Consider the following 57671-nt stretch of genomic DNA (forward strand, 5'->3'; position numbering starts at 1 on the left):
TGTTTCAAGAATTCTAAATAATCAGGCATCATAAAATACAAGCCCTCAGTAGGAGAGGTGTATTGTAGTTTCAAATCTTGCATGATTCTTCCAGCAAAACAATTAGATGTAATAACACTTGTCGTGGGTTTTATCAACCTTTTCAACTTTCTAAAATAAACAGCACGTTGAGCATAGCGAACATAGCCTAAAAGCTTACACTTCGCACGATAAAGTAAATTATCTTTTTTCATTTCTTCTTTGCTTTACATAACTTATAAACTCCTCAAACCCATCAAAAACCTTTTTGTGGGTTTTAAGCCAACTATCAAAACTGGGGGGGGCAAATACTCGATCGTAAGGATAATTATATTCTTTGTAGTTAGTTCTATCTACGAAACAAGGATAATCGTCATAAAAATCCTCTACTAACGGTTCACGACCTGAATCTAATATCGCATTAGCATATTCTATAGCTTCGTCAACATATAGTTTGGAGCGCTTCTTCATGTAATCCTGATAAGTACCAACCACTTTAGCAGGCACACCCACAGCCACAGAGCCAGAAGGAATAGACTTAGTAACAATGGATCCTATACCTATAATACAATTGTCGCCGATAGAGACACCTTTGCAGATGGTTACATTCTCTCCCAACCAAATGTTGTTACCCAAAACAACCTTAGCATGTGAAGGATAGAACTTAGCGTCACTCTCCACGAAGCACCAACTGGCCCAATCGTGAGTTAATATCTTTGTACCAGAATGTAAAAACACGTGCTTACCAATTTCGACAAGTTCTGGTCTTGAATAATCTATTAGTATGTCACGATAATCATTTACGATAGTACCCTCACCAATTTTAACTCCCTTTCGCCTCAAAGTTTCTATATACTCAGAACATTTCTGAGCCATACTCTTTTGACGAAAGACATGTTTTTTAATAAACCACTTAATGTTCATAGTGTAAAGAAGTTATTTGTCCCAAACAAATGCGCACCCAAAATATGGCATACTTCCTATATTCTTTATGAAAGAATAGAAAAAGAATTGCAAAAACAACAAAATGCCATAAGCTATTTTAATATTCCTCGACTTAATATTTTCATAAACAATAGCGTACAAAACGGGGGTTATATACAAAAACCATTGTTCAATTCTATCATAGATTTCAAAATCTCCACGTATGTTATCAATAATAATTGCAAGATAAGAAAACCAAAAGCAAATTCCCACTTTTGCATTATTTTTCATTGCGTAAAAGCCAAAATAAATTGCAGGCAAGTAGGTTCCAAGCATTAATGTGCGTGCAATAAGCGAAATTTGACGTTGTCCTGAAAAGTCAGCAATACCCTCTGTGGTTAACCATCTATCGCTTAGGTAACCTGCCCCATGAGCTTCTGTTGAAATATCAAACATAAATATGTAACCTGCTAACTCATTCATATAGGAGCTCTTCCAAAAAAAGAACGTAAACAAGAATAAAGCTATCAAGATGTATGGCTTCTTTGTAAGTGTAAGTTTTCTGAAGAAAACTTGCACTTTACCCAATTTGCTGATTTCATAAAGCGCAATAACAGCTAAAGGAATTATAGCAGAATAATGGATATTGGCTGCAACTAACGCAAACGCACCAGCGACAATCCACTTCTTACGCCATACTTGATCGATGCATAATATAACAAATGGGACCGCCAAATACTGTCGAATTAAGTTCTCTGCGGCCAAATTGGTAATAATAAAGAATAAGGGTAATGACAGATAAGCACTATTTCTAAAGTTCTTTACTAATTTCAGATAGGAAATTATCAACAAGGCAGAATATAGTACAAATGCAACCCAATAGGACAGGCCAGAAGCTTTAAACAACGAAATCCAACCTAAATATAAAGGCTCGCTATAATCGGCATACGAATAGCTTATTAAATCTTGACAATAATGCGGATAATCAACGCCTCTATTCCATCTTAATCCTTCAACTAAAGAATAAACGATAACTAAAGGAAACGCGGTTTTCCAATAATTATATTTGGATTTCGAAATAATGGCACCACATATGATACAGGTCAACAAACAAAAAGACTGTAATGTCCAATATATGAATATATTTCCCATGTTTTAATTGGCTCTTTGGGCTTTTAAAGCATTAAACCACTTATGCACATTTTCTATATGCAATTTTTGACTTAGAACCAGCGAGTGTTGTTTCATACCGCCAACTTTATCTTTATGTGTACAAAGATAGTTGATCGCATCTACAATACTCTGCGTTTCATTCTTACAAAAAGCAGCATTCTGTTCATCACAATAATCTCTAATGCTACCAACATCTGTAACAATAAGTCCTAATCCCATAGCTAAAGACGTTGTTATAACATTGCTTCCAACAGTATCATCCATAATGTTAAGAGACAAATCTGCTTCGCCCATAAGGTCGCGCAACTCATTCTCAGGCAAGAAACCTTTTAGTTCCACATTAGGAATATCTTTGAACAAATCATCAACCTTTTTAAGCCCTCTGCAGATAACCCAATTTACATCTGTACATTTTCTTACCACATCAACCAACAGCGAATAATCTCTCTGCATCATACCCATAGAAATAATCGTTAGGCGATCACCAATAACCTTAGGCATTGAGGGGGCATGATAATAATCGGAATCAACGTAATGGAAGCCGGTGCTGAGCTTTGACGCCGGAACGTTCTTCTCAATAAAATATTGGGTGAGGGAGGTACCAAGAGTCAACATTACGTCAATGGGTTTCGACCATTCATATACAATATTCGGGGTCTTTTTGACTATTGACTGCTCAAAATAACTCTTCGTTAGATGAGACAAAGCATATATGCGGACAAACGGGAATTTTTTCCTAATGTACATCGCCAAACTATACTGAGGCTCATCAGGCAAAAGATACTCTAACAAGAATACCTCATCCCCTTCCTTCAACTTCTCGAACATGGGCTGGCATAATGACAAATAATTCTGCAAGCATGTGTGCTTTTTATAATACATGCCCTTGTAGTATCTATATTTCCCTATCAACTTTCGCTTAAGCCAGTTTCCTGAAATCGGCTTAGAAGACTTCGGACTATCCTTCACAAAAATCTCGTACTCCTCCGGCCACTTCTCCTTAAGCATCTCACACATGTGAACCATACCTGCATGATTGCCATGTGTACTCTGCCAATCTTGTACTATTAAATATTTCATTGTAATTGCTGTTTTAAGAAATTCATAGACTTTGTTTTCAAATGGATAATCTTACTATCAACATTTGGCCAATCTATGCTTGTTTTCATTTTTACATCAATATTCGCTCCTTCAACAACCATTCTATCCAAAAGTCCCAACATAGAAAGTAAGTTTGTAAATCTGTCCGCACCTCTATTTTTATTAACCACTACCAAAAATGGTTTATGAAAGATGATAGAGAATACCATCCCATGAAAAGAATCTGTAATAACAAATTCTGCATCTCTAATATCAGTTAACCATTCTTCTATGGAAATCAATGGTTCATTGCCTTTTTGAATATCAGAAATACCATATAGCTCTTTATCCAAATTTTGAGAAACCTCACTCAATATAGCATTTATCCGGTCATTCCTATCCAAGACATAATAGAAGATTTTTCCTTTTGACTCAGAAGCTTTTAAAGGAAGGACTTTTTGATAATCTTCAGCAGCTAAAAGCATTGTCGGATCTAAAACGACACCTTCCACATTAGCTTTCCAACCAAAAGTTGATACTACAGATAGTCCAGATTCTTCTCTTAAAGAAACAGCATCAAAAAGACCAATAAGCTTTTTGCAATGCTTTATCTGTTCATCAGAATACTCGGGCTTATCTGTTCCAAAAGAAGCTGCATAAGCAATTCTCTTCACATTCCATCCTTCTGTAAAATCAAGAAAATAGTTCTTTATATCTGGCACATAGATAGCTCGCCATACTTGATCGCTACCAACAATATATGCGTCGAATTTCCCTTCACAATACTTGCACAACTCCTCTTTACTATATAAATATGGAGTTTCAGGCGCAATGTATTGATTAACAAACTTCAACATATTTTTCCCTTTATGTCGAAATTCTGCTTCTACATCATAAAGAATTGGATGTTTCTTACAGCACAGAACTGTTTTTACTATACCCTTTAAGGCATACTTAATCTTAAAAGAACAAGAAACCTTAGGCTTATCATGCCTTCTCATAATCATTGTTGGCTCATGCCCCAACTGTCTTATAACAGTCATTAAAGCATAGGCTTGCAAGTAGCCGCCATAATTATTATTGAAAGGCAATGTTAATATTCCTATACGCATTTTAATTGATTATCTTCTTTGAAATAGGCTGCAACCATTTTACATACATAAATGTAAATATGAAAACACAACCAACCATCAGTAACATATATACAAGAGGATTAGAAGTAAGCATATATAAATTCTGTAATAATGCAAGTTGGAATAGATAAAAGCAAAGACTATTTACTCCAATATAGTTCAGCACAGATGACTTATAACGAACAAACCTGATTAAGAACAAAACAAAAAAGCAAAGCAATAACGCTGTAACAAATCTCCAATGCAAATCTTGCATCTTCCAAAAACATGGAACAAACAACATTGACAATAGAAGCTGTAACTTTGTATTAAGTCTTGATTTACAAAGTGCAACAATCATTCCCATCGGAAAACATTATACACTTGTATACCAAAAATCAGGCAAAAACTTGCTACTTATAACATAATATATCACTGACACGAAAGTTACCATTCCCACTTTACACCCTCTATTTACATTAAGTTTGAAGATTAAAAATGTAACAATATAAGTCAATACAATGACTTTGAAAAACCAAGTCGTTGTATGAGGTATTGTCAACGTTAGAAAGTCGATTAAATTGCCCCCCGAATTCATTATTTCGCATCATTGGAATTGAGGTCAACATATAAGCAACTATAAAGGCGCACCACATTTTCAGCAATCGCTTCCATAAATATGAGGCAGGAAGGATTTCCTTGAATGCCATAGAATGATAAAGGCCATATCCTGACATAAAAAAGAACAATCCCGTTCCTAAATATCCCCCAGGAGAAAGTAAAATACTAACATAAGGGATACAACAACCCATTTGTATTAGCTGGAACATATATGTGATGAAACAATATCAGCAACATACATAGTCCTCTTACCTCATAGGTATTGTTTTTACTACAAAATTTCGTATAACTCAGTACTCTCATTTCAAAATTTGCTTAAGTATTCTTTTTATTTTTAATTTACACCATTCTATAAAGGATAATGAATAACACTTTTGAATTGATTTTTCTACAGTCATACCTCTATTGAACATCCTAAAGAATCGTTTTCTAAAAGGATTATCAGGAATCATATCACCAAAACCAGGGTTGAACTGTTTGGCTATCTTTAAATCTGATTTCCAAGTTTCAAAGACTCAAATGTAGCATTTCCTCTCCCTGAATTAATCAGTACAAGACTACAACCTTTATCATCATCAAATGATGGATTAATGGTATTGATACTCCAAAAGTCTGCCAATGTCAAGTCGCTGTGGCTTTTATAGTTGACACCATACTCGGAGCAGAACTCCTTCAGATCCTTAGTCTCACTGCATAGCTGATACAGATCCTAGACTTCCTGATAATTGACTTTTTCTTTCGGCATAACTTTTCTGTTTTAAAGTTGATGCCGCAAAGGTAATATTTTTATGTGCCGGTGTCAAGGCGGAAAATAAGACGTTTACGGGAAATGCGCTTGATACATACTTACTATCTTGCTTTATAAATTGTTAGCGGCATCACTGGAGAGGAAAGAAGTTAATTCTTCAATTTCCTTGGGAAAGGTTAGACGATACTTGCGTATATTGGCTTTCAGTTACTTATCCAATCAAGGTAATCTTCATTAGATATTTTTTCCAACCTTTGTCTTTATCTCTGAAAGATATGGCTTTCACATTCATCTTTCTATCTATTATTGGAACTACCCCCGGCTTTTCCGGGTGATATGATGTTTCCTCTTTTTTAGAATTACCCCCCCCCTAAAAGATGGAGTAGGATAATCTTTGCCTTATGTCTGCACCAATAATAAAAATTTTTTATCCTCTGTTTTGTGCTTGGCCTCAATTCCTTATCAATAAGCTTGAGCAAATCTTTCGTGGAATCTAACTTATTGAAGAAGTCGGCTCTCTTAGGATGGGGTATTGCGCTCTTTTCAATGGCTGGATTAAACCTAAAAGCGTCTTCGTAAGTAGACTCTGTATAAGTTGTCTGAGAGAAATCCAACGCTTGCCGGCCTTTCTCAGTATGGACAATCAAGAGACTCGTCCCCTTGTCATCGTCCATATTGGGATGAACCTGATCTATTCCCCAATAATCTGCTAAGGTGATATCGCTCTTGCTCCGTTCACACTTTGCCTGACAATTATAGCATGACGGACGAAGAATCATATTGGAAAGGAAAGCTCGCATATAGTGGTTGTCACCGTTATACGAGCTAATTGTATAGGATTTGTCTGACTCGTTGTAGCTCAAATTGAAGTTGAAGCGCTTCCAGCCCTGGGGCTTGTCCCGGAACTTTATGTCAGAGATGGCACGCTGGCCAGCTTCTGAGACTTCATCAAGATACATTTTCCATACCTTAGGACTGGGCACGCCGTGGCATACAAAGTCAACGGCAAGCAGATTGTCGTAATCCTTACGTAAATAGTGTCTCAGTCCTGCTATCTGACAGGGAGTACCACTGAACAACACTTTACGTCCTTCTTGCAGATATTTCTTGGCAAGTGCGAGAGAACTGCCCATTTGCGCCTGCAGATATTTGCTGCCGCGGAAAGCAGCGAGGTCTTCAATGGTTTCGGTCGGAACTATTTCAACCTGCCAATCATCAGTGAACCTGGCACCGAAGACAATGCCGCCGTCTTTTATCACTTTCTCTGCCAGAATGGTGAACATACCGCCGGAGGAGCTATCTCTCCTTATCTCCTCGTTTTTATTGAGGGCTGCATAGACGCTCTGAGGCTTTTCTTCCTTTGATGGATTATGGAAGGGACAGACTCTTACACAGGCCTGACAATCTATGCAAATACTGGCATCTACCTTAGGATAGAGAAAGCCTTCGGCATCTTCTGCCATAGTGATGCATTGCTTGGGGCATACGGTCTTACAGGCTGTACATCCGCAGCACGCTTGGTTGCCATTATTTTCTATAAGATTATGAACGGTCATAACTGTTATTATTTGTGGAATTTATTATAAATGGCAACGATTCTTTCTTGAATCAATGACTTCTCGTCTTTACTTGTACCGATATAGTATGCTGCAGCTATGGTGCATATAACGCACAAAGCGCAAACAACGAAGAAGCTGAGTACGCTTATAGGCATCTCATTGTATACGATAGTAGGAATAATGGCTGCTACAACGGCAACGCCTATAATAGGAATAATTACTTTCCGTACGTATGTCGTCATGGGCAGACTGATAAGGTTCCGCATCATATATACTCGTGTCGCCTGGGTTATAACGGCAATACATCCGTGCACTATGTAGACACTCTCCGGATTGCCTCCGAGTTTCAATACGATGTATGCTATAGGAACGATGCACAATAGAAGTCCTCCGCAAACAGCCTGGTAAGTTTTTACCTTACCTGTTGCCTGATTGGCCACTATATAAGGATTTGCAAGTGTTTCTGTCAGCATGATAAATGCAATAAGGCGGAAGAACCATACCGTGTGGTCAGGGACGATGCCCAGCCATACATGAAGTATCTGATTGGCTTCCAATGATACAGGGAGAACTATCAGGAAAAGAAGGTAAAAACAGAACTTTGAACTGGTAAACATCAATTTGTGCATACGGTGGAGATTCTGTTGGGCGTATGACTTGGTAATCTGTGGATTAACTGCGGTCTGCACATTCGCCACAAAGCCCTGTATTACTCCTTGCACTTGAACGGCTATACCACGAGCAGCATTGACAGCTGGTCCAAAGAACATATTTAATAACATGTTTAATCCTTGTGTGAATAACACATATGCAATGTTGCCCCAAAGGCTCCAGCCAGCAAAACTGGACATTTCCTTAAATAATGGTTTGTCTACTTTTAAAGAGAAGTTAACCTCTGAGAAGTGTTTCTTGCAGTAAAGGTTATATATAAACCTATCTAACAGATTCACACAAAGAAACAAAGCAGAGTAAGTAATCAACTTATCAAAAGGGGAAATGACAAGCATATATACAATAACCAACTTTAGTACAGCATCCATTATTGAAATATATGCAAATGCCCCCATGCGCTCATGAGCTATTATGTCAGCATTATAGGGTAGGCTAATAATTCCCACCATACATGCTATGATAGAGAATTGATAAACCCACATTGCGGCTGTCATTCGATCTTCTGGAATAACCAGCTTTTCGAGAACAAACCACAAGCCCACAGTTTCTGCAAGTATGAAGATAGCCAAGGCTATCATTATATGTATCTGCATGGCTGTGCGGAAGGTCGTCTTCAGATGTTCTTCATTACCTTTTGCTATGTCAACATTCAAATACCGTTGTGTAGCGCTGGCCATTGCTCCGTTCAAGAAGCTAAACATGGAAACAACGCCACCAACAACATTATTGATACCATAGTCAGTAACGCCCAGTGTCTGTAATATGACACGAGATGTGAACAGAGATACTGCCATGGTAAAGAACATGCGGATGTATAACATCACGGTGTTCTTGGCTATGCGCTTGTTATTAGAATTCATATTGTTGGTTGGAATGACGAAACTGAAAACTACAGACTGTTATAGTACTTTATCAGCTCAAAGTCAACAATTTCTAGAATCTTATTCATTTGTTTCAACTCTTCATCTTCCTTGGTGTGGCATAAGTTTAAAGAAGGACTCAAAATTTCTCCATGAAACATTTTATTCCTTTTATAGCTTGCCATGGTACCACAGAGAATTGCCAGCAAGTCAGAGTCTTTGACTATATTCCATGGTTGATATAAATTGAGATGATTCAAGATGTCATTATATACATTGTAATACTTAAGTATCTTCTGTCTATATACCAATGTCTCTCTTAGCATATTCAAGACTCTTGCATCCTTATAAGGAAGGACAAGTTCATCCCTATAATTCTCATAAGGAGTTTTTTTCCTTCCATATTGACTATAATTGTTGAGTATCATCAACCGCCATGAAAAATTATTCCTAAACTCCGAATTCGTCATTCGTTTAACAACATTGCAACTTTGTTGAAATAGTGCTTCATTTGTCCGTATGAATTCTCGCATGGATTTAAGTACATCCTTTTCATTGGGTCGCGAATTACTACCTTTGTAACTTTTGAAACAGAGCTGTTCAAAGCATCGCCAAAGACTTTCAAACTTTGAATATGTATTTTTTTCTGAAATTCCAGTAAGCCAATACGAAAGAATGACTCCATAAAGATCAAATTCCAACTTTATATGATTTATCAGATCATTAGCATTAAAAGCCTGGTCACTTTGCCAATGTAAGTTTCTCAATGGCTCGTTTAAAGGGGAGTAAGATTCTATGTATTTACCGTTTTCCACGCCATCTTTTATCACCGTTATCTCCTTAATACCAGGGTTTGACAGGTTGGATGCATAATATAATAATACCTGCTTAAGGATTTGCTTGTGCAAAGTGCCAGAATTATCCTTGACAATACTTTCAGGAGAAGTGTCATTACTTCTTATTGCAGTTAACCTTATAAATGTAGAGTGAATTTCAACACGGTCTACCTTTGGAGCTGTATGCCCAACTCTAGTCTGTGTATAAGGCATTTCCAAGATTTGACCATTCAAGTTGTTTCCTCTCTTGGTAGTTATTGTCACTACATATTTATATTGTCTCTTTGCCATTGGAAATTTCATCTTTTAAGTCTGAGATAATTCTTTGGACATCGTCCTCCGTCAAATTCTCTTTTTGAATCTCCATACCTTTCATGTATATAGTCTCAGATATTGGTTGTAGTTTCAACGCTTCCCAATTCTGGGGGTGAGCCGTTATATAAGACTTGTCATCATCGGACAGCCCATCAAAAGTAACATTGTGAAAGCAGAACTGCAAACCATATATATTGATGTAAATACATTTTTCCGCCTTGTCCCAGTATATAGCATCAAAGAACTCTCTATGTCCAGCCTCGAATACAGCTTTTACCAATTCATATACTTTCGGTTTTATCTGCCAATATTTGATAACTCCCTTGTATACATCTTTCTTTACTAGTGCATTCAGCCTGTTCAATGCTGCAAACTTTAAGAAGCACTCACGCTTAGATTGGGGTCTCGTCTTTGTTATGTCTAATATTACTTTGATTTCGTCTACCATGCTTTTTGTTTTTTTCTATATTACAGAGAACTTATATCTTCTCTATGTGATACAGAATTTAGAGCTTTTTCCAATTTATCCAACAGTGAATAAGCAAATTCTATTTCTTTAGATGAAACAGGAGGTAAGCCGGCATGACCATGAGAGGTTTGGTGTAAAGCTACTTTTTGCATTAGCCTTAGTTCAACAAGAATTGGTCGAATTCGCTTAAGGAAATCGTTTTTCCGAAAATCCTCTATCTTGTTCTTTAGTCTCAATGCCAAATGATCATATACTCCATTGGTCACATTTGCATATATCTCATCTATTAAATTGTAAATGTCTTTACACTTGTGATTAGCTAACACATCCATCGAAAGATAGACTTGCTTATTCGGACTACACAATCTATCCAGCAAACTTCTTGATTCTTGGAGTTCACCAACATTATTAATATTTGCAAGTTGGTATACTATCACTTCAAATCTTCTTCTCAGTTCGTTACCCACTTCAGTGTCCGTCAAATGTTTATCTTCCGCTTCTTTTTTTATATCTGCGGTAGTTTTTTCATCTGACTTAATCAGTTCGAGAGAACCAGATATTTTGCATAATTGATAGTATAACCATGGCTTATCCGTATTCACAATATTATTTGCAATATATCTGAATAGATTAAAGAAGCCTATATTGTGTGTAAAGACTATCTTCTGCATTCCTTTTGTCCTTTTTAGTAAGAATTTCATCATGAAAGTCCTATTAGTCTGGTCAAGGCTATTGAAACAATCATCAAGGACAAGTAGGGCTTTCTGATTGTCATTTCTGAAAAGTGTGATGCATTCAATTAATATAATGAATTTTACTATGTGCAAAATCGATTCATTGAAATAATTGTTCAAATTGCTGTACTTTGGGACGTTTTGGCTATCACTGGACAAAGAGCATCTACCTTCATTATCCATTTTGTTTAGGTGGACATCACCACACATAAAGTCCTCATTCAGGTCTTTGTTAGTTTGTTCTACTATCCAATCTACCAAATCTTTGAATAACCAGGGATGATTCTTATCAGCTGTCGTATAGTATGCATTATTTACTAAATCAAGAATTTTCAAGTCATCGGAGTTGTCAAGATTGTCGTATGAAATCATAAAAACTTTTTCAGAGCCTACGTTATGAAGGCAGTAATTAACCTCATCTATTGACAAACTAATAGCTTCAGTCATATTATGCTTGTAATCGTCTATTACTCTCTTTGTTTCCTCGTCTCTTTGCTCTTCCACCACATTAGCCCTTATCCTCTCTGATAGTATCCTGCCGCGAAAGTAGAACAATTTTATAGCTTCAAATATAGAAGTCTTACCGATACCGTTCTCTCCATACACAAGCATATTATTATTGTCAAGACTCATTTCAAAGGCCTTTCCAGCTTCAAATGCCTTGAAGTTTTCAATCTTTAATGTATTCATGATTCGATATCTTTAAAGAAAGCCATCAATGCGTTCTTCAATCTCTTTTCACGTTTACAGAATCGTGCATACTGATATATAACCCCTTCAGCGAAAATGCTTCTCACATCCTTTAATTCTGATTTTGAATAGTATGTTGCCTTTGCGGGTATATTCAACGTTTTCTTGGGCATATCCAGGACGACTATATTCGCGATATTATTTTTTATATCCTCCACATCTACATTTTTCCAATCATCATCAAGATATTTGGAATCGCGGCTGAACACTATTTTGTCGAAGAAGATATTTTCTTCGTATGAATCCTTGTACAATAGATAATGAGCAAGAAGGGCATAACCATTCCTTAAAAAACCAAGATGATTAAAGTACTCAGGCTCTATATCACTACAGTCATATTTAGGTATATTTTGGTGATTGGCTACTAATTTATTAATCCTGTATGTCTCATATTTGACTTGTAATGTAGCACCACGATAATAGTAATAACGTACAATGGCACGAAGGAATCTTTCCAACTTGAATTTGTCTTCAAAACCTTCAACAAATAAATAGTTTACTAGGGCATATCTAGGATATTGATTTGTATACTGACCTAAGAGTTGGACATACCTTGCTATTTTCTTATCCATTTTGCTTGGCGCACTCATCCACTGAAGAATATTGGTTATATTGGATAGGTCATCTACAATGTTTTTGTATGGTTTAACACTTAATGCTGAATTACTATCCTTTGTAAGGTATTCTCTTAAACTTCCTTCATTAGTTGTTTGCCCTTCCTCAGCACGGAGGATATGGTAGTAGTAACGAAAAAGTTCATCAACTGTCATGTGCAGTTCTGAACATACCGAGTTGAAGTCAAGCCATTGTTCTATAAACTCGTTCTCTTTGCCGTCTTGTTTGGCGGATTTGTATAGACGTGCCTTGAAAATATCAGAATCCTCAAGCAATTGGCCACGATTATTTAGTGTTTCGAATATGGCCAGGGCTCTGTCACTTGCCTCATTTATATCATTACCACCCAGTTCGATAGGGAGCAAATATACTTTTTCAAGGAAATATTGGAGGAAATCCTCGCATTTTTTCTTATCATTACCAAGGTTCTCGTAGAATTCTTTCATCCATTTATAAAGATACAGAGCATTTGCTTCTATTCTGCTGGTTTTCTGTTCGCTAATATCACCTTTTGAATTTACTTTATCATTCCACTCTTTTTCAAAATCATCTTTTGTAAAAGATTTAACATCTTCTATGTTTTGTTGGTCATCATGTTCAAATACCTTGGAGTCTATGCGTGGCAATATGTTGTCAGAAAGTAAGGATTCAACCGTTAACAAACGGTTAATTCTAGACTTATTGGGATGAAGTACGGTTAGAACTTTGATCCATATCCAGAGAGTAATTAGCCGTTGCTGCCCATCAACTATATTTGGTCTTTTCCTTTCCTCCTGTCCACGAGCCATTATTATATTGCCAACAAAATAGTCTTCATTGTCTAGGAAATGTGAAGTTATATCGGAATATAGCTGATATGTAGTATCCTTATTCCAAGAGTATGGTCTCTGGTACTCTGGAATAACATATATATCCTCTCCACTATTAAAGAGGTCAGTTATATTTTTTTGTTCAGCGCGTAATGATAAAGCCATAATTTAATTTAACTTTTGATTGCTATGGTAAAAGGCCTGTTATACAATATGTAAACGTCCAATTGTTGCTTATCAGCTTTAAACAGAGTACTTTCGAGTACCCCGTTTTATGCTGGGCTGAGTAAGATTTAAGACTTGTTAATCAATAGCGAGTCTTCATAGCCGTTGGCTGTAGTGCACAGTTAGCAATTAGCAGGTAGCAGTCTTCATAGAACTTTGAAATAAAGGCTCTCCTCCGTCCTTCATAAAAGGGAGGAAGAAAAGCCCTACGCCATCATTCCTATTTAGAAACTTGTACAGCTCTGACTCTCTCATGCTGGTTGCGGTACCATCTGTCAAAGGTTCGATAGTTGATTTCATTGTTGATACAATACTGTTCCAAGCTAAAGCCTTTGCCCTCCGCCTTATAGAGGAAGAGCAGCTGTTCATAATCTGATGTTCTCTCCATAAATTGTATGAATTTAAGTCGAGGACAGCGTAAACAGATTTTAAGGCTTTAAGCAATACGTCATTTTTGGACGCTTACGTTCCATTTGGTACTGCCTCTGTTGATACTTTCCATAAAGTTTCTTGTAATTTGTACTTGTTGCCAAAAATCTTTATTTAGAGTATTTGGCACAAAGCAATCACATTCTTCTAAATCACTGTAATTGAATGGTTACTACAAAACTTGTCTTATGAGTGTTTGTATTTATATCACTAGTGTCCACTTAAATCCTTTAACATTCGCTTAAACTGCCCTTAGGTCAGACATTTACAAGCATATACTTTACGTGTACTTTTCAATTTTGTACCTTTGCATGGCTATAGTCAAAAGTTACAAATTGTAAGTACATCGTAAAATATGCACAAAGGTCAGTTCATCTTCACTCAGGTCTGCAAGTTCTTGCCCAAACGAGCTTTTGATTGTCTTGTAAATAAATATGATGGCAATAAGTGGGTAAAGTCATTCACTTGTTGGAATCATCTCCTTGTTTTGATATACGGTCAACTCTCCAATAGAGAAAGTCTAAGAGACTTGGTGACATCACTCGCTCCCTTTCGTAATATGTTTCATCACCTCGGGTTTGGAGCCAACGTAACGAGGAGCAACTTGTCCAAAGCTAACGAGCAACGCGACCCAAGAATATTTGAGGAGTATGCACTCAAACTTATATCAATAGCAAGAGAGAAACGCACAGGCTTAAAGGACTTCTTCATTAGCAACAATGTGTATGCGTTTGATTCTACCACTATATCTTTATGTTTGTCTGTGTTTTGGTGGACGAAGCTTCATCACGGAAAAAGTGGCGTAAAGGTACATACACTATTTGATGTCAAGAACAGCATTCCTTCGTTTGCCATAATCACTGGCGCGGAAATACACGACTCGCAAGTCATGGATCAGATTCCATATGAGGTGGACAGTTTTTATATCTTTGACCGTGCATACATGGACACAAAGCAATTATATGCCATTGACAAGGTTGGGGCATTCTTCGTTGTGAGAGAAAAACAAAGGATGGTTTACGAAGTAGTAGAAGATAAGCGATACAACAATCCTAAGACGGGGGTCATGTCAGACACTTTGATTAAGCTTACCGGTCAAAAGACCAAGAAGCAATATTCTAAGCCATTGCGGAGAATCGTATTCTATGACAAAGAAAAGAACCGTACCTTCGTTTTTTACACGAACAACATTGAGGTGTCAGCGGAAGACGTAGCCCTGCTGTACAAATACAGATGGAGCGTTGAGCTCTTCTTCAAATGGATGAAGCAGCATCTACGCATAAAGGAATTCTATGGCACGACAGAGAATGCAGTAAAAATTCAAGTATACGCAGCTATCACAACCTATTGCCTTGTGTCTATCATAGAGACAGAAATGGCTGAGGAAATGACAACATACGAGGTACTAAGAGTCTTGTCGACTTCACTACTGATAAAGATGCCACTGAGACAGCTGTTAAGCAGTTGTCAAGAAGAATTACTTCTTGAAAATAAACGTGAGATAATTAACACCAACAAATATATTCAGTTAGAAATACCCTTCGACGAATGGTAAGTTACAATCAGTAAGCAAAGCCGAATGTTAAAGGATTTAAGTGGACACTAGTGTATTTATATATTGTTCAATTTCTAAAACTTTCATTGGACAATCCAAACGAAAAAATACTTTGAACAACATTCATCAACCTTGTAACAAGATTTATCGCACTCGTAATATCAGTATCATTTACTGTAATTGAAGGATCTCCATGAGCCAAACCGTTTCTATTTCTCAAGAGGAAATTGTTAAGGTCATTTTTTAGAGAATATTCATTATTGTCTATATGGTCAGGAATTTTCTGCAAATTTAAATTTTCCAAGATAGCATTTACAACCTCAAATCCTAAATTACTTTCAGTATTTACATCTGATTTAAGATTTACAGTTCCTAAATTTCTAAAATAGGTCTGTAGCTTTTTTAAAAAAGAATGTTTTTGGCTCTGTTTTGAAGGGTATTCTTTTAATTGTCTAAAATTTTTCTCAATATCTCTTACATAATAGTTTTGGTGCAAATCATCTAATTTCAAGCCTAATTTATTTACTTCTCTAAAATATATAGAAACAGTATTAACAAAGAATCCTTCCCACTCAGCATAGATCATAGGATAAGCACATCTTCTCCAAGTACTTTTGTCTTTATCTCTAAAAGGATAACGAGTAGGCATTGTGTGGATTCTTGAGAGATGCTCTATTCGTTCATTAATATCTGCTTGAACTTCAGAATTAAATAAAGAAACATCCATTAGAAAATTTCTTTTGCAACCTTTAACCTATTTAAAATCCTTACTCGTTGATTATTTCCACCACGCCGAGAGAAACGCATAAAGTTTTGATCAGTTAATAACTTTGTATCTATTATTTTCATAATGTCCTTAGAGTTCATTTGACGATACTTTTCTATATTTGTAGCAATGCCATAAGTAATTGCATCATATAACGATGTGGCGAAGTCTCCGTTAGAGCGTTTAAAAATATTGGTACGTAATTTGGAAATTATATCGAAGAGATCCTTGAATAATTTCCTATTAGTATCATAATCATAATTTCCATTTTTCAATGCACGTTCCATAAATTTTGTCATATGCTGAGAAATGCTCGTCTTTATAGAAGGGTCTCCATAAAGAGAAAGAAATCTCAAAACCAATTCTTCATTGAAGAGGTTTTCTACCATAGCAGTTGGCAGATTTACAGACTTTACAAAACTTGGATAAGCAGCAAGTTCTTTTAGGAAGTCGTTAAACTTTGGAGATATATCCCTAAATACACAATTTCGGATTTCTTGTTCTGTTAAAGGCGTACCACCCGTGTTTAATCTATTAAAGAGTTCATACCGCATGTCATAGTTGCTATTCCATTTTAGTATCTCAACTCTGCATACAGCTCTCTTAAGGACAAGCCTAAATTTCAAAGGCAAAGTTGCATACGTAAAACCCTTAATAGCCTGTACCCGACTACCTTCTTGAAGAGCCCAATTATTTGTCTTCTTTATACCTTGATCTTCTGATTTTAAGACACCCGCAAACGACAGAAAAGTTGAAAGTCTCTGCAACCCATCTACCAACTCCCATACACCTTCATTATTTGTTGCTACAAATATAGGAGGTATAGGTATACCTAATAGTAGCGATTCTATAAACTTAGTTTTCTGCTCTTCAGACCATCTGAAGAATCTTTGGAAAGCCGGTTTTATTATGATTTCACCGTTTTCATACATACTTAGCAATTCTCCGAAAGAGACATCAAGCCTTTCTGTATGAAGTAAATTGCTTTGCTTTTCTATTTCAGATTCAAGCTGTTTTACACTGTTTGACATATATTCTTAACCTTTAAAATCTAACATTAGTTGATTTCCTCTATCAAAAGTGCCTTTAGGAGCATAAAAGACACCAATAACCAAGAATGGATTGGGTGATTTCATATTTTGCCATTTGTAATTGGTTCCAACAAAAAACAACAAATCTTTCTTTGCAAATCCAAGATATTTTTCTCTAACTTTTTCGCAAGCTATTTCTTCACTTCTGTATTTGTCCCTGCAATTTCGGTATAACATACCTATCTCCCAATCCTCTATAAGTATTTCCCGTACTTTAGCATCATCAGTTGTAAACTTGTATCTAAATGTATATGGTATTTTTTCGGCAAATTTAAACTGATAAGAATAGTCATTAACGGGATTACTATTGAATAATTCTAATTGTTGCCTTTGACTTTTATATACTTTTTCCAAAGCATTTCGTTTCTCTATAAAATTATGAATATCTATTCTTTGATATGTAACATCCAAGATTTCTTTAGGTTTTAAAACTGCCAATGACAATTTGTTTTCTTTGGCTAAATCTATTAACTCTGACATATTAGTATAGATTTTTTTATTTTTCTTCACCAGTTCATATCTTAGATCCCAATTAACCTTATTGCTAAGATTTCCAACAATACGTAAAGTATCAATGTTTTTTATATGGAAACTTTCTGGTCTACTATCCTTCTTATTTTTTTCAAGGTCAACTTCAATCCACTGCCATTTCTTATATTTATTTACATCTTGGTCTGTAAGTAATCTATGGGGTACAGGGAAGATTCTAATCCATGAGCCATCTTCGCGAAAACCAGCTGTACAAACAGTCTCAAAATATTTATGAGACAAAGACGGATAGGTCATTACTGTTATTAGGACTTTTGTTTTCATAAAATTATAGGTTCATATTTATAATTTACATCAGGTAAACCCATTAACGCATTAGCGACTCTTGTTCTATGGCATTGCCTTGGATCTCTTTCAAAACATGCTAGACAGATTCGCTTCTCTTTATCTAATAATTTTCTGACATAAAGTAAAGAGTCCCAATTTTCTATAAGGGTTGTATTTTCATATATCTCAAAGAGTCTATCATAGTCTTCTTGAGAATTAAGTGTTTTACGATCTTCTGATTCTATTCCCAATTGCGGCACATGAATATATTGTACGCCAATTCCTTCAACAGCTTTTTTAAGTGTTGCTTTGGAAAAGCCATACTTCATACTGAAAGCATTCTTTCTAACATCGACCAAAACTTTAACGTCATTCGTTATAAGCTGTGTTAGATATTTTTCTAATGTTAATCCTTCATACCCAATTGTATACAGAATTGTTTCAGTCTTTTTATATCTATCTTTAAACGCCTGTACTCGTGCAAGTTCTTCAGAGTTTAAAAGTCTATACTTTATCTCACTATTTATAGCCGTAAAAGGCCAAGTACGATAAGTGTATGTTATAAGTTCATCTGAACTTAAAGTACCATATTTTTTAACGACTTTGTCTATTGCCATATTATCGAATAGACTAAGATTCTCTATTATTTCGCTATTTCTATGTATTAACTCATAGGAACATTCTGCGTGTTCTGGATGATTAATATATATATAGCCTCCTTTTGACAAAGATACTATATCTTTATTAGCCTCAAAGGAAAAACATCCATATCTATAGGGAACGAAATCGTATATTTTATTATCACTGATTCGAGTATATATGAATAGATATTTTTGAAGACATTTTGCAGTAATGTCTTTTCTCCCTAATTTCTCAATTAGTGCTAAGATTATTTTCTTTTTATAAGTAAGCATAAATTACATTCACCTTTCTTAATGGAGTCTCTTCCTTTGCAAAGTTAATAAGATTATCTTTTTAGACTCGTTTTAGAAACGTTGAATTCAAATTTTATTGTAAATATTCGTAAACGTCCAATTGTTGCTTATCAGCTTTAAACAGAGTACTTTCGAGTACCCCGTTTTATGCTAGGCTGAGTAAGATTTAAGACTTGCTAATCAATAGCGAGTTATCAATGTTACATCTGTGCGTAGTCTCGACAATCCTCCGGGAACTTCTTGAAGAAACTCTTAAGATACTTCAATGTCATCTCGCACAACTTATGTCAACCTTCGTATTGCTGAGAGAAGAGCCATCAACTCATGGCGTTGAGTGTTACCTCTTTGGATTGTTCTTACCTTTTTATGATCATTCCATCTTTTCTCGCAAGCCCACTAATTACTGCTCGCCAAAATCGGGGTTGTCGGCATTATCCCATATGAGGTAAGTGGGTAGGAACATTAATGGGTAAATGCCTGTTTCGATATAATTCAAATCTGCACATCCTAAATCTTTCATCACAGAGAGATTTGTGTCCAACTCACCACATATCTTCTTGTCGACCATGTCTTTGGAATACACTGTCTTCAGTTGCTCTGACAATTCCTCGAGGCCTGCATTGACAATAGCCTTAACGACATGGCTGACAACGTATTTGTCGCAGATATTTCCTGTAGGGTAATCAGAGATATAGACATCAAGGACTCTGCTGAAGATGCCAGACAACTCGTCATGCACCTTCTTGTTATAGGCTTCAGTCTTGGTCTCTGTATCACAACCCATCCTTGCCAATAGATCGGCTACAATTCGTTTTGAATAGTCAGTTAAACCTTCTTCCAATAAGAATTGCTCAAGTTGTTTTGGTTCATATTCAAAAACTATCGACAATATCGGCAATATGTACGTAAAGCCATTATAGTCAGGAAGGTTGAATCTGATTATGTCTTCCGACTGACGCAGCACTTCAAGTACTACATCAAAAGAAGAGAATGAGTATGAGGTCAAAAGGGTTATGAGGGTATTCCTTATGATGAAATGGTTGACAGTCGTATCTGACTCCAACTGCTCTGCACTTTTGCCCCATTGCTTGCCAAGCTCCCAAAGGATAAGTTGTTCTTCATCAGCACAGAATTCTTCTGTAGGAATGTCGAACAGGTGGTCAAACTCACGTCGGGTTATGTCCAAAGGGTCTTTTGAAAGTGTAGTAAACACCTCCTGATGTTTTATGTTTAGATCCTTCGGGTAGTCCTTACCTTTATATGTATATTCCACAATATCTTAATTATTCTGAAAGGATTTCTCTTTCAGCGTTATGTACTCCACCAATAACGTAATATGAACTTTTCTGTTAGTCCGGTATTTTCTCAAGAGCATATTTGGGAACGAAAGCGGTGGCTATCATACACACATTTTCTATTGTGACTACAACACGATTATTACGGTCGATACGAGCGACTTTACCAACTATGCCCTTGAATTTTCCATCAGTGATACGCACCATCTCATCATTCTTGAAAACCACATGTTTATTGGTTATTACCTCAACATGTTCGTCTTCAAGGCTTGTTAGGCGTATGAAATTAGACATTTTATTAAACGGTATCGTAAGAGGTGGGTTGTAACCCGTATTGGCTACATCAAAATGATTGTAGTAGAATGTCAAGTAGTTTAATTCTGGTACTTCATTGACAAACTTGTAAGCTCCTTCTTTGTTTGAATAGAGGAATACGAACTGTTGGACGAACGGCTTGAGCACCTTTTTAAGTTTACCATCCCGCTCTTCTCTGGTTCGATGAAGAGGGACATATGCAACACCCCCTAAAGAGCGTATAGCCTCTAAAGCCTTAATTTCACGACCGTATGTTGCACGTAACACATACCATTGATACCCTTCTTTAGGGGCATACTCTACCGACACCCCCAAAAGTAAATCCTTGACCTTAAAGGCCACATCATCACTCTTAGGAATTGAACCAATTCTTTCGTTGGTCTTTTTGGAATCAGTCTTCCCATCCCGAACTTCAGTATTCTTCAACACATCCATACCGGCATTTCTTATGTATTACATTTGACACGAAAAAGCGCGGAATCGTTCCGTTGTCCTCCATACGTGACGAGACTCTAGCATAGCCTATAATGGTAGAACGGACACAGCGTCGATAAACGCCTTCCTATATGTCAGACTGAAAGTCCCAACGAAATGCCATTGCTGGCACTTACATGCGTCTGAAGGTGAAGTCTTTTAAGACTTGCCAAACTCAGCACTGCGTGGAATGCTGTTCGTTAGCTCTATAGGAGAGCGAATCTCCAACCGAGGGTACAAACAGCCATTCAGTCGGTACAAAGGTAGCTCAAAAAAATGAATAGAACAAAATAAAGACGAGAAAAATTACCCACTAACCTAATATTTTTAATATTGATGTTATAAGTTTTATAATGCTACTTACGTGGCTGAATCAGAATTATGTCTGAGAATAGACGAAGTTGTCAAAAGTTTTTAATAACCACATATTATCACAAGTAGTTGATTTTCACAAGAAAACCGATTCGATTAGTGATAACCAACAAGTTAACAATACACTTTTTCGAATCACTTGTGATAACTTACTGTGAGTTTAGCAGGCTCTTTATCATTTCGTCTATCTCACGGTTCACTCGGGCAAAGTTACGGTTCAGCATGACTTCCTTCTGACGGGCATCCTTGAAAGCGTATATCTTAGGGAGGTCAACGTATTGAGCTTCTTCCTTCTTGATTTCTGCCATATTGAAGTTGGTCTTGCAAAAATACTTGGTGGTCTTGAACTCAGGGCTTTCCTCAAGGTTGATACCACTGAACGAGCTACGCTCCGTGGGTGTGAAGTCACGGGCAGCCTGTCCGGCGAGCCAGCCGGTGGCCATGTCGGCAATCTTGGCGGCAGGAACGAGGTTGTCCATCTTCTCGCTGATGGACGTGCTGACCTTTGAGTCATTGATAGTGATGGACTTCGATGTCTGCTTGGCCTTGCCGAAGACGTCATTCTGTGCCCATTCGAGGGTTTCCTTGTTGCGTGCCGCACCCATGAAGATATTGCCGCAGGTGGTAATGATCTTCTGCATGCCGTTCTTGCCGTAGTCGGCCTCCAACTGGGGAAGTTCCTGAAAACCGAGGGTGACAGCCACCTTGTTGCTTCGTGCCGTACCGATAAGGCGGTCTATCTTGTGAAAGTAGAGCGTGGGCAGCTCATCGACGATGATGCTCACGGGCAGGTTGCCCTTGCTGTTGATACGAGTGACGAGTCGGTTGAGGATGAGGGCGTTGAGCGAGCCGATGACCTGTTCCTTTTCGGGGTCGTTGGCGATGACAAGATAACTGGGACTTTTCCTGTCGGAGATTTTCAAGTCGAAGTCGTCGCCGGTGAACACCCAGTAAGCCTCTGGGGAAACAAGACGGGCAGCATTGACACGGAGCGTACCCACCATACCCTCCAACTGGTCGTTGGCCTTGTTCTTGTAGGCGGACTGGAACGGGGCCATCAAGGACATGATTTTGGGGTCGTCCATAAGAATATCAAATACCTCACTATAACTGCGGCCTAAAAAGCTGAGCACATGGGGCATGTCGGAGTACTCGCCCGTGATAGTGTCGGGCTCCACCTCGTTGCCGTTCTCGTCCTCGTACCAGCAACGTTCGATGCGTATCTCCTGCTTATTACCATTGAGATAGGTGAAGCCGTTCAAGTCGACAAACATGCCGTCAGCATCGGTGGAGACGTTGTTACTCTCCCTGTCGGTGAAGTCAAGGACCACGTTGCCGCGCTCGTCCAAAGCCTTATAGTCGCGCCACTTCCTTGTGACGAGTTTCAATTTTCTGCCGTCGTACTCGACATAGCGGGTGAGTTTCCTGCCGTTCTTGTAGCCTGTCGGGTGGAAGTTGACGAAGAAGTAGATGATGGCGGCTAGGAAGTTCTCGGCGGAGTTTTGGAAGAAGGCCTCTGAGCCGCCTTTCTTCTCGCCACCGCCTTTGTTGAGGGAGGACAGAAGGGTGGCTGCTGTCTCGGAAGCTGCTGCCAAGTCGGGAATATACTTCCGCTGGATGGGATTCACACGGTTGCTATATTCCACATCGGTAAAGTTGACGATGCGGAAGCCGCAGTTCTTGGGCAATGTTCCCTGCTTGCGGTTCTTGCAGTATTGATAGAAGAGATTGCGGGCCAGTGCCGGGAACTTATAGTCATAGACCATCATGGCAAAGCCTTTGGCACTGTGCTGGCGGATGAACGGGTCGATGATACCGAAGGACTTACCCGAGCCGGGTGTTCCCAGGACGATGGTGGCACGGAAGGGGTTGATGATGTTGATCCATCCGTGGTTCAGACGCTTCTTATAGTAGTAGACCATAGGGATATTGACACTGTACTCGTTCTCTTCCTTGTTCCGGCTCTGCTCGAAGCTCTCGTTTTCGAAGTTCCATTTATCGTCGCCGATCTTCATGCCCAAATATTTGGCAATGGCATCGAAGCCCTGGTGAATGAGCATCGTGCCTGTGACGGAACAGAGGACATAGAGACAGCGGTTGAGGGAATAACCGGCGAATGAGCCGTTGAGTGGCATATCATAGAAGATGAAGCACATAACGATCATCGATGCTCCGGCAAGGACGGGATAGAGCACCATCGTCTTGAGATTCCATTTCAGGCTCTTGCGTGCTCTCGTTCCGATGCAGGTAACGGTGATACAGATGAGTTCCATCACCTTGCAGGCAGCCACGGAGTCAAAGACCTTGAAGCGGTGGAAGAGCTCAAGGACAAAGGCGACCATTCGGTTGTCGGAGGTGATGGGCAGGTTCATCACAATCTCTATGATCAGTATCAGATAGATGCAAGAGCGGAACATACTGTACATCTGCTGTTGTTCACGGGTTTCTTCCATAAATAAGCCTTCCCAAGCCCCTCCGAATGGAGGGGATGTTGAAATGATTTATAGTTTATACTCAGCTATGCGCTGCGAATTATATTTACACAAAAATTAAAGGTATCGAATGAGCTTGCAAAACGGTCCCTTTTGGCTCGTAAAACGGCCTCTTTTGTCGGCTGAAAGAGGTCGTTTCGCAATGCTGTTTGGTATGTATTGCAAACTCACTGACTTACAATTACTTGCAAGGCTATATTTCCTAATGCCTATGTCTGAATTATCTTTACTATCTTGTTACACCTTTATATATAGGTATTCAGACATCCTCCCCCTTCGGGGAGGCTTGGAGAGGCTGAATCCTTTAATGCAGGTTTATCAGCAGTTCCGGTGCAAAGCTGTCAGCATTGAGGATGTCACGGTAGTTGATGTCGAGATAGCTGACACGGCCGCTTATCTGGTCCTCGGTAATTTCAAGGCGCAGCTTCTTCTCTTCGGGGAACGTGAGTTTCTTGAGGACGATTACATTGCGGTAGGACTTGGTGAAGTGGTCGGCATGGTTGACCATATACACCGGTGTGAGCTCGATGGTCTGCGAGTTCGTGGCCTTGAGCTCCTTTTTGTCCATCAGCTTCAGTCGAATCTCGGCGATGTCGTACTTGATGTTGCTCTTGTTCTGCAATGAGAAGTCGATGAAGAAGTAGTCGCCGACAGTGTAGATGTTGTTCACCTGCGCACGGATGCCGTACTGCTTGCCGTGCACACGGAAGCACTTGCGGCGGCTCGTGAATATGGACCAGCAGAGACGGGACATGTCTCCCTGCGTCATGCTCACCTCCGGGTTGGTGTAGTCGCGGATGTCGTCCTGTCCGACGGTATAGACGGAGTGGGCACGCTTTGGGGCTTTGGTGTAATAGACGGTGAACTGAGCGATGTGACGTTCGCCGATGACCGTCACCGTGCCCGCCAGTTCGTTGTCCATCAACGTGGACTTAGGCTTCAGCCGGACGATGTTGTCGGCGCACTGGTTGCCGACGAGCTTGTCGGTGGAGATGTCCACAAGCTTGATGTTCTCCGGCATGATGAGATGGGTGGTCACCTGGTCGTTGACGTAGATGACCGTTTTCTGTAGGTTGCTCTCGAAGATGCGGGCATCGTCCTCCGTGAGACGGTGGATGTAACGGACCTTTACTGTATCGGGCTGTGCAGCATGGGTGGTCATTGAAAGCGAGGGTCAGGGGGACAGGTACCGACGACCCTCAATGATTGTTAATATTCCGGATATTTATCGAATGTTCCCTCATCACAACATGTAAGAAAAAGGTCGTCTTCGGGCGTGGGTTCAGAGACAATGACTGATGACTGGAGCAATCGCTCATTGGCAGCAGAGGTCGCACGCTGGACTATTGAATAAGGTACGCCCGTTAGACGGGAAAGGGTGCGGGGACCGACTCCCTCCTCATGGACACAATAAAGGACATGCTTCTGCTGGGGACGGGAAAGAGCTTGAAACTGTGATGGGGTGTTCGCTCCACAGTAATATTCAATCATGTCCCATACCTGCTCATTGTTGTAACTCATAGCTTTTGGTTGTACGTAAGCATCGAGAAGACCGTCTTCTTCTTCCTCGTCCATTGGTTTTTCAATGAGGGCGGTGAGCTCGGATATGTCTATTCTCCTTAGGACGGTTTGGATGGAAGTGAAGGGTGGCTGGCTGATGCCGAGGTATTCACGCCAACTGCTCCAAGGATAGTCTTTGAGATCTGCCACAAGATGAGGCTTCATCGGATTCTGATGGATGTAACGTAGGAGGGTGAGGAAATAATCCCAACTCTCTACGGGCTGACTCTTGAAACGCTCCTGAAAGAGATGGCCTATGCGGTCGTATTTGTGATTATAATAATAAACGTATGAGGAGGCAATCCGCTTCATGGAGTCTCCAATAGGTTCGTCATTCTCTTGTATGAGCAGGTGGATATGGTTTCCCATAAGGCACCAGGCATAGATGAAGCAATGGCGGATTGCTGACTCTTGTTGGTCATCCTGTTCTTTTGGGAGCGGCATCGTGAGTTTGGAAGCAAGTTGCCCTCGCTTTTGTAGGTTGTGACTGACTGATGGTCGAGTATCAACCTGCCATCCACACAAATGCTGGAGGATATGAACGAAATGTTCGTAATCCTCTGAGCACTCAAAGATCTGCTGTTTGTTCACACCTCTTAGGATGGCGTGATAAACTTTGAAGTGAGAATGTTCTCTTGGCTGACGTGGCATGATGAATATCGCCTTTCAGTAGTTATATGGTGTATGGGTCAAGGTACCTGTCCCCCTGACCCCCGTCCCCCTGACCCCCTGACCCCCTTTATCCCTCCATAAAAGTCGTCAAATTCAATTGAAATCAAACATGTTTTATGTAATCTATCGGCATATCTATTGGCTTTCCTTTCGCAAATTATTCATTAAGTCTTTGAAGTTGTTCTCTATCTGGGATGAAGAACATCCGACACTCTCTAAATATCTATAAACATTTGATAAATCCGAATGTCTATTAAACGGAGCATCAGTCTCCGGAAGTATTCTGTTAATCGGAATAGATGATATAATACGTTTTCCTGATGCAGACAAACACATCGACTCATTTATAGAAAAGTAATATCCTTGACTTATTATTTCCTTAATAAGAGCGACATCACCCGAGTACCAATGAAATATAACGTTTTTAATACTGTGATGAACAAGCATTTGCAATAAAGTCGTCTCTGCTTTTCTTGAATGAACACTTATAATCTTAGACTTATTTTCAAGTATCTCCAATATAATATTCAGTACTTCAATCTGTGAATATTTTGAACGTATTCCTTTTTGAGAAAAATCTAAGCCTATTTCACCGATATAAGAGGTTTGGCTAACAAGGTCTTTGAAAATCTTGATTTCACTTCGAGCTTCTGCCATTAGTAGTGGGTGGAACCCTAAAGCCAATCTTGATTTCTTTAAATGCAAGAAATGCTCTTTGCCAATTTTATAGTGGGATGGCAGGTTTGTCATACCAATTGTAATGTTTCCGTTACGCTCAGATTCCATAAGGTAATCTTCTGGTCTTGAGAGCATATCTATGTGGCAATGTGTATCGATGTATCTCATAAACCAGCCATACTTTTTATCGTTGTAGTCCCTTTTCTTCGAATCCAATCTTTGATCTGGTCGTATGAATGCAATGCTAATCTTACATAGTCAGCTAATTCATGGACATCAGTTACTCCGTTTAAACGAAGTTCTTGAGCGATAGTTTCGTAATTACATCTATTCCTTAAGAAGTACAATAAAGATCTTACATCACTACTGCTTTGCTGACTGTGGTCAGTGATACGGAAATGCCGACTGTTGAAGATATCTATTCCAATTTGTGAAGGGTCATCAAGCCCAACAATATCTAACGCGACACGTCTATATATGCAAGGAAGGCATTTCCCACAATGATTTACTCCTTCTTTTCTATCCCACCATCTCTTGTGAGATCGCTTAGCACAGGAACATGAATCTTGATAAAGTCCTAAAAGAACTTGCTTCTTATCTACATTGGTGAAAGTTTCAAACATCATATCAGCTTTACTTTTTAAACGATACGGGTTGTAAAGCTTATTCATAATACCAATAGCACTAATTGCATCTTCCAATCTGTGTATGAAAGTAGGGTGTGTCGTTCTAGTAGAGCATGAACTTCTACGTCCTTTATCAAGAGGAATGTTTATTGAGATAGTGCCATTCTCCGGTACAATTAGTGGAGTATTTGGTGAGATGTGGTAACATGCATAAAGTCCCATAGCAAAGAATAGAAGAGAACGTGAACGAAACGTTCCCTCCGGGCCAGGATTATTTACCCAAGTAGATGGTTTCAGACCTGCGCTAACAGATAATTGAGTAAATTTCCCTTGGTACGGATGACCATTCACAGAACATTTAGTTAATATACGCTTTTGGTCTTTTCCTTCCTTACCTTGCTCAACATGAGATATTAAGAGTATCTTTTTGTTACCATCTAATGTGTATGCTTCGTCAACGAAACCGATTAACGAATCTAACCCTCCAGAAAATAACGAGACCTTCTGATAGTCATCAACATTTAACCTTTCGACCTCGGGATTGTATGTATAGGGTTCTATGTGCACAAATCGAAAAGACCACTGATCACCAGTCAAGAAATTTACCGCTTTAACAAACAATGTAGCAGCTTGATTCATGGCAACATCATTTACTGCAGGAATGTCTATGATGCTTAAATTCCTCATCCATCCATCATCAGAAAAACGATGTCTATTTATAGCTCTATCTATATCATAAACTATAACTGAAAAGACCAAGAAATCAAAGGCTATTGAATCCGTTTCACCTCCTATCCTCCATAAGCTCTCAAAGTTAAACTTTGTTTCAACAGAATGTTCGACGTTGTTGCCGTCCGTAAAAGATAAACGAAACTTACCAAATTTACGAATATTCTCAGACGGAATAAAATTCACATGTATGTTTAATGTCCCCATATACCAAGTATTTCATTAATCATATTACCTAAGAACTGCTGACCTTCTTGACTAGACAAGTCCAAATTACGTAATTCGTCCATAAATCGATCACCGAGTTCTACTTCAAGATAGTTTCTTATAGAGTCACATGTTTGAACAGCATCACCATCTTTGTCAAAAATATGAGATTGAAATAACTCGGCACCAAATTCAATTATGTACTCAATATAATATCGAATGATCCAACCGTCAATTTGGTCTTGAGAAGCATTTTCGAATATTTCTCTAACATCTTTACCATCCTGGCATTCTTCACATATCTTATTAATAACGGTTTCAAAAGCTACTTTGGCAGCATCATCGTCCATTGTAGCATCATCTTCACCTATAATATGCTTTCTTATCTCGTCAATCAGGTCATATTTGCTCTGTTGGTCGATATCATCTGGAGTGAGATTCAGAATGTCAGCAAGACTGCCACCTTGTACATTCACCAAGAAAGCTCCAAAAGCTTTACCTATTCTTGAGCCAGCATGTCCGAATCCGCTTTCGCTATGACCTTCCCCTCTATTTCCACTTGTTGCATTACTAAATGCTCTCATGTAGTTAGAACATGAGTTAGTAGTGTCACTGCCACTTTTAACGGCATTAACCAGTTGGGTTACTGCTCTTTTAGCAGTTGACCATTTAGGACCTGATTTAAAAGATTGAGAAGTTCCCATATCAATGTTGGTTTAAAGCGTTCTTAAGTCTATCGTTAAAATGTGAAGATAGTTCAGTTAAGTAATCTTTAAAAGGTTCTAAGTTTTTAATGCTCTTAATAAATGAAGAAGCAGCTGGTTGAATTTCTTCTATTCTTACTTGATTAAATAAAATTTTTAACCTTTCTAAACTATTTCTAATCAAAAGACCTTCACTATCAGCACATAGAATTCTCCATGACTGCACGTCTGAAGCATTTTTTCTTAGTTTATTATTTAATAGGTATGTAAACATATCACAGTCCGTCTCAGAACTGTATTCAACAGAGAAAATTCTTTTTTCTTCCGGTTTCAACGTTGTAATAGTTGGAAAATGTTTATATAAACGAAAGAAATCTCTGTGAACTTTGGCACTAATCATACTTTCAACAGGAACAGAGTTTTTTATAGATTCTCTTGAAAGCCAGAAGTAGTCCTTTAAATCAACTTTTGATAAAGATGGCTCTGACGACAACCAATTCATTAGTATAGGAGAAGTCCAGTTTTCTTTCCATCTTTCTGATTTTATATCTTTATCTTTAGCTTCTTTTTCTACGGTATCAATATCTATTATACAGCCATGGCTCTTTTTTAAAGTATCATCAGAAACTTCAAAATTGTATAAGTCCTCAAAACGGTCTCTATAAAGTGGACTATATTCCAAGACCATTAACTTAACCATAATTTCCGGACGGATATCATGAAATCCAGCAACATCAGCTAATTGTAGTCTTAAATCTAATGTGTTGAGAAAACGTTTAAGTTGTCTTGGATTTCCATTAAGGAAATGTTCCATTAAAGGAAGAATAGGGACAAGCCTTTCTACTGATGTAAAATTCACTTTATCACAATCGTGTTTCATATTGCAGATAGCATATTTACTGTGTTTATCTGTTTCCCTAAACTTAAGGAATTTATTAATTGGTTCATCTTTTTGCCCCTCTGGTAAATATTTTCTGCATAATAACAGTAAGATATATGTTTCTTGTTCACTAAAAGACAACTTTGGCAGCTTGAAAGGAATCTGTATCAACTTTTCAAGATAGTCTGAAAAAGGACTATATCTATTTCTGTCATCATTTGATGCATTATTCTTAGGATAATGTTTGTTGATAGCATATTCCAAAATTCTCTCGTCAGCGCCAATGACAAAGGCTGTACCATTTACATTTAAGAACAACTTAACTGCTTCAAGACATTCAATTATTCTATCCGGACTACATCTGTCTAAATCATCTATATAAACGACGACGCATTTATAGTTGGCATCCTTTATTATTTCTTCTAAACTTTTGCGAAATTGAGAAATAAAACGGGATGTGTTATATGGACTAATTTCAGAAATCAATCTATCGTAATCTTCCTTTTTTACCAATCCTTTAAGTTCATCCCAAGTTGGTAGTATTGAACTTATACTTGACGGAACAATCTTTGAATATATTTTTTTTAAACAAATTACACCCGCTTTTAAGTAGTTAAGTCTTCTAAATAAATCGTCTACTTTATCAAAAAAATCTTTTCGTTTAGATATATCATTTACAACGCTTGTAAGGATTTGTTCTATAAGTGTTAATTTTGTATTCTCATAGTTTTCAAACTGCCAACTATTGAATTCAATCTGGAGAACTTTGTTGTTTATCTTAGGCTGTCCGTCTGGTATTTTCGCATTTTCTGCTGCTATTTTAGAAATCCACGAATTCAAAGATTCCTGCATCAAGAGCATAAGGCTACTTTTTCCGGACCCCCAGTCGCCAAATATGCCAATTGATGTCGGCAACATGTCTTTTTGTAGGATAATCTTAGCCAGCAAGTCCGCATGGACTTGATAGCCTAACATATCTATGTATGATTCGGTATCTTTCCACATAAAATTTTAAATCTTATATTATATAGCTTGAGATTCTTTGCTTTAGTTTAAATTTTAAAAGATTACTTAGTTTACCATTTCAGAACCGTTTCTTCTTCTTTCCAATGTATCTTACTATATAGGTAAAATCCATGTCTTTATTTTCTACATGATAAAGTCCGCTGGAAAGTATAATTTCTACCTTTTGGTCTATTATTATGTATCGGTCATGATGTGAAGCACTACCGGGTAGAACAGTAACCCTCCAATCAGAACAACGACTCTCCAAATCAGTTTTTCCCGTATCATTTAATTCAAAACAATCTATTAGCAGTACTTTCTTGGGCAATATTTTTTCAAGAAAATTGATATCAGTATGCTCTTGAGTTGAATCTCTCGATATATATTTATCGTATATGACAACGTGTGATGCCCTTTGGCATAGTGATTTCAGATGCATTATTGCCTTCTGTCTGTCATCATCTTTTTCATACGATCCCACCAAATCATTTTCTATCTTTTCATCATCATCATTAATATTGACATATGGAAACGTAGAACTTGATTCTGAGAGGATTATTTTATAGGGAGTTCTTTGTGCTACTTCTTCAAGACTTAGATCTGTCAATTTTGCTTTTGTAAGTGCTTTCTGTAACGACATCTGCAATTTTAAACCTGTATCAGTATATTGCTTAGTACATGTTACAACCCTTCCACCCTTCATAAAATGAAAAAGGTGTCTTATTGTCTTACTTAACTTAGATGTATCATTAAGAAACTCATGATACTTTATAAAGAGTTCATTGTCCAATACAACACCATCAACCAAATTACTCATATCAACCGATCTCCAATAAGTCATTAAGTGAGACATCGAAGAATCCTTCAGGGAAATCAGAACTCAGCTTGCCATTACTCTCAATATTGATCTTTAAGAAAGAATCCTCAACACTCTGTTTATAATAAATGATAATATCTTCGGGTGATATTTCATTTGAATAAACCTGATATTGTAACTTCTCTATTAAGTTTTCAGAATGAGTTTCTATAAGAAGTTGGATACCTCCTTTAATAATGCGGGAGAAGAATACTCCTAACCTTGACTGGGCGGCTGGATGCAAATGGATTTCGGGATTTTCTATCATTAAAACATCTCCCTTGTTTGCCCTAAGACACATGATCAATACTTTTACAAGATAACTTACGCCAACTCCAAGTTGTTGTGGCAAGATATTATCTAACCCATCAGCAGTATAACTAACCTTTATCTGTGTACTAGTAATCTCCTCGGTTTTAACATCAAATGGTATTGATAGAATATAACTTAGCCACTGCCCAACTTGATAGCTTAATGTAAGAGATGTTCTTGTGTTAAAGCAGATGCTTTCATTTAAGGGTTTAGACTGCTCATGAAAGAATGTTCCAAAAATGTATTCTCCTTGAATACCAACTTTATATTTAGGGTTATACAATTCTCCATCCATCTTATAGCCCAATCGATTGGCTGATAGATAGTAGACATTTTTCTCCAAATCGTAAAAGCCATTTGACTTTGTTGAAGGTGCAGTTATGATATTACTGTCAGATAAAACCATCTCACCATTATCTGAATTTAAGACGACGGAATATTCTTCAGCAGCTGTATTACGATTTCTGTTTGTTGCAAAAGTGAAATCGAAATTTGACAGTAGTATCTTGCTATTCTCAACATTCTTGTCATGATATAAAGCTGAAAGAATAGCAGAGAAGCAGGCAGATTTTCCCGTTGAATTTAAACCTGTCAAGACTGTAATTGGACTTAATTTTAGTCTCGCCTCATTTATACTTCTAAAATTTTTTATGTTTACTTCCTTAAGCATAGTTGTAAAGTTCATTTAGAATTTCATCGATCAGTTCTTTCCTTTCCACAACTTTTGTTACAGAGTCAACATTGCTTCCATTGAAGGAACCAGACATATCCCAATCTTTCTTTTTAATACTTACTATTTGTTTTGTCCTTAATGGATTCTTATTCACAACGGGGAAAGAGAATACATAAGTTAGTGTTTCGAACAAGGGCATACTAACGGGACGTCTACTACTACCTTCCTCATGGGCGAACCGGAAACCATCGGAACCCATTATATCGTATATATAATCCATTGACGACAAAAAACGATGTTCTAAATCTTTAATTAGTCCATCATCCGCCTTATTATTTAGGAAAATCATCGTGCTGGCAAGAAAATCATCTATATCACTTTTGTAGCTGATGTCCTTTCCGTTGTTTAACTTCTTTACCCTTTCAGAAAAACCCCATAACAACATAAAAGAAACGCTTCTTAAAATTAAGTACGTATCTTTTTTCCGTTTCTCTGGTATACTATTACCTGTTGCTTTGAGGAAACTACCATTTTCCATTCGAAGATATTTCAACATCTCTGTAGCTTTGCCCATATAAAGAGCTTCTCGCATTTCTTGGTGCGTGAGCTGAGTACCACCCCTGTTTACTCTATCAAATATATCATACTTTACCCTTTCTGGAGTTGGAGGTTGTATTATATAGAAAGATAACTGATAATCTTCAAAAGCGCCACGCATTTTAGGAGGTAAGGTAGAGAATTTTTTTCCATTGAAACTTGGCATTACATGCAGTCCATTAAGGGTGAACTTGTCATCTTGGAAATCAATGATTGTAGTTATCCTTTGCTTACCATCAACAATTTGTTTGTTTCCATCACGATCCTCAAACAGATAGATAACAGGTATAGGAATACCCATAAGTATTGACTCTACCAATTCACTCATTTGTGAGCTTTTCCATACATTGTTACGTTGAAATTCTGGAGAGATCTCTAACTCATGGCGTTTTTCAACAAGTATTTTCACATGACTACAACTGAATTGCGCCCTGTTCACTCTTACTTCCGCAGGATAAACTTCATCTGAAGAACTATTCTCTTCATCAACTTCTCCTTCTAATTTCTCTTCTTTTAAGTCTTCCGTATTAAATTTATCCATGACAAAGTTTACTATCTAATTTATAACATTCTGGCATCTCTTCAAGATACGCCTTTGACTTGGACTCCATCGTAATGTATTGACAGGTGAGGTCGATGAGGTTCTTGAGATCGTGGATGTCTCTGTCTTCCCACTTTCTTATGTAGTGCGTCTCGTCGTTACCTAACCACGTAGCGCGGCGGACGAGTTCATTGATACTAGAGTTGTATATTTTGTTGACACAGCTTCCAAAGGCTTCTTTATTGGTCGTTTTTCTCCCGATCTCAATGTGACATCCATTGTATACCTTTTCCAGCCATTTCCTTTGTTCCTGAAGGATATAGTCGTTACAGCCATTTCCTTGTCACACATGGGCACTACCCCGGTGCTTCTGACTGTTGTGGTGTTTCTTCTTTCTGGATTACCCCCCCCTAAGAGGTGCAGCGCTAAAACTTTTGCCTTATGACGGCATCGGTGATAGAATATTCTAGCACGTTGCTTTAAAGCTGGCCTTAGCTCTTTATCTATTAGCTTGATAAGGTCCTTTGTTGTATCGAGTTTTTTAAAGAATTCAGTTCTTTTAGGATGTGGCACTGCGCTTTTCTCAATAGCTGGATTGAACCTAAAGGCATCGTTATATGCTGATTCAGTATAAGCTATTTTGGTAAAGTCCAATGCCTGCTGTCCTTTCTCCGTACGGACAAGTAGAAGGCTGGCGCCCTTGTCATCATCCATTTGGGGATGAACCTTGTCAATGCCCCAGTAATCAGCTATCGTTATATCACTCTTGCTTCTTCCGCACTTGGCCTGACAATTATAGCAGGAAGGACGAAGTATCATATCAGAAAGGAAAGCCCGCATAAAATGGTTGTCGCCATTATATGAGCTCATAGTATATGACTTATCTGACTCATTATAGCTCAGCGTGAAGTTGAAACGCTTCCAGCCTTGTGGCTTGTCTCTGAACTTTATATCTAAGATGGCTCGCTTCCCAGCCTGTGTAACCTCATCAAGGTACATTTCCCATACCTTTGGGCTGGGTACGCCATGGCACACAAAATCTACGGCAAGCAGATTTTCATAATCCTTGCGTAAATAGTGCTTGAGACCTGCTATTTGACAAGGAGTACCACTGAATAGGACTTTGCGACCTTCTTTTAGATATTTCTTTGCAAGACTTAGAGAATTATCCATCTTCGCCTGTAGATATTTGCTGCCACGGAAAGCGGCTAATCCCTCAATCGTCTCTGTCGGCACTATCTCTACCTGCCAGTCATCAGTGAACTTAGCACCGAATACAACGCCGCCCTCATTGATAACCTTTTCGGCCAGAATGGTAAAGACCCCTCCTGACGAGCTGTCTTTCCTTATCTCTTCATTCTTGTTAAGAGCTGCATACACGTTCTTTGGCTTGGCCTCCTCAGCAGGGTTGTGGAAAGGGCAGACCTTGACACACGCCTGGCAATCAATACATAGATTTGTATCTACCTTAGGGTAAAGAAAGCCTTCGTTATCCTCTACCATCGTAATGCATTGTTTCGGGCAGACAGTCTTACAAGCTGTGCACCCGCAGCAAACCTGATTACCTTTATTCTTTATGAGATCTTGAACGGTCATGACTTATTTAATGTTCAGTTGAGCTGGAGTTGTGACTAAATATTGCCAATTGCCTTTCATCTATGCTTTATGGAATTTATGGTATACGGCTACAACTCTCTCCTTAATGATTACTTTCTCATCCTTGCTCGTTCCCAAGAAATAGGCAGATGCTATGGTGCTGATTACACATAATGTGCACACGATAAGGAAACTAAACAGATTGACTGTCATTTCATTGTAAGCAAGTAATGGTACTATGGAGGCTACTATGGCTACAGCCAAAATAGGTAGCACAACTTTTCGTGCGTATGTCATCATGGGAAGGTCTATGAGATTACGCATCATGTATACTCGTGTAATCTGTGTTATTATGGCAATGCATCCATGCACGATATAGACACTCTCCGGATTGCCACCGAGTTTCAAGACGACGTATGCTATAGGGACAATGCATAAGAGTAATCCTCCACAAACTGCCTGATACAACTTAACCCTACCGGTTGCCTGGTTAGCGACGATATAAGGATTAGCGAGTGTCTCTGTCAGCATGATAAAGGCAATTAATCGAAAGAACCATACGGTATGTTCTGGTACTATGCCAAGCCAAACATGAAGGATTTGATGAGCTTCTAATGATATCGGGAGTACTATCAGAAAAAGCAAATAGAAACAGAACTTCGAACTTGTGAACATCAACTTATGCATCCTGTGGAGGTTTTGCTGAGCATACGACTTTGTAATCTGAGGGTTCACGGCAGTCTGTACATTTGCCACAAAGCCTTGGATTACGCCTTGCACTTGAACTGCAATGCCGCGAGCTGCATTTACAGCCGGACCAAAGAACATGTTTAACAACATATTCAGCCCCTGAGTAAAAAGAACGCCTGCAATATTCCCCCAAAGACTCCAACCTGCAAAACTTGACATTTCTTTAAACAGAGTTTTGTCTACCTTAAAGGAGAAGTTCACCTCTGAGAAATGTCTTTTACAATATATGTTGTAGATGAATCTGTCTAACAAGTTTACGCATAAGTAGAGGGCAGAGTACGTAATCAACTTGTCAAAAGGAGAGATGACGAGCATATAGACTATTATCAATTTTAGGACGACATCCATTATTGATATATAGGCAAAAGCTCCCATGCGCTCATGCGCAATGATGTCCGCATTATAAGGAAGACTGATGATACCGACCATGCTTGCTATGATGGAAAACTGATATACCCACATAGCAGCCGTCATTCTTTCCTCTGGAATAACCAACTTCTCGATCACAAACCATAATCCTACAGTCTCTGCAAGGATGAAGATAGCCAAGGCTATCATCATATGTATCTGCATGGCTGTGCGGAAGGTCGTCTTCAGATGTTCTTCATTACCTGTTGCTATATCGACATTCAGATACCGTTGTGTAGCGCTGGCCATAGCACCATTCAAGAAGCTAAACATGGAAACAACACCGCCAACCACATTATTGATACCATAGTCAGTAACACCAAGTGCCTGTAATATGACACGGGATGTAAACAGAGATACTGCCATGGTAAAGAACATGCGGATGTATAACATCACGGTGTTCTTGGCTATGCGCTTGTTATTTTCAGAAGAAGTCGGCATGAATTATAACTGTGTAAGCTATTTTGTTATTTAATTATACTTTACTATTTCCGTTCTCCTGTGAGGATATAATTTCTCATATCTAGCGGTGTTTGAACATAATGCTCCAATGTTGAAATCATACGTTTCCGATCCCAATTAATGCCTCTATTGAGTACGGTATATTGGTGTGCGTTTTTTGAATCCTCATTGAGAAATTGGAAGAAAATGTATAGGAACTGCATTTCATATTTTCCTCTAAATCGTTTAGGATCTTTAAAAAGATATTCCTTACTCAATTCTATTTCCGCTTTAGATGTTTTAGGTGCTTTCGGATACAAAGCTTCAATTTCAGATATAGAATATGCATCTTTGTTTGATGCTTTCATCACTTGGTAATTAAATAGAACTGAGGGAAACGAATCTTTTAAGTTTACCTCATTAGAGGAGTCTATCCCTTTATGTTTAATAGCTCTATACCAAGCGTTGAATAGCAGAACACCCGAATGGAATGCACTTAATTCTGAGTTAAAAAGATTTATAGTCTTTTGGTGTTTGCCACTAGAATCATTTCTACGGATTTTGTACTCATTTTCCAATATGTCCGATACAACAGTTTGATCAACATATAAATTCTCTATTGAATAGCATGGCGTCACATATATACGTTTATTTAAAGTTGAATTATCATCGAAATCAGCATCAACAAAATATCGAGTTAAATATTTGTTGTATTCTGGCTTAGAAGCTATGTATTCGCACATAGAAATGACATTCTTTTTTCCGTCACAAGGTATTCCCCTTGCACATTTTCCCATAATATCTGCAACTCTATGAGGATAAAAACACAGGTCATAATTTTCTACAAAACAATATATAGCTTCGGCACCATAGCTTATAATTTGATGATTAAAATCCATAAAATAAGTTGGTTCACACTCGGCTTCTGCTAACAACAAATCTGGAGAGAACCTATCATTCTTTCTCATTTCTGATTCCATCGGATAAAAATTCTTGCATACCTACCACATATTGTCTCATAGAATTACTTCTAAAGATAAATGGAGAATGGGTGACAGCAAGTAAAAATGCACACCTTCCAGATTTGTATATATCGTCTAATAGCCGTTCTTGCCAGAAGATAGATAGCGAGAGTTCCGGCTCATCAAGTAACATTACAAATTGCTTATCAATATCGAGATATATTTGTGCAAAGAGAGAAACTATCTGTTTCTCACCGGAACTTAGATTGCCGAGTTTAACTATGTTATTATCGTCATATAGTATTAGATCTCCTTTGCACCTATATATGTTAAGTGTCACCCGACTCTCATCGTAAACAAACTTCTTGTCCGTAAAGTATCCATTGCAGACATTGGTAAACTGCTTGATTGCAGTATCATACTTCTCCAAAGACTGATAGACCTCGTAAAGTTGCTCAAGAAAATAATTCAGATATCGATTTCTTTCCAATTCTCCCTTGTCAATCTGGTCAATAAACTGCTGCTTTTCATCATCAGTCAAATTGTTACCTGTGCGACCTAGTATTATTCTAATACTCTTCGCATCGAGATGTACATGATCCACGCTTACGTTTGGTTTAACATTTAGCAACTGTCGAATCATGTCACCAGATACCTTGGCAAAGCCTTGCAAAGATGACGTCTGAATCTTTTCTGTTACCTTTCTGATGATTTCCTCAACATCAGACATGCCGAAACGAATTATCTTGGCTGCATAGCTTTGATTTCTTTCATCATCGCTTTCCATTCGGTGTACCAACCTTCGCCTCTCAATTCTATTATTTATAAAATCTTCTCCCAAATCAGCCTCAACACGCCTATATGTAGGCTCAAACATTATATTGAAGTTGTAGGATTGTATTTTGTTTCTAAGAGACAAGAATACACTGAACCTTCTTTCATTTATCAAGTAGTTTTCAAGCTCTGCTTCTATCATTTGTCGAGGAAAGCGCTGGATGATGGGATTGGGAAAATTCTTGTATGTAATCTTTTGATTACGTAATACTGCCGCACATAGAGCATCGAACTCAGAACCAGTCAAATTGTTTTTCAGATATTCCACAAGACCGTTTCTTCTTTCATCATCATGAATACTTTGATAGTATTCTTCAAGCTGATCATGATCAAACTGATAAGTATTTTCTCCTATCTTTATTCTGATTGTTTTGAAGTGTATACCAAGCAGTTCTTTATACCTTCCCTGTATAGTATAATTTATAGCATTGAGAATTGTGGTCTTTCCGTAACCATTTTCACCTATAAGTATCAATATAGGGTGCTTAAATTCTATCCTTATGTCCTTATAACCGAACATTCCAGTTATTTCGAACTCTTGTATGAATGTAGTGCTTCCCATGCCCATATCTATCCAGTTATTTTACTACGACAAATCTTGTATCGTCCTTATAGTTGGCAGTGTAAGGATTCTCACCAAAGGCTATAAACACCTTTTGATTCCATATATAATTCCATAAAATCTTGCTTACTAAAATTGAAGATGACGGTGTCATCTTGTTACTACTGTATTGAGTGTTCGCCGCGTTGGCAACTTTTCCTTCCTTAATTGCCCTGCCCACTATATAGTCACTAAGTGCATTGAATGAAAACTCTTCTTTGACACTTCTCAAATAATCGTTAATAACTTTCTTCATTTCCTCTTCACTGTATTCAACAGGAACAGGATTTGAACTGTAATATGTTATGTTCATAATCGAATTACTTTTTTATAATTAGACCTTACTGATGTAATAGTAAACGTCCAATTGTTGCCTTTCGCCTTTAAACGGAGTAGTTTCGAGTACTTCTCTTTCTGCTAAGCCGAGCAAAAAATATATTTAATCTATGTCGAGTAGTCCAGTCTGCATCTGAACGTAGTCACGGCAGCCCTTAGAGAACTTCTTGAAGAAATTTACCTATCCTTGTTCAATATTTTTGCTTTTCGTCTTGTATAGGAATTGATGCCTTCCAATATCTGAGTATGAATTTAAGTCGATGACTGTGTAACGAAATTCTAAGAGTTTAAGCAATACGTCATTATAACCTGTCATCTTCTATGTGTTTATACATCCCATATTCCTTGCAGGTTTAGCTGGCATTTTAAATTGTTTTCACCTAAAAGACAAAAGGTATCTACAACTCCCTTTTTGCTTATCTTTATCATCGTCAGATAAATTTACATTCATCTCAATGTCTTTCTTAAAACTTGCTTTAAAGTATTCAATTGCCAAATGAACTGTACTATCCGACATAAAATAAGGTGTGTTAAGAATCATGCTCTTCATCATTTCGCACAACTGGGCTGCACTCGGTGTTGAAATAAGCATTGCGGAATCGTATTCTTTTATTTTATCGTTGTCCATTTTATCTTAAAACTTATTATCGGTTATAGTAATCCAATACACGGTATGAAATTTTAAAATTCCAATTGGGGAAAATAAGCATTTTGTTGCATCATTCCTCTTGCGCCTTCGAAAGAACAACTCATTGCTCCTATCCTCTGAGCTTCATTTAGTGCATTTTCTAATTCATCTTTAGAAAAGTCATTTATAGGTCTTAATTCTTTACCTTTATAAAGGAAATTTATAAAGGCAGCAGAAGTCCAATCACCCGCTCCGGCAGTATCTACAATATGTTTATTTAATTGTGGAAATAGCAGTATCCATTCGGAATTTATCCGATATCTAAGTCCCCGTTCTCCTAAAGTTTGAATAAACAATTTATCGTTTATCTCTTCAAACAGTTTCGTATCTTTTATTCTTTGCTCAGAAAATTTAATAACATCAGATACTTCTAAGCATTTGTTAAATAATCTAACATTACTACCTTTATTTGACGGTTCAAAGTAGATTATGGATCCTTTTTCCTTAAAATTTTCTGCTAATCGAATAAAGGCAGGAGATACTCTATCAAAGAAAAAGACTTTAGGTACAAAATTTATTTGCTCTATAACGTCTTTTGCCTGTTTTAGAGTCAAAGACTTGAAATCTAGATAGAAATGTCCATGACCGTTACGTGATTCAAATTTATGTGTGGGTACACCATCTTTGTTTACAAAATTACGCTGAACAATAACCGGAGTTTTACCATCAATTGTGGAAATATAGCTAGTATTTACGCCATTTTTTTTCATATCTACTAGTAAACGGGCAGTATCTTTTGTTCCATCTAACCTTGCAATTGGATAAGATTCCCAACCCATATAGGAAAGAATCATCATCACATTACCACAAGTTCCTCCTACATAATAGGATAATGGAATCCGTGCGCCATCCCTTATTAATACATCCAAACTTATAAGTCCAGCTCCAACACAGATGTCCATAGATGATACCATTTTTTCTTATATGTGCACCACATAACTTTAAACTTCTTGTGAAAATAATTTTTTTCTAAGCTTCTGTATATCAGCAATCACTTATCAGAGTGGCGCAAAGTCTGACTAATGAAAACCCGATCAACAAAGACAAAGGTAATAATTAACTTTTATATTTGTGTCATTACCCTTACGATTTCACATTATTTTTGATTATTCAAGAATCAGCGTAAGCCTCGCCTGTAATCCATAAAAGGAAAGGTTCACTGCTTTTGTTCTTCTTTTTCAAAACATCTGCATTATCGATAGTATAATCTGTAGAACTAACATTATAAATAGCCACACAATCATTGAACTCTAAACCTATTAATAGACCGCCCAAGGAAAGTAATTTACTAGTAAGTAGAGCTATTCCAAAGCAAACATTATCGCTAATTGGTTTCAATGTTTTCTTATGTTCACGTATCATCTGTGATACAATACGGTAAAGTTCAAAAGGGTTCTGTTCATCTGCATATGTTATACTTCGTGGGTCGTTAAATGATTTTTCGTCAAAAAATTGCTGATACTCTTGCAATAAATCATCAGACCTTCGTGGATTGTACTTAGATGGGAAGGGAAGCACTGGATACATGTCAGACGGTTTGAAACTTTCATATATTCCTTTCAATAATTCAACATGTCGTTCACCAATTAATGGTATAAGTATGCAAATTCTATCAAGAATGGATTCAACACTTAGCATAGACTTAAACCCGGGGAGTGCCTCTACTTTATCTGTTGCTACATTAGTCTCGATACCTTTGTCTATTTCTACGTTCTCAGAAACCGTAAAAAATAAATTTTTAGAATGATCATCCTTTAGTTTAATAAACAAAGCCTTAGCTATATTAAAATAAAAAGCTCTTGGAAGTGAACTAACATCTAAAATAACATCCTGATATTTGCTAAAATCCAAATCAGCAACTTCCCGACTCATTATTGCAATACGCTTTTCCCAACTTTTTGTTGTATCTATTGATATTTCTTTTATAGAAAAACCGAATTTATTTTGAAGTAGTTTCAGAGAATTTATATTATCTGTATAAAGTTTTTTATTTTCAATCTGATTGCCACTATCAGGGAAATCAAAAGTGATACAATCCAACTTTAATCCCTTTATGTTATTAAGCAAGAGAGTTAATGTATTGTTCATACGTGGGTCGAAACCTTTACCTAAAAGAATTAATACTTTCTTTTTAGGACAATCGCCGTAATACTCTTTCCAAAAATCAGTAAGGCTTTTATTGCCATGGTACATAACATACGATTCCCATCTATACTTCATATCAATTCTATTTTATGTTGTTTACCCATTGATTTAGACGGCTTAATGATAATTTACGCCATCCGCCTCGACGTAACGGCAAATGAGCATAAGCGCACAACCATTCGTTTAGATAGAATACAGTCCAATTCTGATCCTTCTTCCCTTGTGTGCGTGGAACTTTACACAGCAAGTTATTGGCAAGACAATCTTTCAGTATATTTGCTAAATCATTATTTTCTGCCTTTTGAAACCAAAAACCGTCTTTGACAGAAAAAAGCGAATTTTCTTCTTTAACTGCGAAACCGCTCACCGTACGATATGAATATGTCATACTAAAAGTCTGTTCACGACAGAAATCAATCAGGCTGGTTAAGAACTTATAAATTTTATTCCCATGATTTAATTGTTTGATACCATTCAAATGTTCCTTACAATAATTACTAACTATCATGTCTTGATCCTCAGGAGAAAGGTCATAATGAGAAGGATCCATTATTTTTTTTGACAGCAATAATTCATACATTTTTGAGGCAACACTTAAAAATTGCTCTATATTACCAGAAGCTAAATCTATCAAAGTTTGAGCTCCGTAATATTGAGGTAACTTATTGATTTCTCCAGGCATCAATTCCTCTGCATAATCATTGAAATCCTTGCTTAAAATATTTATCATTTCCTGATAACTATAACTAAAAAATGTCGGAGATTTGTTTTCGCGCGCAGCATAAATCAACATTGCCTTGCTATGCATTGCTCTTTCATAAGGGCCTTCGTTGCTTATTTCAGTTGCACAAGCTTCAAAATTTGCATAATTTTTTAAAGATTTTAGTTGTGCAAAATATTTTTTACTTGCTTCATTATACACAGCATTGTAGTTTTCTGTAGAAGTTTCCGATAGACATGTTAGTAAGTCAATCCCTTCATAAGAAACTTTAGAACGCATAGATGCTATTCCTTTTGCCATTTTATTGAACAGGCTTTGAGAAAGATTTTCCAATTTAATAACCTGATAATCTCGACCAAGTTTATTGTTGTCATCTAAAATCTCCTCCGCACTTAGAGCTTCAAGCCGTTCTGCTATCCATAATGTTGAATGTGTACGACGTTCTGCAACTTCGCTATGAATTATTCTTTTCTGTCTATCGGTTAATTTGTGAGCATCATCTATTTGAAATATAAATTCACTACAAAGTGGTTTGTCTTCAAAACTGAACCATTTTGCATTCATAGCCTCTAAAGCGAATAATTCATCATTTCCATCAATTCCATCTTTGGGTACAACAAAATTATCAAGAAATTCACAAATTTTCCGCTCTTGTCTCGTTGCCCAATTTAACAAATCTTTTCCTGTGTAACTTTCCTTTATCTCTCCAAACTGTTTAATAGGCTCATCAGGCTTATAGATTAATTTTTGTAGAGCTGTATATTTAATTCCAGCCAATGTCATACACGACTTCAAAGTTGCTAAAACAATTCTTGCATTTAACAACGAAAGGAAATATCGTCTTTGCTCTCTACGACCAAATAGCTCATCATCTTCTAGAAACTCATAATCACGGCCCATCTGAAGATATACTCCACACTTTAAGATATGTTCTTCCTTGTCTTTAACATTCAACTTAGTGAGCTTACGGTATATTAAATTAGTATTCTTTGCTGTAACACGCCTGAGTACTGATGGAGAGAATAAACGCAATAAAGTGGTCTTCCCCGCACCTGGAGAACTAAGAATATAGGTCATAGTTCCCCAAAGCGAATCATTCGCATTGTTATGTTCCAAATAAGAAAGTGGCTCTACGGAGAACAATTCTAGAAACCTTTCGTCGGTTTCTATTCTTTCTGAAGCCCGTATTGCAAATGGATTCTTGTAATTCATATACAATTAATGACGGCTTATACGTGGAAATAAGCCCTTGAACTGATTGTTATTATCTGAATCTTGCCAAAGTATTGGCAAAGAATTATTAGGCGTATTGTGTGATAGTACTAAAGGTAAGGCACATTCATCAAACCCCAAATAAGGTCTTGTGGTGTTTCCTACCTTATAGGCTTTGTCTTGTTTTAAATTCTTATGCAGATACTTAGGTTTCCTTAGTACTTTTATCAAATCAGAGTCATTAATAATTTCTTGACTTAAAGAATCATCCAATAATTGTACCACATGGATTTCATATTTCACATTATTAAATCCCCTGGCATTTAAATATTCATTAAGACTTTTGCGTATGTTTTCTATTGCCTTGTTAGTAGCCATACAAAAAAGAATATATATGTAGGTTTCACTTCGGCTTGGGTCTAACAGGTAGCTCAGATGTCGAGCAGTTTGCTCTTCATGCTCTGAGTCTGTTATAGAACTGTCTTCTTTATCATTGATAGCACAAAGCTCATCTATTATTTTTTTCAGTTTACCATGATAATGAGCATCATCTTTTTGGTATCGAATAAAACTCTTTCCACTTGCAGTAAAGTCATCTATTAAGAAAATACTGCGAAAATAAGGATGTTCCAACCCTAGTAGTTTGTCATCATTGCGCAAGGCTGAAAGCATGTCACTCAATTTTTTACTATCTGGATAATAGTTTGTTAACACTTGTTCATTATTGAAACCTGCATTACGTCGCAATATATCTGTATGAGCTCCGTCACTTAACCCAACAATTAACGAAGACCTTTTTTCTATTTCATACTGTTTTTGAACTCTTTTGTTACATAGCATATAAGAAGGCATACTTGTATAATCTGTTGCTTTCTTAAGAAGTATTGTTTTGATTTTTAAGTCATACAATAAATTAACAAGATAGTTCATCTGAGTAGAAGATATAAATACAAGTTTGTCTTTTACAAACTTATATGCTATTTGTCTATCTTCTTCATCAAACTGATTTAACCATTGTACCAAGTTACTCATAAATCTTGTTCCTGGCATGAACCGGTCATATGCATCATATTTCATGTTTCCCATGAATTCAAGTCCGGGACGTTCCGTATTTAATTTTACATAATCCCATCCCATTACACTAGATAAAAGCTGGCTGGCTAAATTGCTGTTCATATCTTAAATTTGCATTTAAATGTTCCTTCATCAACAATGAGATGATTTAAATAAAATAATGTAGCATCAAGACCTGATATGCCTGAGGGAGCTATATTCCAACAAGAATCAATTTTTTTTGAAACTTTATCTACACTAAGGGAATTATGGTTCGATAGTAACTCATAATCGTTACCTTCTATGCTTCCATAGTCTCCAATACAAAGAGTTTTCTTCGGGTCTTCAACGACGAAGAGTTTACTAGCCTTGTTATAAACTACTACATCCATACTGTGACTGCTTCTCCAAACTCTTATATTATCCAATTGTTTATCCCAAATGATTTCACAACAACTTTCATAAACTATATTCGAAAGGCCACGAGACATGTTGCCTTCAATAGATAATTGTAAACAACGTTCTTCTAATTTGAGGTTTATGCAATAGTCGGAAAGTCTTTTTTTCAGCTCATTCTCCATAACTTTTAATTCTTCATCAAAAGTTTGACACTTCCAGTTATCTATCTGTTCTTCTTCTCCTAAAGGTAAAATACATGCCCCATTGTAATAGCCTATTTTTATTTGCGACCAAAAACACTTATCAATAGAGTTCTTAAATATTTCACCTACAGATTTGCCTCGTCCTGTAGCTATTGCAATTTTTACTCCTTTCCTTAATAATTTCAGCAATTCTTCCTTTATATCTTCCCTCAATATTTTAGTATATCTACTAGCTAGGTCTTTTGCTGAGAGGGTTCCATCATAATCAAAGGCTATAGTGGTGAATTTGATTTTATTTAACCGATGAATAAATTTGTGATATGCATTACTATATAGTTCAAATAAGTCGTCGCTTTTTTCTTCTAAAAAGCCTATCTTACGTTTTACTGCTAATTCACAAGTACATTGATTAGGTAATATTTTATTGGTCAGTTTGAAATAGTTTAAGTTATAGAGTTTGCGCCCAAACGAAGGAACTCCTGGACGACCGGGATCAATACTGCGTGCTATACCTAAATTCTCAACAAAAAAGAAAGATTTTATTAGCAAATCTATGGAGGCTTGTGAAGATTCCATCTCAGACTCTATATAGTATACTGGAATATCTTTAGGCATAGAGTCTATAGTTTTATATGCCAGATCTCTTTCTATTGGAGTTACCAAAGCAATTATGCACGAATTTACCTTATGTTTAGCAAACCAGTGGTGACGTCCATGACCAAAATTACGGTAATCACTTATTAAAACAGAACCAAGGGCGGCTTCCGTAAGTTTTGATTCAATGTCCCATGCTACAGATTCACCAAATCCTCCATACAAAATGAAGAAGTTGTCCATAGTTGCCAATTCATCAATGCTTTTCTTAGAGAATATTAGACTTTTATCTTTTGCAGGAGACTCATCTGAAACTTTATAATTATTCAATAAGTTTGGTATATCCCCGTTTCTTGCTAGGTTATAAGATTTGTTAAGCAACACAAATGTTGCCACAAGAGAGTTTGTTGCCAAAAAACCATCTTTACCTGTAGGAATTTCCTTACACCAATTCTGTACATTCTGGCGATTTTTTAGTAATTCTAATATAGGATTTTTATCATGTAATGTAAGGCTAAACATACCTGCCTCATTAAATTTTAATCCGTATTTTATTGCATTTAAAATATCTTTGTTTTTGCCACTTGCACTAATAAATAACAACTTGTTACTACGAATAATCTCCGCTCCTGAATACATAAGTTGCAAAGGAGTCATAGCTACTCCTATAACTCCATTTTGTTTTTGAAAAAGTTGAGCTGCAAAATGGCAGGCGCTAAAAGAACCTCCAGAGCCTATGCAGATCAGGGGTGTACGATTACCTTCTTCAAACATAAAATGTGACAGGCTGTTAACATCTTGTTTCTCTGCCCATTTTACAGTACTTGGTATTTTTTTTAATTCATCACCAAATGGTTTTCCCATAATGAATTATAGTTAATGTTAGGGGTACAGAATAGTAAACGTCCAATTATTGCTTATCGGCTTTAAACATCTGAATTTTCAATTAATTTGTAGCGATAATCTTCTAAGACTCGTTTTTCTTTGGCCTTCCTCTTTTTCTACCTACCTTTTTCGACTTGTATCCCGGTTCACACCCGGCTGGGATGTCAAGCCCAAAAGCCTTCGCAATCTCTACCTGCTTCCCGACAAAAGGTGTTATCTTGGTGGTATGCCCCTGTCGCTCGATACATCTTATGTTCCTCATCTCGTCAAGCATGTCCAGTGAAGAGGCGAACATGCTGTGAAGGCCTGTCGTCTTCCAGATGTGTCTAATATATGATCCTATGACTAATCCGACGAACAAGATGAACAGCCTGCCGGTCTTACCGTCCTCGCTCCAATTTCTTTGTCTGTCAGAGCACATCTCCGTCTTCATCTGCTGGAAGTACTTTTCCTGCTCGTCTCTCAATTTGTAGTGAGCCAGAGCTTGTGGCGCTGTCAAATCCAGCCCGAGCGTTACAATGGCGACAAACCCTAAAAGTCTGAGTGAGTCGTTGTACTTCTTCTCGTTCTTCTCAAACGACACGACATGCCTTTTCTTGTCCAGTTTTACGTCAAACATGCAGAAGTCCCTTTTGAGTGTCTCATCGTCAGGGGTTTCCTCTTTGCCATCAATCATCTGCTGAAGACTGCTTCTCTGCCCTTCGACTTTCATGTCTATGTTGATTTGCCCCTCGCTTCTCCACGAGGGATTGAAGAACAGATTCAGGCGCATCTTGCTTGCTGTCTTTTCGGACTTGCCCTTTCCATGTACCTTGTAGTCAATGTCGTACTGTTTGTAATACAGCTTGCTGTCAAGGTCTATCTCCATTCCGTCCGGACGGACATTGAAGTCTCCAAGGCTGTCTATTTTGTCGCTGATAAACTTGTGGCCGGTCTTCATACACATTATAGCGGGCTGGTCATGAAGAATGTTGTCCTCAAGGATTTGCACTGTCCCATAGCCCCTGTCCGTTATCATTACGTAATTCGTAAAACCGGCACAGCGCAGGTCAGACTGGATGACACCCATAGTGCGTGAGTCAGGGATGTTACCGGGAAACGACCTGTAATAGATGGGCATGTGGTTGCTGAGAGTATAGACTACAACTTCATTCGTCTGCGCCAAGGCAATGTTCTCCTTGTTGTGCCCCCAGCGTATGTCGGCCAGACTGCTCCCGTAAGCCGACCTGCTTGTGGAGTCAACAGCACAGAGCTCCATCTTTCCAATTCTTTCTGAACGAAGGCGCAACAAGGCCTGGCGGTCTTTCTCAGTGATTGACTGCGTAAGACGGGTGATGTCTCCCGGAGACATTTCGCGCGCGGACGGAGTCTTGGTGTATCTCTGCCAGCGAGCGAGCCTGCTGTAAGAATAGCTGGAAATATAGGGGAACATGGCAAGCGTCATGATGTCATCCACTTTCTCCTTGTTTCCCTCGAACACTTTCTCCAGATCCTCGCGTATCTTAGTCTTCTCCGCAACTCTTTCCATAAGCCACACGTCGCCATACAGACGGTTCTGCGCATCTCCATTGTAGGTGGGTCTCCCTGCTTTCCTCGTACTTGGCAAAGAGTCCAGTTCACTCAAATCCCATTCCTGTGGGAATAACAATTTCTTTCGCTCAGCAGGCGACATGTAGAGGTACACCTTGCCCGGAATGAACTTCAGGCTTTCGGTCACTGTGCCTAAATGAATGCTTTTGTTCATGCGCTTACCGGTTGCCTCGTTCGTCACACGTGGACGTAGTGTAGCATATCTATATCCGTTATTGATGTGAAGCGTCACCTTGTGAGCAGTCTCATCGCTTATAGGTCTTGCCATTATACTATATCATTGATTACCGCTACAAATGTAACAATAATAAGTGAAATGGCAAAACATAACAAACTAAATATTTACTGATTTATAGATAATTAGCTTTAGAGTGGGTATTATCGCTACAAATTAATCGAAAATTCAGATTAAACAGAGTACTTTCGAGTATCCCGTTTTATGCTAGGCTGAGTAAGATTTAAGACTTGTTAATCAATAGCGAGTTGTCCGGGCAGCATCTGAGCGTAGTCACGACATCCCTCAGAGAACTTCTTGAAGAAGCTCTGAAGATACTTCAACACTTTCACACCCATCATCCGGCAAGTCTGGATAATGGTATGATAGGTAGCTGCGCAATCGATGCCCTCCTCACTTCCGAAGGTCATTGTATTCTTCCGGTCTACGGTAAACGGACGCACATTTCTCTCGGCAATGTTATTGTCGATACTGTACTCTCCATCTTCCCTGTATTTCATGAGACCATCCCTCTTTAGAAAGTTGCGACAGCCCCATCTATGGTGATAGGTTCTTACAGTCACGACTTTATTTATTATCGTACTTGCCTTTGCGGGCCTGCTTGTTGAGGTTCTTCTGTTGCTTGAGTTCAACCAAGAGATCCGCATACTGGTCATTGGTCTTGTTCAACTGACGCTGCATCTCTGTCAGCTGATCCATCAATTTGATCTGATACTCAAATTGTCTGCGATTTGCATTCATAAGTTCCTCATTACGGGCCTCCGCCTTAGCTTCCCGCTCCTTGGCTTCCTCGCTGATCTTATCCAACTTATCATGGAGTTTCCGGTTCTCCTCTTGGGAGGCCAGAAGCATCTTGACTAAAGTAATCTTATCCATATCAAGGTACTCTTGCACAGACTCTGTGTGAATATTCTCACTGATTTTTTTTCGCACGGATTGCATAGATTACTCGGATTTATTCTGCTATGATTCATCTGTGGATATCTGTCGAGTCGGTGTGAACTTTTTTCGGCTTGCTGAGATTAGTTCTCGACTCTGGGTAGTTGAGTGTTATCTCGTTCGGATAGTCCTCTCCTATATATTTTCCAACTTTTTTTCGCAGCCCATAATTACTGCTCGCCAAAATCGGGGTTGTCGGCATTATCCCATATGAGGTAAGTGGGTAGGAACATTAATGGGTAAATGCCTGTTTCGATGTAATTCAAATCTGCACATCCTAAATCTTTCATCACAGAGAGATTTGTGTCCAACTCACCACATATCTTCTTATCGACCATGTCTTTGGAATACACTGTCTTCAGTTGCTCTGACAACTCCTCGAGACCTGAATTGACAATAGCCTTAACGACATGGCTGACAACGTATTTATCACAGATATTTCCTGTTGGGTAATCAGAGATGTAGACATCAAGAACTCTGCTGAAGATGCCAGACAGCTCGTCATGTACCTTCTTGTTATTGGCTTCAGTCTTCGTCTCTGTATCACAACCCATCCTTGCCAATAGTTCAGCTACAATTCGTTTTGAGTAGTCAGTTAAACCTTCTTCCAATAAGAATTGCTCAAGTTGTTTTGGTTCATATTCAAAAACCATGGACAGCATCGGCAATACGTACGTAAAGCCATTATAGTCCGGAAGGTTGAATCTGATTATGTCTTCCGACTGACGCAGCACTTCAAGTACTACATCAAAAGAAGAGAAAGAGTATGAGGACAACAGGGATATGAGGGTATTCCTTATGATGAAATGGTTGACAGTCGTATCTGACTCCAACTGCTCTGCACTTTTGCCCCATTGCTTGCCAAGCTCCCAGAGGATTAACTGTTCTTCATCAGCACAGAATTCTTCTGTAGGAATGTCGAACAGGTGGTCAAACTCACGTCGGGTTATGTCCAAAGGGTCTTTTGAAAGTGTAGTAAACACCTCCTGATGTTTTATGTTTAGATCCTTCGGGAAGTTCTTACCTTTATATGTATATTCCACAATATCTTAATTATTCTGAAAGGATTTCTCTTTCAGCGTTATGTACTCCACCAATAACGTAATATGAACTTTTCTGTTAGTCCGGTATTTTCTCAAGAGCATATTTGGGAACGAAAGCGGTGGCTATCATACACACATTTTCTATTGTGACTACAACACGATTATTACGGTCGATACGAGCGACTTTACCAACTATGCCCTTGAATTTTCCATCAGTGATACGCACCATCTCATCATTCTTGAAAACCACATGTTTATTGGTTATTACCTCAACATGTTCGTCTTCAAGGCTTGTTAGGCGTATGAAATTAGACATTTTATTAAACGGTATCGTAAGAGGTGGGTTGTAACCCGTATTGGCTACATCAAAATGATTGTAGTAGAATGTCAAGTAGTTTAATTCTGGTACTTCATTGACAAACTTGTAAGCTCCTTCTTTGTTTGAATAGAGGAATACGAACTGTTGGACGAACGGCTTGAGCACCTTTTTAAGTTTACCATCCCGCTCTTCTCTGGTTCGATGAAGAGGGACATATGCAACACCCCCTAAAGAGCGTATAGCCTCTAAAGCCTTAATTTCACGACCGTATGTTGCACGTAACACATACCATTGATACCCTTCTTTAGGGGCATACTCTACCGACACCCCCAAAAGTAAATCCTTGACCTTAAAGGGGCCCAAGGGGGATTGTCCGTGGCAGGCGGATGCCGCTGCCTAACCAAAGAACTTGATATGATAGCGTGCTAAAACTATTTTTTTTGCTTACCTTTGCGGTCATGGAACAAGAAAAGATAGACTTCTACAAAGGTTTAGCGATATATATCCTCCCCGAGGGCGTGACTAACTACTTTGACGTGGTGGACTTCAACGAGCAGCCAGCCAAAGATCACGGGAAGCTTTACAAGACCGAGCTTCACATATATCTTGATGAGAAGGACAATCGTCCAGAGGGCTTTGATGGCGTCAAGTCAAACGGCTTCGGTGAAGAGAGGATGATATACGACTTCCCTGTTCGCAACCGCAAGACGATACTTCATGTGCGTCGTCGGCGCTGGCTTACAGCTGATGGTAAGAGTGTCTCATTTCCTCTGGAAGAGGCAGCGAAGATAGTCTGCGAAGGTACGTCATACTCCAAGGAGCTGGCGCTTTTTTTAAAGAGAGCGGATGGACAATGAGCCAGTGACGGCCAAGAGCCTGAGCTGGACTTACATGATCCAGGGCAACACTTTTGCGCGTGCCTACAAGGATACTTTGAGCGATTTTCCCACTTGGGTTAAGAAAGAGAATGTCGATGATGGAATACTTATCGCCAAGAACCTCGGCCCGAGGCTCGGTATTGACGAGTCTGAGTTCGGGCATGAGGTGTACACGATTCTCCACAACAAGGATGCGCATGGCAAGAAGGGCGCCATCGTTGCTATTGTCAAGGGCACCGACCCCGAGACAGTTGCCAAAGCCCTGAGAAAGATGCCGCAAAAGGATCGGGAAGCGGTAGGGCTGGTCTCCATGGACCTGAGCGACAGCATGCGCTCTATCGTGAGAATGGCCTTCCCTAATGCCATGGTGGTACGCGACTGCTTCCATGTCATGAAACGAGGTGGTGAAGGGATCGAGGAACTGCGCATGAAATACAAGCGGGAAGCTGTCAAGGATGTAAACCGCCAGAAGGCAGAGTTCAAGAAACACCTGGAACAACTCGCCAAGCAACGCAAGTACTATCGTAACAGCAGGAAAAAGCAAGGTAAGAAGCGATGCAAGGGTAAGCGCCGAGGCCGCAAGCCAATGCGGCTGAATACAAGGTTTGAGCCCAAGAGGCTGAGCAATGGAGAGACCTTGGTAGAAGCTCTGACCCGGTGCAAGAAGCAACTGGGCAGAAGCTATGGCGACTGGAGCATAAACCAGAAGAAGAGGGCAAGAATTCTGTTCCGGCTCTTCCCGAAACTGAAGGAGGCGTATTGGCTGATAAACGATCTCAGAGCAATCTTCCGTACGAAGTCTAACACCAAGGCGACTGCGAAGAAAGCGCTTGAAGGATGGTACAAGAAGGTCACCAAATCTACCCTTAGAGAGATCAAATCCGTAAAACAGTCTATCCAGCACTACGAGGACGAGATACTCAATTACTTTATCAACAGAGACACTAATGCTTCTGCAGAATCGCTCAACTCCAAGATGAAAGCCTTCAGGTCATGCCTGAAGGGGATAAGGGATATACCCTTCTTTTTCTATAGATGTATTACCGTCTTTGGTTAGGCAGCGGCATCCGCCCGCCACGGACAATCCCCCTTGGGCCCTTAAAGGCCACATCATCACTCTTAGGAATTGAACCAATTCTTTCGTTGGTCTTTTTGGAATCAGTCTTCCCATCCCGAACTTCAGTATTCTTCAACACATCCATACCGGCATTTCTTATGTATTACATTTGACACGAAAAAGCGCGGAATCGTTCCGTTGTCCTCCATACGTGACGAGACTCTAGCATAGCCTATAATGGTAGAACGGACACAGCGTCGATAAACGCCTTCCTATATGTCAGACTGAAAGTCCCAACGAAATGCCATTGCTGGCACTTACATGCGTCTGAAGGTGAAGTCTTTTAAGACTTGCCAAACTCAGCACTGCGTGGAATGCTGTTCGTTAGCTCTATAGGAGAGCGAATCTCCAACCGAGGGTACAAACAGCCATTCAGTCGGTACAAAGGTAGCTCAAAAAAATGAATAGAACAAAATAAAGACGAGAAAAATTACCCACTAACCTAATATTTTTAATATTGATGTTATAAGTTTTATAATGCTACTTACGTGGCTGAATCAGAATTATGTCTGAGAATAGACGAAGTTGTCAAAAGTTTTTAATAACCACATATTATCACAAGTAGTTGATTTTCACAAGAAAACCGATTCGATTAGTGATAACCAACAAGTTAACAATACACTTTTTCGAATCACTTGTGATAACTTACTGTGAGTTTAGCAGGCTCTTTATCATTTCGTCTATCTCACGGTTCACTCGGGCAAAGTTACGGTTCAGCATGACTTCCTTCTGACGGGCATCCTTGAAAGCGTATATCTTAGGGAGGTCAACGTATTGAGCTTCTTCCTTCTTGATTTCTGCCATATTGAAGTTGGTCTTGCAAAAGTACTTAGTCGTCTTGAACTCAGGACTTTCCTCAAGGTTGATGCTGCTGAAGGAACTGCGCTCCGTGGGCGTAAAGTCTCGGGCAGCCTGTCCGGCAAGCCAACCGGTGGCCATGTCGGCAATCTTGGCAGCAGGGACGAGGTTGTCCATCTTCTCGCTGATGGAGGTGCTGACCTTTGAGTCGTTGATGGTGATGGACTTGCTTGTCTGCTTGGCCTTGCCAAAGACATCATTCTGTGCCCACTCCAATGTTTCTTTGTTGCGGGCCGCACCCATGAAAATGTTGCCACAGGTGGTGATAATCTTCTGCATACCGTTCTTGCCATAATCGGCCTCCAACTGGGGAAGTTCCTGAAAACCGAGGGTGACAGCCACCTTGTTGCTTCGTGCCGTGCCGATAAGACGGTCTATCTTGTGGAAGTAGAGTGTGGGCAGCTCGTCGACGATGATGCTTACCGGCAGGTTGCCCTTGCTGTTGATACGGGTGACCAGACGGTTGAGGATGAGGGCATTGAGCGAGCCGATGACCTGCTCCTTTTCCGGGTCGTTGGCGATGACAAGATAGCTGGGGTTGGACTTGTCGGAGATCTTCAGGTCGAAGTCGTCGCCGGTGAACACCCAGTAGGCCTCAGGGGAAACAAGACGGGCGGCATTGACACGGAGCGTACCCACCATACCTTCCAACTGGTCATTGGCCTTGTTCTTATAGGCACTTTGGAACGGTGCCATGAGAGACATGATCTTTGAATCTTGCATGAGGATGTCAAAAACTTCACTGTAACTGCGGCCTAAGAAGCTGAGCACATGGGGCATATCGGAGTACTCGCCAGTGATAGTGTCGGGCTCCACTTCGTTGCCGTCCTCGTCCTCGTACCAGCAGCGGTCGATGCGTATTTCCTGCTTGTTGCCGTTGAGATAGGAGAAGCCGTTCAAGTCGACAAACATATCGTCACTGTCGGTGGAGACATTGTTGCTGTTGCAGTCGATGAAGTCCAATACCACGTTTCCATGCTCATCCAAAGCCTTATAGTCTCTCCAACTGCGTATGACAAGACGGAGCTTCCGGTTATTCCAAAGCACATAGCGGTTCAGCTTTTTGCCGTCCTTATAGCCGGTGGGGTGGAAGTTGACAAAGAAGTAGATGATGGCGGCAAGGAAGTTCTCAGCGGAGTTTTGGAAGAAGGCTTCTGAGCCGCCTTTCTTCTCACCACCGCCTTTGTTCAGAGAGGCAAGCAGTGTGGCTGCCGTCTCGGAGGCTGCCGCAAGGTCAGGAATGCACTTCCGCTGGATGGGGTTCACACGATTGGAGTACTCCACATCGGTGAAGTTGACGATGCGGAAACCGCAGTTCTTGGGCAGCTTGCCCTGCTTACGGTTCTTGCAGTACTGATAGAAGAGGTTTCGTGCCAAAGCCGGGAACTTATAATCATAGACCATCATGGCAACACCTTTGGCTGAGTGTTGCCGGATGAACGGGTCGATGATACCGAAGGACTTACCGGAGCCGGGCGTTCCCAAGACGATGGTGGCACGGAAGGGGTTGATGATGTTGATCCATCCGTGGTTCAGACGCTTCTTATAGTAGTAGACCATAGGGATATTGACACTGTACTCGTTCTCTTCCTTGTTCCGGCTCTGCTCGAAGCTCTCGTTTTCGAAGTTCCATTTATCGTCGCCGATCTTCATGCCCAAATATTTGGCAATGGCATCGAAGCCCTGGTGAATGAGCATCGTGCCTGTGACGGAACAGAGGACATAGAGACAGCGGTTGAGGGAATAACCGGCGAATGAGCCGTTGAGTGGCATATCATAGAAGATGAAGCACATAACGATCATCGATGCTCCGGCAAGGACGGGATAGAGCACCATCGTCTTGAGATTCCATTTCAGGCTCTTGCGTGCTCTCGTTCCGATGCAGGTAACGGTGATACAGATGAGTTCCATCACCTTGCAGGCAGCCACGGAGTCAAAGACCTTGAAGCGGTGGAAGAGCTCAAGGACAAAGGCGACCATTCGGTTGTCGGAGGTGATGGGCAGGTTCATCACAATCTCTATGATCAGTATCAGATAGATGCAAGAGCGGAACATACTGTACATCTGCTGTTGTTCACGGGTTTCTTCCATAGTGTTGGCCTACTAAGGTTTCTGTTATTATTATGCTACAATTATGAATTTTATTGACACAAAAGTTAAAGGTATCGAATGAGCTTACAAAACGGTCCCTTTTGGCTCGTGAAACGGCCTTTTTTGTCGGCTGAAAAAGGCCATTTTGCAATGCCGTCTGGCATGTTTTGCAAACTCATTGAATTACAATTACTTACAAAGCCACTCATAATAATGTCTACGTTTGAACTATCTTTACAATCTTGTTATACCATTATATATAGGTATGCAGACATTCTCCCCTTTCGGGCAGGCTTGGAGAGGCAGATTCCTTTAGTGTAGGTTTATCAGCAGATCCGGCGAGAAACTGTCGGCATTGAGGATGTCACGGTAGTTGATGTCGAGGTAGCTGACACGGCCGCTGATCTGGTCCTCAGTGATTTCAAGACGAAGTTTCTTCTCTTCGGGGAACGTGAGCTTCTTCAGTACGATGACATTGCGGTAGGACTTCGTGAAGTGGTCGGCATGGTTGACCATGTAGACGGGCGTGAGCTCGATGGTCTGTGAGTTCGTCGCCTTCAGCTCTTTCTTGTCCATCAGTTTCAGACGGATCTCGGCAATGTCATACTTGATGTTGCTCTTGTTCTCCAATGAGAAGTCGATGAAGAAGTAGTCGCCGACGGTGTAGATGTTG

Annotated in this window: 47 protein-coding genes and 1 pseudogene (2 of these 48 running past the window's edge); 3 read left to right on the forward strand and 45 right to left on the reverse strand. The window is 38.9% G+C overall.

All coding sequences use genetic code 11. The features are described 5' to 3' along the window. From LDN30_RS16345 to LDN30_RS11210, 11 genes are all read right to left on the reverse strand, one after another. Positions 1 to 233: the 5' portion of a DUF1919 domain-containing protein gene (locus LDN30_RS16345; RefSeq protein WP_241865342.1), read on the reverse strand. Its footprint begins 112 nt before the window's first position; 233 of the gene's 345 nt are visible here — the first part of the coding sequence; the start codon lies at positions 231 to 233; its stop codon lies beyond the left edge, outside the window. Beyond that, complete coding sequence (locus LDN30_RS16460) at positions 220 to 942, reverse strand: acyltransferase (protein ID WP_281069596.1); 723 nt, start codon at positions 940 to 942, stop codon at positions 220 to 222. The genes LDN30_RS16345 and LDN30_RS16460 overlap by 14 nt, the downstream gene beginning before the upstream one ends. 12 nt (positions 943 to 954) lie before the next feature. Then, entirely contained in the window at positions 955 to 2094 is a 1140-nt protein-coding gene (locus tag LDN30_RS11165; protein ID WP_223929532.1) for an EpsG family protein, read from the reverse strand. Positions 2095 to 2097: 3 nt separating this feature from the next. After that, a complete protein-coding gene (locus tag LDN30_RS11170) occupies positions 2098 to 3195 on the reverse strand; it encodes a glycosyltransferase (protein ID WP_223929533.1) in 1098 nt (365 codons plus the stop codon). Further along, positions 3192 to 4307: a polysaccharide pyruvyl transferase family protein gene (locus LDN30_RS11175; RefSeq protein ID WP_223929534.1), complete on the reverse strand. Its 1116-nt coding sequence runs from the start codon at positions 4305 to 4307 to the stop codon at positions 3192 to 3194. The genes LDN30_RS11170 and LDN30_RS11175 overlap by 4 nt, the downstream gene beginning before the upstream one ends. 1728 nt (positions 4308 to 6035) lie before the next feature. After that, positions 6036 to 7232, reverse strand: a complete 1197-nt coding sequence (locus tag LDN30_RS11185; protein WP_223929535.1) for a Coenzyme F420 hydrogenase/dehydrogenase, beta subunit C-terminal domain — start codon at positions 7230 to 7232, stop codon at positions 6036 to 6038. A gap of 8 nt (positions 7233 to 7240) precedes the next feature. Further along, positions 7241 to 8767 (reverse strand): MATE family efflux transporter, encoded by a 1527-nt coding sequence (locus tag LDN30_RS11190; protein ID WP_223929536.1) that lies wholly within the window; start codon positions 8765 to 8767, stop codon positions 7241 to 7243. 29 nt (positions 8768 to 8796) lie between these two features. Beyond that, positions 8797 to 9894 (reverse strand): hypothetical protein, encoded by a 1098-nt coding sequence (locus tag LDN30_RS11195; protein WP_223929537.1) that lies wholly within the window; start codon positions 9892 to 9894, stop codon positions 8797 to 8799. After that, positions 9875 to 10366: a hypothetical protein gene (locus LDN30_RS11200; protein ID WP_223929538.1), complete on the reverse strand. Its 492-nt coding sequence runs from the start codon at positions 10364 to 10366 to the stop codon at positions 9875 to 9877. Before LDN30_RS11200 ends, LDN30_RS11195 begins: the two co-directional genes overlap by 20 nt. Before the next feature lie 20 nt (positions 10367 to 10386). Then, on the reverse strand, positions 10387 to 11811 hold the full coding sequence (locus LDN30_RS11205; protein ID WP_223929539.1) for an AAA family ATPase: 1425 nt from the start codon (positions 11809 to 11811) through the stop codon (positions 10387 to 10389). Beyond that, a complete protein-coding gene (locus LDN30_RS11210) occupies positions 11808 to 13460 on the reverse strand; it encodes a DUF262 domain-containing protein (RefSeq protein WP_223929540.1) in 1653 nt (550 codons plus the stop codon). Before LDN30_RS11210 ends, LDN30_RS11205 begins: the two co-directional genes overlap by 4 nt. An 844-nt stretch (positions 13461 to 14304) precedes the next feature. Here LDN30_RS11210 and LDN30_RS11215 point away from each other — a divergent pair. Continuing rightward, complete coding sequence (locus tag LDN30_RS11215) at positions 14305 to 15504, forward strand: IS4 family transposase (protein WP_223925691.1); 1200 nt, start codon at positions 14305 to 14307, stop codon at positions 15502 to 15504. Between the two features lie 67 nt (positions 15505 to 15571). On the opposite strand, the gene LDN30_RS11220 is transcribed toward LDN30_RS11215, so the two are convergent. From LDN30_RS11220 to LDN30_RS11375, 32 genes and pseudogenes are all read right to left on the reverse strand, one after another. Continuing rightward, entirely contained in the window at positions 15572 to 16231 is a 660-nt protein-coding gene (locus LDN30_RS11220; protein WP_223929541.1) for an MAE_28990/MAE_18760 family HEPN-like nuclease, read from the reverse strand. After that, positions 16231 to 17301 carry a DUF262 domain-containing protein gene (locus tag LDN30_RS11225; protein ID WP_223929542.1) on the reverse strand — a complete coding sequence of 357 codons (1071 nt, stop codon included), beginning with the start codon at positions 17299 to 17301 and terminating at the stop codon, positions 16231 to 16233. Before LDN30_RS11225 ends, LDN30_RS11220 begins: the two co-directional genes overlap by 1 nt. A 6-nt stretch (positions 17302 to 17307) precedes the next feature. Beyond that, entirely contained in the window at positions 17308 to 18174 is an 867-nt protein-coding gene (locus LDN30_RS11230) for a DUF8758 domain-containing protein (protein ID WP_223929543.1), read from the reverse strand. Next, positions 18171 to 19091, reverse strand: coding sequence for a DUF488 domain-containing protein (locus LDN30_RS11235; RefSeq protein WP_223929544.1), 921 nt, complete (start codon positions 19089 to 19091; stop codon positions 18171 to 18173). Before LDN30_RS11235 ends, LDN30_RS11230 begins: the two co-directional genes overlap by 4 nt. A gap of 421 nt (positions 19092 to 19512) precedes the next feature. After that, positions 19513 to 20385, reverse strand: coding sequence for a hypothetical protein (locus LDN30_RS11240; protein WP_223929545.1), 873 nt, complete (start codon positions 20383 to 20385; stop codon positions 19513 to 19515). Positions 20386 to 20461: 76 nt separating this feature from the next. Further along, the gene (locus LDN30_RS11245; protein WP_223929546.1) at positions 20462 to 21157 is read right to left on the reverse strand and encodes a UpxY family transcription antiterminator; all 696 of its coding nucleotides are present in this window, start codon (positions 21155 to 21157) and stop codon (positions 20462 to 20464) included. A 560-nt stretch (positions 21158 to 21717) separates the two neighbouring features. Continuing rightward, entirely contained in the window at positions 21718 to 24021 is a 2304-nt protein-coding gene (locus tag LDN30_RS11250) for a type IV secretory system conjugative DNA transfer family protein (RefSeq protein ID WP_223929547.1), read from the reverse strand. Positions 24022 to 24364: 343 nt separating this feature from the next. Continuing rightward, on the reverse strand, positions 24365 to 25222 hold the full coding sequence (gene traN / locus LDN30_RS11255) for a conjugative transposon protein TraN (RefSeq protein ID WP_223929548.1): 858 nt from the start codon (positions 25220 to 25222) through the stop codon (positions 24365 to 24367). A gap of 47 nt (positions 25223 to 25269) precedes the next feature. Then, positions 25270 to 26271, reverse strand: coding sequence for a transposase (locus LDN30_RS11260; protein ID WP_306421517.1), 1002 nt, complete (start codon positions 26269 to 26271; stop codon positions 25270 to 25272). Between the two features lie 156 nt (positions 26272 to 26427). Beyond that, positions 26428 to 27138, reverse strand: a complete 711-nt coding sequence (locus LDN30_RS11265) for a TatD family hydrolase (protein ID WP_223929549.1) — start codon at positions 27136 to 27138, stop codon at positions 26428 to 26430. Further along, entirely contained in the window at positions 27135 to 28532 is a 1398-nt protein-coding gene (gene qatC / locus LDN30_RS11270) for a Qat anti-phage system QueC-like protein QatC (protein WP_223929550.1), read from the reverse strand. The genes LDN30_RS11265 and qatC overlap by 4 nt, the downstream gene beginning before the upstream one ends. Further along, on the reverse strand, positions 28520 to 29236 hold the full coding sequence (locus LDN30_RS11275) for a Qat anti-phage system associated protein QatB (protein ID WP_223929551.1): 717 nt from the start codon (positions 29234 to 29236) through the stop codon (positions 28520 to 28522). The genes qatC and LDN30_RS11275 overlap by 13 nt, the downstream gene beginning before the upstream one ends. Position 29237: 1 nt before the next feature. Continuing rightward, on the reverse strand, positions 29238 to 31121 hold the full coding sequence (locus tag LDN30_RS11280; RefSeq protein WP_223929552.1) for a KAP family P-loop NTPase fold protein: 1884 nt from the start codon (positions 31119 to 31121) through the stop codon (positions 29238 to 29240). 79 nt (positions 31122 to 31200) lie between these two features. Next, the gene (locus LDN30_RS11285; RefSeq protein ID WP_223929553.1) at positions 31201 to 31938 is read right to left on the reverse strand and encodes a hypothetical protein; all 738 of its coding nucleotides are present in this window, start codon (positions 31936 to 31938) and stop codon (positions 31201 to 31203) included. A gap of 1 nt (position 31939) precedes the next feature. Further along, positions 31940 to 32959 carry an AAA family ATPase gene (locus tag LDN30_RS11290; RefSeq protein ID WP_223929554.1) on the reverse strand — a complete coding sequence of 340 codons (1020 nt, stop codon included), beginning with the start codon at positions 32957 to 32959 and terminating at the stop codon, positions 31940 to 31942. Then, complete coding sequence (locus LDN30_RS11295; RefSeq protein WP_223929555.1) at positions 32952 to 34100, reverse strand: DUF262 domain-containing protein; 1149 nt, start codon at positions 34098 to 34100, stop codon at positions 32952 to 32954. The genes LDN30_RS11290 and LDN30_RS11295 overlap by 8 nt, the downstream gene beginning before the upstream one ends. A gap of 162 nt (positions 34101 to 34262) precedes the next feature. Next, positions 34263 to 35696: a Coenzyme F420 hydrogenase/dehydrogenase, beta subunit C-terminal domain gene (locus LDN30_RS11300; protein WP_223929556.1), complete on the reverse strand. Its 1434-nt coding sequence runs from the start codon at positions 35694 to 35696 to the stop codon at positions 34263 to 34265. Positions 35697 to 35756: 60 nt separating this feature from the next. Then, positions 35757 to 37220 carry an MATE family efflux transporter gene (locus LDN30_RS11305; RefSeq protein WP_306421518.1) on the reverse strand — a complete coding sequence of 488 codons (1464 nt, stop codon included), beginning with the start codon at positions 37218 to 37220 and terminating at the stop codon, positions 35757 to 35759. A gap of 119 nt (positions 37221 to 37339) precedes the next feature. Further along, positions 37340 to 38263, reverse strand: a complete 924-nt coding sequence (locus tag LDN30_RS11310; RefSeq protein WP_223929558.1) for a DUF4435 domain-containing protein — start codon at positions 38261 to 38263, stop codon at positions 37340 to 37342. Beyond that, entirely contained in the window at positions 38250 to 39653 is a 1404-nt protein-coding gene (locus LDN30_RS11315; protein ID WP_223929559.1) for an AAA family ATPase, read from the reverse strand. The genes LDN30_RS11310 and LDN30_RS11315 overlap by 14 nt, the downstream gene beginning before the upstream one ends. Positions 39654 to 39669: 16 nt before the next feature. Next, complete coding sequence (locus tag LDN30_RS11320; protein ID WP_223929560.1) at positions 39670 to 40005, reverse strand: hypothetical protein; 336 nt, start codon at positions 40003 to 40005, stop codon at positions 39670 to 39672. Between the two features lie 399 nt (positions 40006 to 40404). Next, a complete protein-coding gene (locus tag LDN30_RS11325; protein ID WP_223929561.1) occupies positions 40405 to 40656 on the reverse strand; it encodes a hypothetical protein in 252 nt (83 codons plus the stop codon). A gap of 53 nt (positions 40657 to 40709) precedes the next feature. Then, entirely contained in the window at positions 40710 to 41630 is a 921-nt protein-coding gene (locus tag LDN30_RS11330) for a PfkB family carbohydrate kinase (protein ID WP_223929562.1), read from the reverse strand. Between the two features lie 196 nt (positions 41631 to 41826). Next, positions 41827 to 42936, reverse strand: coding sequence for a hypothetical protein (locus LDN30_RS11335; protein ID WP_223929563.1), 1110 nt, complete (start codon positions 42934 to 42936; stop codon positions 41827 to 41829). A gap of 7 nt (positions 42937 to 42943) precedes the next feature. Next, positions 42944 to 44794, reverse strand: a complete 1851-nt coding sequence (locus LDN30_RS11340; protein ID WP_223929564.1) for an ORC-CDC6 family AAA ATPase — start codon at positions 44792 to 44794, stop codon at positions 42944 to 42946. Between the two features lie 6 nt (positions 44795 to 44800). Continuing rightward, positions 44801 to 45970, reverse strand: coding sequence for a phosphoribosyltransferase-like protein (locus LDN30_RS11345; protein WP_223929565.1), 1170 nt, complete (start codon positions 45968 to 45970; stop codon positions 44801 to 44803). After that, positions 45967 to 47907: an HAD hydrolase family protein gene (locus LDN30_RS11350; protein WP_223929566.1), complete on the reverse strand. Its 1941-nt coding sequence runs from the start codon at positions 47905 to 47907 to the stop codon at positions 45967 to 45969. Before LDN30_RS11350 ends, LDN30_RS11345 begins: the two co-directional genes overlap by 4 nt. A 103-nt stretch (positions 47908 to 48010) precedes the next feature. After that, on the reverse strand, positions 48011 to 49786 hold the full coding sequence (locus LDN30_RS11355; protein WP_223929567.1) for an IS1634 family transposase: 1776 nt from the start codon (positions 49784 to 49786) through the stop codon (positions 48011 to 48013). 370 nt (positions 49787 to 50156) lie between these two features. Further along, positions 50157 to 50256, reverse strand: a pseudogene (locus tag LDN30_RS16535) (IS66 family transposase); the annotation flags it as partial. A gap of 64 nt (positions 50257 to 50320) precedes the next feature. Next, positions 50321 to 50629: a hypothetical protein gene (locus LDN30_RS11365; protein WP_223929569.1), complete on the reverse strand. Its 309-nt coding sequence runs from the start codon at positions 50627 to 50629 to the stop codon at positions 50321 to 50323. 233 nt (positions 50630 to 50862) lie between these two features. Further along, positions 50863 to 51735 carry a hypothetical protein gene (locus LDN30_RS11370; protein ID WP_223929570.1) on the reverse strand — a complete coding sequence of 291 codons (873 nt, stop codon included), beginning with the start codon at positions 51733 to 51735 and terminating at the stop codon, positions 50863 to 50865. A gap of 76 nt (positions 51736 to 51811) precedes the next feature. Then, complete coding sequence (locus LDN30_RS11375; RefSeq protein ID WP_223929571.1) at positions 51812 to 52417, reverse strand: UpxY family transcription antiterminator; 606 nt, start codon at positions 52415 to 52417, stop codon at positions 51812 to 51814. A gap of 95 nt (positions 52418 to 52512) precedes the next feature. Between LDN30_RS11375 and LDN30_RS11380 the strand changes: the two genes are divergently transcribed. Beyond that, positions 52513 to 52911 carry an ISAon1 family transposase N-terminal region protein gene (locus LDN30_RS11380; RefSeq protein WP_223926852.1) on the forward strand — a complete coding sequence of 133 codons (399 nt, stop codon included), beginning with the start codon at positions 52513 to 52515 and terminating at the stop codon, positions 52909 to 52911. Continuing rightward, positions 52901 to 53989 (forward strand): transposase, encoded by a 1089-nt coding sequence (locus LDN30_RS11385; RefSeq protein WP_223929572.1) that lies wholly within the window; start codon positions 52901 to 52903, stop codon positions 53987 to 53989. Before LDN30_RS11380 ends, LDN30_RS11385 begins: the two co-directional genes overlap by 11 nt. A gap of 705 nt (positions 53990 to 54694) precedes the next feature. Here LDN30_RS11385 and LDN30_RS11390 read toward each other — a convergent pair. Both LDN30_RS11390 and traN (LDN30_RS11395) read right to left on the reverse strand, forming a co-directional pair. Beyond that, a complete protein-coding gene (locus LDN30_RS11390; RefSeq protein ID WP_223929573.1) occupies positions 54695 to 56998 on the reverse strand; it encodes a type IV secretory system conjugative DNA transfer family protein in 2304 nt (767 codons plus the stop codon). A 312-nt stretch (positions 56999 to 57310) separates the two neighbouring features. Next, positions 57311 to 57671: the 3' portion of a conjugative transposon protein TraN gene (gene traN, locus LDN30_RS11395; RefSeq protein ID WP_498043769.1), read on the reverse strand. It continues 584 nt past the right edge of the window; the window shows 361 of its 945 coding nt (coding positions 585-945); the start codon falls outside the window, past its right edge — the gene reads right to left on this strand; the stop codon is at positions 57311 to 57313.

The sequence above is a fragment of the Prevotella lacticifex genome (assembly GCF_019973375.1).
GTDB lineage: Bacteria > Bacteroidota > Bacteroidia > Bacteroidales > Bacteroidaceae > Prevotella > Prevotella lacticifex.

Coding starts and splice junctions, on each gene's coding strand:
- LDN30_RS11215 (WP_223925691.1), top strand. CDS start 14,305: ATGCACAAAGGTCAGTTCATCTTCACTCAGGTCTGCAAGTTCTTGCCC.
- LDN30_RS11295 (WP_223929555.1), bottom strand. CDS start 34,100: ATGGATAAATTTAATACGGAAGACTTAAAAGAAGAGAAATTAGAAGGA.
- LDN30_RS11350 (WP_223929566.1), bottom strand. CDS start 47,907: ATGGGAAAACCATTTGGTGATGAATTAAAAAAAATACCAAGTACTGTA.
- LDN30_RS11355 (WP_223929567.1), bottom strand. CDS start 49,786: ATGGCAAGACCTATAAGCGATGAGACTGCTCACAAGGTGACGCTTCAC.
- LDN30_RS11260 (WP_306421517.1), bottom strand. CDS start 26,271: ATGCCACGTCAGCCAAGAGAACATTCTCACTTCAAAGTTTATCACGCC.
- LDN30_RS11185 (WP_223929535.1), bottom strand. CDS start 7,232: ATGACCGTTCATAATCTTATAGAAAATAATGGCAACCAAGCGTGCTGC.
- LDN30_RS11170 (WP_223929533.1), bottom strand. CDS start 3,195: ATGAAATATTTAATAGTACAAGATTGGCAGAGTACACATGGCAATCAT.
- LDN30_RS11390 (WP_223929573.1), bottom strand. CDS start 56,998: ATGGAAGAAACCCGTGAACAACAGCAGATGTACAGTATGTTCCGCTCT.
- LDN30_RS11280 (WP_223929552.1), bottom strand. CDS start 31,121: ATGTGGAAAGATACCGAATCATACATAGATATGTTAGGCTATCAAGTC.
- LDN30_RS11230 (WP_223929543.1), bottom strand. CDS start 18,174: ATGAAAACAAAAGTCCTAATAACAGTAATGACCTATCCGTCTTTGTCT.
- LDN30_RS11285 (WP_223929553.1), bottom strand. CDS start 31,938: ATGAGTAATTTGGTTGATGGTGTTGTATTGGACAATGAACTCTTTATA.
- LDN30_RS11225 (WP_223929542.1), bottom strand. CDS start 17,301: ATGTCAAACAGTGTAAAACAGCTTGAATCTGAAATAGAAAAGCAAAGC.
- LDN30_RS11340 (WP_223929564.1), bottom strand. CDS start 44,794: ATGAATTACAAGAATCCATTTGCAATACGGGCTTCAGAAAGAATAGAA.
- LDN30_RS11310 (WP_223929558.1), bottom strand. CDS start 38,263: ATGAGAAAGAATGATAGGTTCTCTCCAGATTTGTTGTTAGCAGAAGCC.
- LDN30_RS16460 (WP_281069596.1), bottom strand. CDS start 942: ATGAACATTAAGTGGTTTATTAAAAAACATGTCTTTCGTCAAAAGAGT.
- LDN30_RS11315 (WP_223929559.1), bottom strand. CDS start 39,653: ATGGGAAGCACTACATTCATACAAGAGTTCGAAATAACTGGAATGTTC.
- LDN30_RS11250 (WP_223929547.1), bottom strand. CDS start 24,021: ATGGAAGAAACCCGTGAACAACAGCAGATGTACAGTATGTTCCGCTCT.
- LDN30_RS11235 (WP_223929544.1), bottom strand. CDS start 19,091: ATGCTTACTTATAAAAAGAAAATAATCTTAGCACTAATTGAGAAATTA.
- LDN30_RS11190 (WP_223929536.1), bottom strand. CDS start 8,767: ATGAATTCTAATAACAAGCGCATAGCCAAGAACACCGTGATGTTATAC.
- LDN30_RS11275 (WP_223929551.1), bottom strand. CDS start 29,236: ATGGGAACTTCTCAATCTTTTAAATCAGGTCCTAAATGGTCAACTGCT.
- LDN30_RS11380 (WP_223926852.1), top strand. CDS start 52,513: ATGGAACAAGAAAAGATAGACTTCTACAAAGGTTTAGCGATATATATC.
- LDN30_RS11320 (WP_223929560.1), bottom strand. CDS start 40,005: ATGAACATAACATATTACAGTTCAAATCCTGTTCCTGTTGAATACAGT.
- LDN30_RS11305 (WP_306421518.1), bottom strand. CDS start 37,220: ATGGCAGTATCTCTGTTTACATCCCGTGTCATATTACAGGCACTTGGT.
- LDN30_RS11335 (WP_223929563.1), bottom strand. CDS start 42,936: ATGAAGTATAGATGGGAATCGTATGTTATGTACCATGGCAATAAAAGC.
- LDN30_RS11290 (WP_223929554.1), bottom strand. CDS start 32,959: ATGCTTAAGGAAGTAAACATAAAAAATTTTAGAAGTATAAATGAGGCG.
- LDN30_RS11165 (WP_223929532.1), bottom strand. CDS start 2,094: ATGGGAAATATATTCATATATTGGACATTACAGTCTTTTTGTTTGTTG.
- traN (WP_223929548.1), bottom strand. CDS start 25,222: ATGACCACCCATGCTGCACAGCCCGATACAGTAAAGGTCCGTTACATC.
- LDN30_RS11175 (WP_223929534.1), bottom strand. CDS start 4,307: ATGCGTATAGGAATATTAACATTGCCTTTCAATAATAATTATGGCGGC.
- LDN30_RS11385 (WP_223929572.1), top strand. CDS start 52,901: ATGGACAATGAGCCAGTGACGGCCAAGAGCCTGAGCTGGACTTACATG.
- LDN30_RS11205 (WP_223929539.1), bottom strand. CDS start 11,811: ATGAATACATTAAAGATTGAAAACTTCAAGGCATTTGAAGCTGGAAAG.
- LDN30_RS11365 (WP_223929569.1), bottom strand. CDS start 50,629: ATGGATAAGATTACTTTAGTCAAGATGCTTCTGGCCTCCCAAGAGGAG.
- LDN30_RS11300 (WP_223929556.1), bottom strand. CDS start 35,696: ATGACCGTTCAAGATCTCATAAAGAATAAAGGTAATCAGGTTTGCTGC.
- LDN30_RS11200 (WP_223929538.1), bottom strand. CDS start 10,366: ATGGTAGACGAAATCAAAGTAATATTAGACATAACAAAGACGAGACCC.
- qatC (WP_223929550.1), bottom strand. CDS start 28,532: ATGGGGACATTAAACATACATGTGAATTTTATTCCGTCTGAGAATATT.
- LDN30_RS11220 (WP_223929541.1), bottom strand. CDS start 16,231: ATGGATGTTTCTTTATTTAATTCTGAAGTTCAAGCAGATATTAATGAA.
- LDN30_RS11330 (WP_223929562.1), bottom strand. CDS start 41,630: ATGGTATCATCTATGGACATCTGTGTTGGAGCTGGACTTATAAGTTTG.
- LDN30_RS11265 (WP_223929549.1), bottom strand. CDS start 27,138: ATGAGATACATCGATACACATTGCCACATAGATATGCTCTCAAGACCA.
- LDN30_RS11345 (WP_223929565.1), bottom strand. CDS start 45,970: ATGAACAGCAATTTAGCCAGCCAGCTTTTATCTAGTGTAATGGGATGG.
- LDN30_RS11245 (WP_223929546.1), bottom strand. CDS start 21,157: ATGGATGTGTTGAAGAATACTGAAGTTCGGGATGGGAAGACTGATTCC.
- LDN30_RS11195 (WP_223929537.1), bottom strand. CDS start 9,894: ATGGCAAAGAGACAATATAAATATGTAGTGACAATAACTACCAAGAGA.
- LDN30_RS11210 (WP_223929540.1), bottom strand. CDS start 13,460: ATGGCTTTATCATTACGCGCTGAACAAAAAAATATAACTGACCTCTTT.
- LDN30_RS11325 (WP_223929561.1), bottom strand. CDS start 40,656: ATGGACAACGATAAAATAAAAGAATACGATTCCGCAATGCTTATTTCA.